The sequence below is a fragment of the Streptomyces sp. P9(2023) genome (assembly GCF_032436795.1).
GTDB lineage: Bacteria > Actinomycetota > Actinomycetes > Streptomycetales > Streptomycetaceae > Streptomyces.
Window position 1 is genome coordinate 1 of sequence record NZ_JAUPWM010000021.1, and the last position, 55,475, is coordinate 55,475.

General features: G+C 72.8%; 54 protein-coding genes and 2 pseudogenes (1 of these 56 running past the window's edge). 17 read left to right on the forward strand and 39 right to left on the reverse strand.

Annotated elements, in window-relative coordinates:
- Positions 1-18: 18 nt before the first annotated feature.
- Positions 19-972, reverse strand: a complete 954-nt coding sequence (locus tag Q5762_RS24010; RefSeq protein WP_315894290.1) for an NADP-dependent oxidoreductase — start codon at positions 970-972, stop codon at positions 19-21.
- Positions 973-1,088: 116 nt separating this feature from the next.
- On the opposite strand from Q5762_RS24010, the gene Q5762_RS24015 reads away from it, so the two are divergent.
- Positions 1,089-2,141 carry a helix-turn-helix domain-containing protein gene (locus tag Q5762_RS24015; protein ID WP_315894291.1) on the forward strand — a complete coding sequence of 351 codons (1,053 nt, stop codon included), beginning with the start codon at positions 1,089-1,091 and terminating at the stop codon, positions 2,139-2,141.
- Positions 2,138-2,611, forward strand: a complete 474-nt coding sequence (locus Q5762_RS24020) for an RICIN domain-containing protein (RefSeq protein ID WP_315894292.1) — start codon at positions 2,138-2,140, stop codon at positions 2,609-2,611. Before Q5762_RS24015 ends, Q5762_RS24020 begins: the two co-directional genes overlap by 4 nt.
- A 15-nt stretch (positions 2,612-2,626) precedes the next feature.
- Here Q5762_RS24020 and Q5762_RS24025 read toward each other — a convergent pair whose 3' ends face one another.
- The gene (locus tag Q5762_RS24025; protein WP_315894293.1) at positions 2,627-3,535 is read right to left on the reverse strand and encodes a class I SAM-dependent methyltransferase; all 909 of its coding nucleotides are present in this window, start codon (positions 3,533-3,535) and stop codon (positions 2,627-2,629) included.
- Positions 3,536-3,596: 61 nt separating this feature from the next.
- Positions 3,597-4,529, reverse strand: coding sequence for an AraC family transcriptional regulator (locus Q5762_RS24030; RefSeq protein WP_315894294.1), 933 nt, complete (start codon positions 4,527-4,529; stop codon positions 3,597-3,599).
- 104 nt (positions 4,530-4,633) lie between these two features.
- Between Q5762_RS24030 and Q5762_RS24035 the strand changes: the two genes are divergently transcribed.
- Entirely contained in the window at positions 4,634-5,479 is an 846-nt protein-coding gene (locus Q5762_RS24035) for an NAD(P)H-binding protein (RefSeq protein ID WP_315894295.1), read from the forward strand.
- On the opposite strand, the gene Q5762_RS24040 is transcribed toward Q5762_RS24035, so the two are convergent.
- Positions 5,436-6,302, reverse strand: a complete 867-nt coding sequence (locus Q5762_RS24040) for a class I SAM-dependent methyltransferase (RefSeq protein ID WP_315894296.1) — start codon at positions 6,300-6,302, stop codon at positions 5,436-5,438. The two genes, Q5762_RS24035 and Q5762_RS24040, sit on opposite strands and share 44 nt — an antisense overlap.
- Before the next feature lie 24 nt (positions 6,303-6,326).
- Positions 6,327-6,632, reverse strand: coding sequence for a 4a-hydroxytetrahydrobiopterin dehydratase (locus Q5762_RS24045; RefSeq protein WP_315894297.1), 306 nt, complete (start codon positions 6,630-6,632; stop codon positions 6,327-6,329).
- A 91-nt stretch (positions 6,633-6,723) separates the two neighbouring features.
- Between Q5762_RS24045 and Q5762_RS24050 the strand changes: the two genes are divergently transcribed.
- Positions 6,724-7,569 (forward strand): helix-turn-helix transcriptional regulator, encoded by an 846-nt coding sequence (locus tag Q5762_RS24050; protein WP_315894298.1) that lies wholly within the window; start codon positions 6,724-6,726, stop codon positions 7,567-7,569.
- Here Q5762_RS24050 and Q5762_RS24055 read toward each other — a convergent pair.
- Positions 7,559-7,978, reverse strand: a complete 420-nt coding sequence (locus tag Q5762_RS24055; RefSeq protein WP_315894299.1) for a hypothetical protein — start codon at positions 7,976-7,978, stop codon at positions 7,559-7,561. The genes Q5762_RS24050 and Q5762_RS24055 overlap by 11 nt on opposite strands.
- A gap of 250 nt (positions 7,979-8,228) precedes the next feature.
- Here Q5762_RS24055 and Q5762_RS24060 point away from each other — a divergent pair, with 250 nt between their 5' ends.
- Positions 8,229-9,434 carry a low temperature requirement protein A gene (locus Q5762_RS24060; RefSeq protein WP_315894300.1) on the forward strand — a complete coding sequence of 402 codons (1,206 nt, stop codon included), beginning with the start codon at positions 8,229-8,231 and terminating at the stop codon, positions 9,432-9,434.
- A 477-nt stretch (positions 9,435-9,911) separates the two neighbouring features.
- On the opposite strand, the gene Q5762_RS24065 is transcribed toward Q5762_RS24060, so the two are convergent.
- The 14 genes and pseudogenes from Q5762_RS24065 to Q5762_RS24125 all read right to left on the reverse strand — a co-directional run bounded on the left by Q5762_RS24065 (position 9,912) and on the right by Q5762_RS24125 (position 20,867).
- Positions 9,912-11,708, reverse strand: a complete 1,797-nt coding sequence (locus Q5762_RS24065) for an alpha/beta hydrolase (RefSeq protein ID WP_315894301.1) — start codon at positions 11,706-11,708, stop codon at positions 9,912-9,914.
- A 59-nt stretch (positions 11,709-11,767) separates the two neighbouring features.
- A complete protein-coding gene (locus tag Q5762_RS24070) occupies positions 11,768-11,920 on the reverse strand; it encodes a hypothetical protein (protein WP_315894302.1) in 153 nt (50 codons plus the stop codon).
- A gap of 51 nt (positions 11,921-11,971) precedes the next feature.
- Positions 11,972-12,337, reverse strand: a complete 366-nt coding sequence (locus Q5762_RS24075; protein WP_315894303.1) for a hypothetical protein — start codon at positions 12,335-12,337, stop codon at positions 11,972-11,974.
- A 66-nt stretch (positions 12,338-12,403) separates the two neighbouring features.
- A pseudogene (locus Q5762_RS24080) lies at positions 12,404-13,402 on the reverse strand (amino acid permease); the annotation flags it as partial.
- 121 nt (positions 13,403-13,523) lie between these two features.
- A complete protein-coding gene (locus tag Q5762_RS24085; protein ID WP_315894304.1) occupies positions 13,524-14,573 on the reverse strand; it encodes a methyltransferase domain-containing protein in 1,050 nt (349 codons plus the stop codon).
- 126 nt (positions 14,574-14,699) lie between these two features.
- Positions 14,700-14,843: a hypothetical protein gene (locus Q5762_RS24090; protein WP_315894305.1), complete on the reverse strand. Its 144-nt coding sequence runs from the start codon at positions 14,841-14,843 to the stop codon at positions 14,700-14,702.
- 751 nt (positions 14,844-15,594) lie between these two features.
- The gene (locus tag Q5762_RS24095; RefSeq protein ID WP_315894306.1) at positions 15,595-16,443 is read right to left on the reverse strand and encodes a helix-turn-helix transcriptional regulator; all 849 of its coding nucleotides are present in this window, start codon (positions 16,441-16,443) and stop codon (positions 15,595-15,597) included.
- Positions 16,444-16,456: 13 nt separating this feature from the next.
- Positions 16,457-16,981: a DUF6879 family protein gene (locus tag Q5762_RS24100; protein ID WP_315894307.1), complete on the reverse strand. Its 525-nt coding sequence runs from the start codon at positions 16,979-16,981 to the stop codon at positions 16,457-16,459.
- Positions 16,953-17,195, reverse strand: a complete 243-nt coding sequence (locus tag Q5762_RS24105; protein WP_315894386.1) for a hypothetical protein — start codon at positions 17,193-17,195, stop codon at positions 16,953-16,955. Before Q5762_RS24105 ends, Q5762_RS24100 begins: the two co-directional genes overlap by 29 nt.
- 121 nt (positions 17,196-17,316) lie before the next feature.
- Positions 17,317-17,514 carry a hypothetical protein gene (locus tag Q5762_RS24110; RefSeq protein ID WP_315894308.1) on the reverse strand — a complete coding sequence of 66 codons (198 nt, stop codon included), beginning with the start codon at positions 17,512-17,514 and terminating at the stop codon, positions 17,317-17,319.
- On the reverse strand, positions 17,484-17,813 hold the full coding sequence (locus tag Q5762_RS40030; RefSeq protein ID WP_399495254.1) for a recombinase family protein: 330 nt from the start codon (positions 17,811-17,813) through the stop codon (positions 17,484-17,486). The genes Q5762_RS24110 and Q5762_RS40030 overlap by 31 nt, the downstream gene beginning before the upstream one ends.
- Before the next feature lie 65 nt (positions 17,814-17,878).
- Positions 17,879-18,181: pseudogene (locus tag Q5762_RS24115) on the reverse strand (amino acid permease); the annotation flags it as partial.
- 68 nt (positions 18,182-18,249) lie between these two features.
- The gene (locus Q5762_RS24120; protein ID WP_315894309.1) at positions 18,250-20,373 is read right to left on the reverse strand and encodes a phage holin family protein; all 2,124 of its coding nucleotides are present in this window, start codon (positions 20,371-20,373) and stop codon (positions 18,250-18,252) included.
- 89 nt (positions 20,374-20,462) lie between these two features.
- Entirely contained in the window at positions 20,463-20,867 is a 405-nt protein-coding gene (locus Q5762_RS24125; RefSeq protein WP_315894310.1) for a recombinase family protein, read from the reverse strand.
- Positions 20,868-21,206: 339 nt separating this feature from the next.
- Between Q5762_RS24125 and Q5762_RS24130 the strand changes: the two genes are divergently transcribed.
- Both Q5762_RS24130 and Q5762_RS24135 read left to right on the forward strand, forming a co-directional pair.
- On the forward strand, positions 21,207-21,980 hold the full coding sequence (locus tag Q5762_RS24130) for an MBL fold metallo-hydrolase (RefSeq protein ID WP_315894387.1): 774 nt from the start codon (positions 21,207-21,209) through the stop codon (positions 21,978-21,980).
- Complete coding sequence (locus tag Q5762_RS24135; RefSeq protein WP_315894311.1) at positions 21,977-22,645, forward strand: VTT domain-containing protein; 669 nt, start codon at positions 21,977-21,979, stop codon at positions 22,643-22,645. Before Q5762_RS24130 ends, Q5762_RS24135 begins: the two co-directional genes overlap by 4 nt.
- On the opposite strand, the gene Q5762_RS24140 is transcribed toward Q5762_RS24135, so the two are convergent.
- The 3 genes from Q5762_RS24140 to Q5762_RS24150 form a co-directional block, all read right to left on the reverse strand.
- Positions 22,625-23,665 carry an MBL fold metallo-hydrolase gene (locus tag Q5762_RS24140; protein WP_315894312.1) on the reverse strand — a complete coding sequence of 347 codons (1,041 nt, stop codon included), beginning with the start codon at positions 23,663-23,665 and terminating at the stop codon, positions 22,625-22,627. The genes Q5762_RS24135 and Q5762_RS24140 overlap by 21 nt on opposite strands.
- 133 nt (positions 23,666-23,798) lie before the next feature.
- Complete coding sequence (locus Q5762_RS24145; protein WP_315894313.1) at positions 23,799-25,034, reverse strand: aminotransferase class I/II-fold pyridoxal phosphate-dependent enzyme; 1,236 nt, start codon at positions 25,032-25,034, stop codon at positions 23,799-23,801.
- Between the two features lie 202 nt (positions 25,035-25,236).
- Positions 25,237-27,087 (reverse strand): transketolase, encoded by a 1,851-nt coding sequence (locus Q5762_RS24150; protein ID WP_315894314.1) that lies wholly within the window; start codon positions 27,085-27,087, stop codon positions 25,237-25,239.
- A 422-nt stretch (positions 27,088-27,509) separates the two neighbouring features.
- Here Q5762_RS24150 and Q5762_RS24155 point away from each other — a divergent pair, with 422 nt between their 5' ends.
- Together Q5762_RS24155 and Q5762_RS24160 are read left to right on the forward strand one after the other, a co-directional pair.
- Positions 27,510-28,346: a methyltransferase domain-containing protein gene (locus tag Q5762_RS24155; protein WP_315894315.1), complete on the forward strand. Its 837-nt coding sequence runs from the start codon at positions 27,510-27,512 to the stop codon at positions 28,344-28,346.
- 21 nt (positions 28,347-28,367) lie between these two features.
- Positions 28,368-28,715: a VOC family protein gene (locus Q5762_RS24160; RefSeq protein WP_315894316.1), complete on the forward strand. Its 348-nt coding sequence runs from the start codon at positions 28,368-28,370 to the stop codon at positions 28,713-28,715.
- 46 nt (positions 28,716-28,761) lie between these two features.
- On the opposite strand, the gene Q5762_RS24165 is transcribed toward Q5762_RS24160, so the two are convergent.
- From Q5762_RS24165 to Q5762_RS24180, 4 genes are all read right to left on the reverse strand, one after another.
- Positions 28,762-29,328, reverse strand: coding sequence for a Clp protease N-terminal domain-containing protein (locus Q5762_RS24165; protein ID WP_315894317.1), 567 nt, complete (start codon positions 29,326-29,328; stop codon positions 28,762-28,764).
- Positions 29,328-29,537: a helix-turn-helix domain-containing protein gene (locus Q5762_RS24170; RefSeq protein WP_315894318.1), complete on the reverse strand. Its 210-nt coding sequence runs from the start codon at positions 29,535-29,537 to the stop codon at positions 29,328-29,330. The genes Q5762_RS24165 and Q5762_RS24170 overlap by 1 nt, the downstream gene beginning before the upstream one ends.
- Positions 29,538-29,602: 65 nt before the next feature.
- Positions 29,603-31,570: a DUF5107 domain-containing protein gene (locus Q5762_RS24175; RefSeq protein ID WP_315894319.1), complete on the reverse strand. Its 1,968-nt coding sequence runs from the start codon at positions 31,568-31,570 to the stop codon at positions 29,603-29,605.
- 51 nt (positions 31,571-31,621) lie between these two features.
- Positions 31,622-32,527, reverse strand: a complete 906-nt coding sequence (locus Q5762_RS24180) for an arginase family protein (protein WP_315894320.1) — start codon at positions 32,525-32,527, stop codon at positions 31,622-31,624.
- A gap of 68 nt (positions 32,528-32,595) precedes the next feature.
- Here Q5762_RS24180 and Q5762_RS24185 point away from each other — a divergent pair, with 68 nt between their 5' ends.
- Positions 32,596-32,931 carry a DUF6204 family protein gene (locus tag Q5762_RS24185; RefSeq protein WP_315894321.1) on the forward strand — a complete coding sequence of 112 codons (336 nt, stop codon included), beginning with the start codon at positions 32,596-32,598 and terminating at the stop codon, positions 32,929-32,931.
- A gap of 81 nt (positions 32,932-33,012) precedes the next feature.
- On the opposite strand, the gene Q5762_RS24190 is transcribed toward Q5762_RS24185, so the two are convergent.
- From Q5762_RS24190 to Q5762_RS24200, 3 genes are all read right to left on the reverse strand, one after another.
- A complete protein-coding gene (locus tag Q5762_RS24190) occupies positions 33,013-33,369 on the reverse strand; it encodes a hypothetical protein (RefSeq protein ID WP_315894322.1) in 357 nt (118 codons plus the stop codon).
- Positions 33,366-33,515: a hypothetical protein gene (locus Q5762_RS24195; RefSeq protein WP_315894323.1), complete on the reverse strand. Its 150-nt coding sequence runs from the start codon at positions 33,513-33,515 to the stop codon at positions 33,366-33,368. The genes Q5762_RS24190 and Q5762_RS24195 overlap by 4 nt, the downstream gene beginning before the upstream one ends.
- Before the next feature lie 170 nt (positions 33,516-33,685).
- Positions 33,686-35,113: an MFS transporter gene (locus Q5762_RS24200; protein WP_315894324.1), complete on the reverse strand. Its 1,428-nt coding sequence runs from the start codon at positions 35,111-35,113 to the stop codon at positions 33,686-33,688.
- A 157-nt stretch (positions 35,114-35,270) separates the two neighbouring features.
- Between Q5762_RS24200 and Q5762_RS24205 the strand changes: the two genes are divergently transcribed.
- Complete coding sequence (locus Q5762_RS24205; RefSeq protein WP_315894325.1) at positions 35,271-36,020, forward strand: GntR family transcriptional regulator; 750 nt, start codon at positions 35,271-35,273, stop codon at positions 36,018-36,020.
- 67 nt (positions 36,021-36,087) lie between these two features.
- On the forward strand, positions 36,088-37,197 hold the full coding sequence (locus Q5762_RS24210; RefSeq protein ID WP_315894326.1) for an adenosine deaminase: 1,110 nt from the start codon (positions 36,088-36,090) through the stop codon (positions 37,195-37,197).
- Between the two features lie 91 nt (positions 37,198-37,288).
- Here Q5762_RS24210 and Q5762_RS24215 read toward each other — a convergent pair whose 3' ends face one another.
- From Q5762_RS24215 to Q5762_RS24240, 6 genes are all read right to left on the reverse strand, one after another.
- On the reverse strand, positions 37,289-38,140 hold the full coding sequence (locus tag Q5762_RS24215) for a GNAT family protein (protein ID WP_315894327.1): 852 nt from the start codon (positions 38,138-38,140) through the stop codon (positions 37,289-37,291).
- Positions 38,141-38,293: 153 nt separating this feature from the next.
- Positions 38,294-40,087: a CocE/NonD family hydrolase gene (locus Q5762_RS24220; protein ID WP_315894328.1), complete on the reverse strand. Its 1,794-nt coding sequence runs from the start codon at positions 40,085-40,087 to the stop codon at positions 38,294-38,296.
- A gap of 162 nt (positions 40,088-40,249) precedes the next feature.
- Complete coding sequence (locus tag Q5762_RS24225; protein WP_315894329.1) at positions 40,250-41,185, reverse strand: LD-carboxypeptidase; 936 nt, start codon at positions 41,183-41,185, stop codon at positions 40,250-40,252.
- A 2-nt stretch (positions 41,186-41,187) separates the two neighbouring features.
- Positions 41,188-43,206, reverse strand: a complete 2,019-nt coding sequence (locus Q5762_RS24230; protein ID WP_315894330.1) for a prolyl oligopeptidase family serine peptidase — start codon at positions 43,204-43,206, stop codon at positions 41,188-41,190.
- A gap of 41 nt (positions 43,207-43,247) precedes the next feature.
- A complete protein-coding gene (locus tag Q5762_RS24235; RefSeq protein WP_315894331.1) occupies positions 43,248-44,582 on the reverse strand; it encodes a M20/M25/M40 family metallo-hydrolase in 1,335 nt (444 codons plus the stop codon).
- Positions 44,575-45,408: a M55 family metallopeptidase gene (locus Q5762_RS24240; protein ID WP_315894332.1), complete on the reverse strand. Its 834-nt coding sequence runs from the start codon at positions 45,406-45,408 to the stop codon at positions 44,575-44,577. Before Q5762_RS24240 ends, Q5762_RS24235 begins: the two co-directional genes overlap by 8 nt.
- 235 nt (positions 45,409-45,643) lie before the next feature.
- On the opposite strand from Q5762_RS24240, the gene Q5762_RS24245 reads away from it, so the two are divergent.
- Complete coding sequence (locus tag Q5762_RS24245) at positions 45,644-46,654, forward strand: hypothetical protein (protein WP_315894388.1); 1,011 nt, start codon at positions 45,644-45,646, stop codon at positions 46,652-46,654.
- A 7-nt stretch (positions 46,655-46,661) separates the two neighbouring features.
- Here the strand turns inward: Q5762_RS24245 and Q5762_RS24250 are convergent, their stop codons facing one another.
- On the reverse strand, positions 46,662-49,070 hold the full coding sequence (locus Q5762_RS24250) for an MFS transporter (RefSeq protein ID WP_315894333.1): 2,409 nt from the start codon (positions 49,068-49,070) through the stop codon (positions 46,662-46,664).
- Positions 49,071-49,307: 237 nt separating this feature from the next.
- Complete coding sequence (locus tag Q5762_RS24255; RefSeq protein ID WP_315894334.1) at positions 49,308-49,751, reverse strand: SRPBCC family protein; 444 nt, start codon at positions 49,749-49,751, stop codon at positions 49,308-49,310.
- A gap of 194 nt (positions 49,752-49,945) precedes the next feature.
- On the opposite strand from Q5762_RS24255, the gene Q5762_RS24260 reads away from it, so the two are divergent.
- The 3 genes from Q5762_RS24260 to Q5762_RS24270 all read left to right on the forward strand — a co-directional run bounded on the left by Q5762_RS24260 (position 49,946) and on the right by Q5762_RS24270 (position 53,204).
- Positions 49,946-50,974 (forward strand): Rv2578c family radical SAM protein, encoded by a 1,029-nt coding sequence (locus Q5762_RS24260; RefSeq protein ID WP_315894335.1) that lies wholly within the window; start codon positions 49,946-49,948, stop codon positions 50,972-50,974.
- Between the two features lie 79 nt (positions 50,975-51,053).
- Positions 51,054-52,673, forward strand: a complete 1,620-nt coding sequence (locus Q5762_RS24265) for an alpha/beta hydrolase (RefSeq protein ID WP_315894336.1) — start codon at positions 51,054-51,056, stop codon at positions 52,671-52,673.
- Between the two features lie 51 nt (positions 52,674-52,724).
- The gene (locus Q5762_RS24270; protein ID WP_315894337.1) at positions 52,725-53,204 is read left to right on the forward strand and encodes a RidA family protein; all 480 of its coding nucleotides are present in this window, start codon (positions 52,725-52,727) and stop codon (positions 53,202-53,204) included.
- On the opposite strand, the gene Q5762_RS24275 is transcribed toward Q5762_RS24270, so the two are convergent.
- Positions 53,201-53,797 carry a HEAT repeat domain-containing protein gene (locus tag Q5762_RS24275; protein WP_315894338.1) on the reverse strand — a complete coding sequence of 199 codons (597 nt, stop codon included), beginning with the start codon at positions 53,795-53,797 and terminating at the stop codon, positions 53,201-53,203. The genes Q5762_RS24270 and Q5762_RS24275 overlap by 4 nt on opposite strands.
- 342 nt (positions 53,798-54,139) lie before the next feature.
- Between Q5762_RS24275 and Q5762_RS24280 the strand changes: the two genes are divergently transcribed.
- Positions 54,140-55,475 carry the 5' portion of a 3-hydroxybutyryl-CoA dehydrogenase gene (locus tag Q5762_RS24280; RefSeq protein ID WP_315894339.1) on the forward strand. Its footprint extends 446 nt past the window's final position, so 1,336 of the gene's 1,782 nt are visible here — the first part of the coding sequence; its start codon is at positions 54,140-54,142; its stop codon lies beyond the right edge, outside the window.

Sequence of the window (55,475 nt, forward strand, 5' to 3'; positions counted from 1 at the left end):
ACTCGTACGCCCGCCCGGTCAGACGGTCAGCACGAGCTTGCCGCGCGTCCGGCCCGATTCGCCGAGTTCGTGCGCCTTGGCCGCCTCGGCCAGCGGCAGGACGGTGTCGACCTCGGGGCGCAGCTGTCCCGTCTCGACCAGCTCGGCGAGGCCGAGCAGCCCCGCGTAGTCCGGCTCGACCAGCGTGAAGCCGGTACGGATGCCACGCTCGGGCGCGGGCGCGAAGTCGGGCGAGGGCAGCGTCACCAGCGAGCCGCCGTCGCGCAGCACGGGCAGCGAGCGCGTGCCGTAGTCGCCCCCGAAGCAGTCGAGGACGATGTCCACGTCCCGTACGACCTGGGCGAAGTCGCTCGTCGTGTAGTCGATCGGCTCGTCCACGCCGAGGGAGCGCAGGAAGTCGTGCTTGGCCGCGCTCGCCGTGCCGATGACGTACGCGCCGCGCGCCTTGGCGATCTGCACGGCGAGGTGGCCGACGCCGCCGGCCGCCGCGTGGACCAGGACACGCTGCCCCGGCCGCAGGGCGGCGGTCTCCACGAGCGCCTGCCAGGCGGTGAGCCCGGCGAGGGGCAGGGCGGCGGCCTCGACATGGGTGAGACCGGCGGGCTTACGGGCGAAGTGGCGGGCGGGCGCGGCGACGTACTCGGCGTAGCCGCCGGCCTGCTGCGGGAACTGCGGCATGCCGAAGACCTCGTCGCCGGGCGCGTAGAGGGTGACGCCGAGCCCGACGGCCTCGACGACGCCGGAGACGTCGTAACCGAGGATCGGGGTCTCGCCCCACATGCCGAAGCCGCCGGAGGCGCGGGACTTCCAGTCGACGGGGTTGATGCCGGCCGCGTGGACCCGGACGAGGATCTCGGTCGGACCCGGCTCGGGGCGGGCGACCCGGGTCTCGGTGAGGACCTCCGGGCCGCCCCACGCGGTGGCGGTGACGGCGCGCATGGTGGCGGGGGCTGCGGTGGCGGTGTCGTTCATGAAGGGGGCTCCTGATGCCGGTGTTTCGTGCCGGTGTTTCCTGATGACCACCAGCCTCCGCCGGACCGGCACCACCCGGTACTGGCCGGATAGCCATGATGTGACAGAATCTGGCCATGAGCTCATGTGTGTCACCCCCACAGGGCGGACGGCCGGCTGATGTGCCGGCGCTCCACCGGGTCGCCGTGCTGGCCCTGGACGGGGTCATCCCGTTCGAGCTGGGCATTCCCTCCCGGATCCTCGGCGGCGCGCACACGGAGGACGGCCGGCCGCTCTACGACGTGCGCGTCTGCACCCTCGACGGCGCCCCGGTCCGCACCTCCGACGGCTTCTCGCTCGTCCCCGAGCACGGGCCCGAGGAGCTGGCGGCGGCCGACACCGTCGTCGTACCGCCCACGCACGAGCTGCGGACCCTGGCCGAGGACGGCCGCCTGGCGGGCACGGTGGGGGACGCGCTGGCCCGCATCAGGCCCGGTACGCGGGTGGTGTCGATCTGTACGGGCGCGTACGCGCTGGCGGCGGCCGGGCTGCTCGACGGGCGGCCGGCCACCACCCACTGGTGGGAGGCGGCCCACTTCCGCTCGCTGTTCCCCTCGGTCCGGCTGGACGAGGACGTGCTGTTCGTGGACGACGGGGACGTCCTGACGTCGGCCGGGGCGGCGGCCGGGGTGGATCTCTGCCTGCATCTGGTACGGCGGGACCACGGCAGCGCCACCGCCAACGCGGTCGCCCGGCACTGTGTCGTGCCACCGTGGCGGGACGGCGGGCAGGCGCAGTACATCGAGCGCCCGGTCCCCGAGCCGACCACCGCCACCACGGCGCCGACCCGCGCGTGGGCACTGGAGCGGCTCGACCGGCCGCTGACGCTGACCGAGCTGGCGGGGCACGCGCGGATGAGCGTACGGACGTTCACGCGCCGCTTCCGGGACGAGGCGGGGACGACACCCGGGCAGTGGCTGACCTCCCAACGGGTGGAACTGGCCAAACAGTTGCTGGAGACCAGCGATCTGACGGTTGATCACATCGCGGACCGGGCGGGGTTCGGCAGCGGGAACTCGCTGCGGCAGCACATGCGCGCCCTGGTCGGGATCTCCCCGGCCGCGTACCGGCGCGCCTTCCATCTGACGTCCAAGGAACTTACGGTCAAGGAACAGGAGTTCGCGCAGTGAGCGGTTCGAACGGTTCACCCACGCCCGTCGAGGAGGGTCTCTACCGGGTACGGAACGTGGCCAGCGGGCTGCTCCTGGAGGTGTACGGAGGGTCGGGCCGCAGCGGCGCCAACGTGCAGCAGGGCAAAGAGAACGGCACGGCGGGCCAGCACTGGCGCATCGCCCCCGTACCGAACGGCGGCGGCCTGCACCACGTGGTGAACGCGGCCAGCGACAAGCGGCTCGACGTGGCGAACGCCTCGACGGAGAACGGCGCCAACATCCAGCAGTGGAAGGCGAACAACTTCGGCGCGCAGGAGTGGATCATCGAGCAGGACCTCCAGTCGCCGGGCACGGTCGCGCTGGTGAGTTTCATCAGCGGGCTGCTGCTGGAGGTCGAGGACGGTTCGATGGACGACGGCGGGAACGTACGGCAGTGGGAGGACACCGACTCCCCCTCCCAGTGGTGGCGGTTGGAGCCGGTGACCTGACCCGCGACGTGCCGCTCAGCCCTTGCGGGCGGTGTGGACCGTTGAGGCGGAGAGCATGAAGAGGTCCGTGCGCCGGTGCACGGAGAGCGGGTCCGCCGGGTCGAGGAGCCGGTCGAAGCTCGCCCGGTCCTCCGCGTCGAGCCGCTCGTCGAGCGGCTCGCGCAGGCGGGTGAAGTGGGCGACGATCCGGTCGCGGACGGCGGCGGGCACGGGCGCCGGGATGTCGGTGAGGAACGAGCGGGTGCCGCTCGGCGTGAGGCCCGCGGCGGCGAGCAGCGCCCGCCAGTCGTCCACCTCGTCCTTGGCGTCCGGGAGTTCGGCCCGCATCTGGGCGAACCAGTCGGCGTGCACGGCCTCGATCCTGGTCTCCAGGCCGGGTCGGCCGAAGCCGATGTTCGCGGGCAGGTGGCGGGCGTAGAGCCCGCCCTCCACGAGGGCGATCAGACCGCCGGGCCGCAGCAGGCCGGCGAAGGAGGCGAGCGCGGACCGCTGGTCGCCGATGTGGTGGGTGGAGTTGCCCGCCCAGATCAGGTCGGCCTCGCCCAAGGCGTCGAAGTCCGCGGGGAGTTCGGCGCGCAGGGTGGTGACGCGGTCGGCTAGCCCCTTGACCTCGGCGCGTTCGCGGGCCCGTTCCAGGAGCTCCGGGGTCGCGTCCACGGCGACCGCCTCGGCGAGCGGGAACGCCTCGGCGAGCAGGGCGGTGATCACCCCGGGGCCGCTGCCGACGTCGAGGATCCGGCGGACGGCGACGGCCGGCACGAGCTCGCCGAGCCAGTCGGCGGCCCGGGTGTAGAGGGGGCTGTGGAGTTCGGCCTGGCGCTCCAGGAGGGGCGCCATCGCGGCCCAGTCGAGGTGCGTGGCGTGGTGGTGGTGATGGCCGTGACCAGCGCTGTGGTCGTGATCGTGATCGTGGTCCTGAGTCATGGTGCCAGCCTGCGGGCGACCCACCAGGAGCGCGAATTTTCTTGCCGTTCCGGCAACAGGTTCATCCGCGCCGGCGGAACTCCTGCGGGCTGACCCCCCGGCCCCGCTTGAAGGCGGCGCTCAGCGCGAACGCGCTGCTGTAGCCGACCTGCCGGGCCACCGACTCGACCGTCGCGTCCGTCTGCCGCAGCAGGTCGGCGGCGCGGGCGAGCCGCCAGCCGGTGAGGTACGCCATCGGCGGCTCGCCGACCAGCTCGGTGAACCGGCGGGCGAGCCCGGCGCGCGAGGCGCCCGCCTTCGCGGCGAGCGAGGCGACCGTCCAGGGGTGGGCGGGGTCGTCCTGCAGGAGGCGCAGGGCGCGCCCGACGAGCGGGTCGGCCATGGCCCGGTACCAGGCGGGGGCCCGCGCGTCCGGCCGGGAGAACCAGGCCCGGACGGCGGCGATCAGGAGCAGGTCCAGGACCCGGTCGAGGACGACGCTCTGGCCTGGTTCGTCGCGGGCGATCTCCTCGTCGAGGAACGGCATCAGGGGGCAGTTCCACACCTCGGCGGGCAGGTGGAGCAGGGTCGGCAGCGCGTCGAGGAGGCGGCGGCTGACCTCGCCGTCCATCTGGTAGGTGCCGACGAGCACGGTGGTGGCGCCGTCGAGGGCGTTGCCCCAGGTCCGTACGCCCAGGTGCATCGACTCGGCGAGCGGCTCCCCGCTCAGGGTGGTGCAGACGCCGCCGGGGCCGATCATCGCGCGGGGCGGGGCGTCGGGGGCGTCGGCGACGGTGTACGGCTCCGGGCCGCGCGCGATGGCGATGTCGCCGGGGCGCAGCAGGACGGGGTCGCCCTGCTCGGGGACGATCCAGGCCTCGCCGTCGGTGACGCACATCAGGCAGAGCGGCGCGCGGTCCTCGATCCGTACGGACCACGGCGGCTCCATGATCATCCGGAGCAGGAAGGCCCCTTTGGCCCGTGGTCCGTCGAGGAGTCCGGCGAGAGCGTCCATGTTCCGCAAGGGTAGACGGGCGGCTCGGCGCGTGTGGACGCACGCGTATGGGAGTGAGTCCATGGAGCATGGGAAGCCGGGCCGGAGCGGGCGAGTCTTGAGCCATGAAGACGAACACGAACGAGACGCAGACGGTTCTGGTGACGAGCGCGACCGGCAAGACGGGCCGGCGGGTGGCCGAGCGGCTGGCGGCCCGGGGCGCGACGGTGCGGGCGGGCTCCCGGTCCGGCACGACCCGCTTCGACTGGGAGGACGTGGGTACCTGGGGGCAGGCCCTGCGGGGCGCGGACGCCGCGTACGTGAACTACTACCCGGACCTCGCCGCGCCGGGCGCGGCCGAGGCGATGCGGACCTTCGGCGAACTGGCGGCGAGGAACGGCGTACGACGCCTCACGCTGCTGTCCGGGCGCGGCGAGCCGGAAGCGGTCAGGGCGGAGGAGGCGCTGCGGGAGTCGCTCCGCGCGTCGGGCGCCGAACTCACCGTCGTACGGGCCTCGTTCTTCGCGCAGAACTTCACCGAAGGGGCTCTGGCGGAGGGTGTCGCGGCGGGCACGCTCGCGTTCCCGGCGGGCGGGACGGCCGAGCCGTTCATCCACGCCGACGACCTGGCGGACGTGATCGTGGAGACGCTCGCCCAGGACGGCCACGCGGGTCTGGTGCACGAGGTGACGGGCCCGCGGCTGCTGACCTTCACGGAGGTGGCGGCGGAGCTGTCGGCCGCCTCGGGTGTCGCGGTGACGTACGTCCCGATGAGCGAGGGTGAATACGCCTCCCTGCTCCAGGAGTTCGGCCTTCCGGCGCCGGACGCGCAGTGGCTCTCGGCGCTCTTCGCGATGCTGCTCGACGGCCACAACGCGTCGGTGACGGACGGCGTGAAGCGCGTCCTGGGCCGCGCGCCGCGCGACTTCACGGAGTTCGCGGCGGAGGCGTGGCGGACGGCGGAAGCGTGACGGCGGAGGCGTGACGCCGAAGCCGGCGCCGGGCGGCGGGAAACGGGCGACGAACCCGGGTATGGGTTCGGTCGCCCGTGACCGCCCGGCGGTAGGACACCAGCCGGTGGTCGGGGTCCGCGCGGGGGTGGTCCTGGTCCGGCAGGGCGGCGAGTTCGGCCGTGAGCGCGGCCGTCGTCTCCGGGTGGCCGTCGAACCACGAGGCGTAGTAGCCGCGGCGCAGGTTGCCCGCCGTACGGCGCGGGGTGGTGCCCTGGCCGTGGCCGGTGAAGCGGGTGGCGGCGGCCGGGGTGAGGCCGTGGGCGGCGGCGGTCGCGGTGATCCGGTCTCCCCGGTCGGCGGCCCGTTCGTGGGAGCGGTGCGGGGCGAGGACCCGGTCGATGTCGCTGCCGACGTCGTGGGCCGCGTCCTTGTCGACCGTGGCGACGAAAACGCCGCCGGGGCGCAGCACCCGGGCCGCCTCGGCGACGATCGCGGCCGAGAACGGGACCAGGTGCAGCAGCCATATCGCGCTGACGGCGTCGACGGAGGCGTCCGGAAGGGGCAGCCGGCGGGCGTCGGCGAGGACGACCCCGCCCGGGACCCGCCGACCGGCCCTGCGGGCCATGCCGGGCGCGGCGTCGGCGCCGTACACCCGCAGGCCCGGGCGGGTCAGGCGCTCCGTGACCAGGCCCGTCCCGCAGGCGAGGTCGAGGAGGGTGCGGGCGCCGGGCGGGACGAGGCGCAGGACGGCCCCGGCCGCCGCCTCGGCGCGCGGTACGCCACCGCGCGTCTCGTCGTAGCGGTCCGCCTCGGCGTTGTAGTCCAGCACGGTGTCCCTCATGGGGGAGAGCCTAGTCGGGCGAGGTCAACTCGCCCCGTGGCCTGGGGCGATGCCCTCGACCCGGGCGGCCAGCTCGAAGTCCTTCTCGGTGACCGCGGGTCCCGCGGAGTGGGTGTTCACGGAGACGGCGACGGTGTTGTAACCGAGCGTCAGATCGGAGTGGTGGTTCAGTTCCTGCTGGATCTGCGCCACGTGGACCACCATCGCGGTGGCCGCGAAGTGGTCTCCGAGGCGGTAGGTGCGGGTGATCCGGTCGTCCGCCAGGGACCAGCCGGGGAGCTCGCGCAACCGGTCCTCGATCTCCTTCTGCGACAGCGGCTCAGTGGGCATGTCCGTACTCCCTCCGGTCGGGGTTGCTGACCGTGACGATACGGTCCCGGGGACCCGATACCCGGGCCGACACCTGGGATAGCGTCGGACCATGACATCTGTCGCGACGGACACAGGGGCGGAAACCGGGGCGGGCAGTCGAGTGGGCACCGGAGTGGGGCCGCTGCTGCGCGGCTGGCGCGAGCAGCGGCGGCTGAGCCAGTTGGAGCTGGCGCTGCGGGCCGATTCCTCGGCCCGCCACATCTCCTTCATCGAGACGGGCCGCTCCCGGCCGAGCGAGCGGATGATCCTGCACCTCGCCGAGCACCTGGACGTGCCCGTACGGGACCGGAACGCGCTGCTGCTTGCGGCCGGTTACGCGCCCCGCTACCGCGAGTCCACGCTCGACGACCCGCGTCTGGAGACCCTGCGGGAGGGCATCGATCAGCTCCTGCGCGGCTACGACCCGTATCCGGCCCTCGTCGTGGACGGCTCGTACACGGTCGTCGGGGCCAACGAGAGCATCGGGGTGCTGCTCACCGGGCTGCCGGAACACCTGCTCACCCCGCCCCTGAACGCCATGCGGATCACGCTGCACCCGGAGGGGCTCGCGCCCCGGATCCGGAACCTGCGGGAGTGGCGGGGCCATCTGCTGGCCCAGATGGAGCGTCAGATCGCGCTGTCCCGCTCTGCCGTGCTGCGGGAGCTGTACGAGGAGGTGGCGGCCTACCCGCTGCCCGAAGGCACCTCGGACGCCGACGACCGCGAGGACCCGGAGCCGTACCCGTACTTCGCGCTGCCCCTGCGGATCGAGCACGACGGACGGGTGCTGTCGTTCGTCTCCTCGATCTCGACGTTCAACACCCCGATGGACGTGACGGTCGCCGAGCTGGCCATCGAGACGCTGCTCCCGGCCGACCCGGATACGGTCGCGTATCTGCGCTCGCTCAGCGGGTAGCGGCTGCCCGCAGGGCCGACCACTGGAGTCCGGCGAACCCGGCGACCGTGGCGGCCTGTACGAGCGTCCACACCACCCCCGCGGTGGTGGGCTCCAGCCAGGCGAGGAGCGCGACGACGCTCAGCAGGGTCCAGGCGACGTTGATGTCGACGACGATCTTGACCCCGAGCACCGGGGGCTCGGTGCGGCTCGCCGCCCAGGCGACTCCGGCGGCGTACAGCGCGAGGACGACGCCGAGTTCGAGGAGCAGCGCGGAGTCGACGCCGAACAGTTCGCCGAGCGGCCCGGAGGCGGCGAGATAGGCGAGCCCGTTGGCCCCGGTCACGAGGGCGTCGAGGGCGAGGAACCGGCGCACCATGGACTGCGGCCGGGTGGTGCGGGAGAGACCGGCGAGCAGGGCCTGGGACATGATGGATCAGCCTCCATGGGGACGTTTCTGCTGGTGGTGGGGGCGGAGCTCGGCCGGAGTGCGCCGGCCGAGTCCCGGTGGACACCACGATGCCGCCACGTTCGGCGCGGGTCGATTACGTCCGGGGTAAGGGGGATGCCCCGGGACGGGGGCGAGGGGGATGCCCCGGGCCGCCCCGGGACGGGGGCGCGCGTGGGTATTGTTCGCGCCGTGGCGGCGGGGGCCGCTTCCGGAACGGTGGGAGACGCACATGGCGTGGCGCAGGAATCCGGCGCGGATGGTGGCGGCCGGGGACGAACACCGGGTGACACCCGCGGAACTCTTCTTCGACCTGGTGTTCGTGTACGCGATCACCCAGGTCACCGCCCTGATGGCGGCCGATCCGTCGGCGGGGCGGGTGGCCGGCGCGATGGTCGTGCTCGCGCTGCTGTGGTGGTGCTGGTGCTGCTTCGCGTGGCTGGGCAATGTCGTACGGGCCGATTCCGGCGCGCTGTTCGCGGTGCTCGTCGTCGTGATGACGGTCGTCTTCATCGTGTCGCTCGTGGTGCCCGAGGTGTTCGAGGACGCGCCCGGCGGGCTCTCGGCCCCGCTGCTCTTCGTGCTCTGTTACGGCGCCGTGCGCATCCTCCATCTCGTCTCGTACTGGCTCTCCAGCCCCGACGACGCGGCCCTGCGGGCCACCCTGCGGCGCACGGCGATGCTGTCGGTGGCGCCGCCGCTGGTGCTGCTGCTGATCGGCTCCGCGTACACGGGGCGGGTCCAACTCCTGCTGTGGCTGGGCGCGGTGGTCATCGACTACGGCGGGATCTACGTCACGGGCGCGTCGGGCTGGCGCGTCCAGTCCCCCGGGCACTTCTCCGAGCGGCACGGGCTGATCGTCATCATCGCGCTCGGCGAGTCGATCGTGGCGATGGGCGTCGGGGTCTCCGGATTCCCGGTCACGTTCGCCGTCCTGGGCGCGGCGGCGGCCGGGCTGCTGCTGTCGGCCGCGCTGTGGGCGCTGTACTTCCGGCGCCTCGCCGAAGGCGCGGAGCACCACCTCGCCTCGCTTGAGGGTGACGAGCGGACCCGGTGCGCCCGGGACGTCTACACCTTCCTGCACCTTCCGCTGGTCGCGGGCGTGGTGCTGTTGGCGCTCGGCATGAAGAAGGTCCTTCAGCAGGTCGCCGACACCGGCCGCTACGGTCTCACCGAGCCGCTGCACGGGGTCGTGGCCTGGTCGCTGACCGGCGGGGTCGGGGTCTTCCTGCTCGGCGGCGCCGCGATCGTGCTGCGCACCTCGGGCCGCCGGCCGACCGTGCTCGCCGTGGGCGGCGTGTGCGCGCTGGCGTCCGGGGCGCTCGTCGGTCTGGTCCCGGCCCTGGTGGCGCTGGTGGTCCTCGCCGTCGGTCTGACGACGCTCGTCACCCTGCACGGCAGGGGCTCCGCCGAGCACAGCACCCCCACGGGCGGCTGAAGGCCCTTCCGGGCGGGGCGACTTGGCGGATCGCGTGACTCCGCTTCGCCGGTCCGGGCCGATCCGCCCCCCGCCACCACGTACCACCCGCTGCGGCCCCTGGTCCACCACGGCTATCTGCACCACGAGCTCGGCGCGTTCCGGCTCGGCCCCGCCGCCCACCGGCTCGGCGGTGCGGGCCAGGGGCACGGCGCGCGGCTGCCCGAGCGGTTACGCGTGCTCCACGAGGAGCTCGACGCGCCCGTGTACTACGGCGTGTTCGTGGCGGGCGAGGTCCAGCTCGTCCCATACGCGGACACCCGGGAGCGGCCGGCCGTCGAGGAGTGGACGCGGTTCCGGACCAGCGCCCACGCGCACGCGGTCGGACCGCGCGAGCGGCTGCGGGCCACCGCCCGGGAGCTTCAGCTCCGTCTCGAACAGGCGCTGCTCACCCAGGCGTTCACGGCCGTGCTCTGCCCCCGCCGCCCTTCCGGCCGGTCAGTACGCGGCGTCGCGGTGCTGGATGTAGGCACGCAGCCTGGTCGTGTCGGCGGCCGTCCAGCCGTCCGGCGGGGCCACCGCCGCCCAGCCGTCGACGGCACCGGCCCCGTAGCGGTGCCCGTGCGGCGCCTGCACTCCGTACGAGACGGCCATGTCGATCGAGGTCTGCCAGAAGGCGACGAAGGGGAACCAGTCGATCTCGGGGGTGATGTCCGGGCCCAGTGGGTCCGCGAGCCACTCCGGGCGCTCCACGAGGAGGTCCGGCGACCACCACACCACCGGGTCGGAGGCGTTCTGCAGATAGACCGCGCGCGGGAACCGCCAGCGGGCCGGGGGCCGGGCCAGGTCCGCCGCCGGGAACTGGGCGAAGCGGACCCGCTCCCCGCCCTCGTACTGCGGCCGCCACACCGGGCTGCCGGGGTCCCGGTCACGGCGGATCTCCTGGGAGGCCGGGGAGAAGTTCGGGGTGCCGAGCAGCAGGGCCCCGTCGGTGCGGGCGAGCAGGTCGTCGGGGCCGTCGAAGGAGGCCTCGACGGCGTACGCCCCGAGGCTCTCGCCGGTGACCAGGAACGTGGGGCGCCGCTCGGCGGGGAGCGCGTCGAGCCGGGCGCGTACGGCCTGCACGAGCGCGCGGGTGGCCTGCCCGGCCTTCTCCTTGTCGACGAGGAAGGAGACCCAGCTCGGCAGGTACGAGTACTGGACGGCGACGATCGCGGTGTCGCCGCCGTACATGAACTCCAGCGGCTCGGCCACGTTGGGGTTGACCCAGCCCGTGCCGGTGGTTCCGGCGACGACGAGCACCTGGCGGTCGAAGGCTCCGGTGCGCTCCAGTTCGCGGACGGCGAGCCGGGCCTGGGCGGCGAAGGGGCGCTCGTCCGTGAAGGCGGCGGGCAGCGCCGAGGGTATGTAGACGCGGACCGGGTCCATGGCGGGGCGGCCGCTCACGGCGGTGACGCGGGCGCGGGTGGGGACGGATCCGGTGAAGTTGCGGCCCTGGTAGCCGAGGTCCTGCCAGGGGATGAGGGAGCCGGGGCCACCGGAGACGTACCGGGAGACGGGTGCGTGGATGCCGTCCTTCGTGCCGCCGTTGGTCGCCTCGGCGATCCGGTCGGCGATGTCCACGATCCCCCGGTCGAAGACCACGTCCCGGACGCCGACGAGGACGGCGAGGGTGGAGAGCAGCGCCCCGACGGCGAAGGCGACGGGCCTGGGCAGGAGCCGGCCGAGCAGCCGGATCAGCCGGGCGGAGCCGAGCCGGACGGCGCGGGCGACGAGGAGGAGCGCGAGCAGCAGCGCGATCGCCATCAGCGCGATCATCGGCGTGTGCCAGGTGAGGGCGGGTTCCAGCCCTTGCAGGACCCGGAGCTGACGCTGCATCCGGGCGCTCTCGGATATCAGCCAGACCGACAGGGCCGGGGCGACCACCCAGTACGCCTGCCAGCACCGGGCCCGCACCGGCTCGCCCGGCCGGCCGCGCACGACCGCCCGGAACAGCCAGGCGGCGCAGGCGCCGAGCGCGTACCCGATGGCGGCGGTGATGCCGCCGACGACGCCCTGGAGGTACCAGGGGCGCGGGACGAGCGAGGGGGTGAGGGAGGCCCAGAAGAAGAGGGTGGCGGCGGTGAGAGCCGTCAGATCGGGCCAGCGGCGGATCAGGTACGCGGGGTGGGGGCGGTCCCAGTAGGGGTGGCGGGCGAGCGCCAGGAGCCGTTCGCCGGGCGGCCTCAGGCGGTCGACGAGGCCGGTGGGGCCGGCGGACCGATCGGGGGATGTGTGCCGGTCGGTCGAGGTCATCGGGTCAGCCTCGTGCACCGTGCGTCGTTCCCGCAACCGGCCCGCCGGGCGCCGGTGGCTCAGCAGGTGGGGTGTTCCTCCCGTGCCGGTGCGGGGGTGGGCTCCGCGGCGCGGGCCGGTGGGCGTTCCGGCTCGGTGGGCGCGCCGCGTTCGGTGCGGGCGGCCTCGGCGCGCAGCAGGGCGCGGAGGATGGCGAAGAGGTCGACGGGCATGGCGAAGCTCCTTGCGGTGGGTGGTGGTGTGCTGCGAGAGGTACGGGCCTCTCAGCAGCGCATCACCACACACCGCCGGAGATCGCCGGGCGGAAGGGGCGCGGGTACGGGGATCGGGGCGACGGGCCGGGCCGTCCCGGCCGCGGGCCGGTGCGGGTCGCGGGGGCGGCTGCCCCGGGGCCGGGAGCGGAGCCGCCGGGTGGCCGTGGCCTCGGCCTCGGCGACCTCGTGCGCCTCGCAGCCCGGGTCCGGCGGCTGGCTCGTGGCCGGGGGCCTGGCCTCCGCGCGGGCCGGTCCGTGAGCGCCCGCGGCCACGCCGAGCAGGGCGGCGAGCGCCAGCGCCACGACGAGCACGGCACGCCGCACCACGCCCGCCGGGGCGGCGGGTGCGGGGCGGGGCGCGGTGCCGGGGCTCATGGAGATGCGTACTGCCCCGGGGCGGGCCCGGTGTGCGGGGGCGGGCGGCGGATCCGCCCGGGCGGCCTACGCCGACACGCCCGAATTCACGCGCTCGGCCGCGCCGTCGGTGGTTGCGGTGCGCTCGGCCGCCGGCCCCTCCCGCCGCGCCTTGCGGGCCGACATCCACGCGTAGACGAGCACGCCCGCGAAGAGGAAGAGGACGCCCTGGTAGACGGCCGCGTAACCGGAGCCCGCCACCAGCCACATGGAGAAGCCGAACGCGGCGGCGGCCAGGACGCCGTCACGGATCAGCCGGGCGCGGTCGACGCGCTCGGAGCGGCCCGAGAGCAGGAAGTAGATCTGCGCGGCGGTGGACAGCAGGTACGGGACGGTGGCGGTGAAGGTGGTGACGAGGACCAGGATCTCGAAGACGCCCTCGGTGCCGACCGTGTAGTTGTAGACCGTCAGGAGCGAGGCCAGGACGACGGTCACGAGGACGCCGGCCGTCGGGACACCGCGCCGCTTGCGGGCGAAGACCTGCGGGAAGAGCCCGCCGCGGGCGGCGGCGTACGGGGTCTGGGCGCTGAGCAGCGTCCAGCCGTTGAGCGCGCCGAGCATGGAGACCAGGGCCATGCAGGCGATGGCGGTGCCGCCCCACGAGCCGCCGAACATGACGTTCACGGCGTCCGAGAAGGGCGCGGTGGAGTCGACGAGCCGGTCGTGGGCGACCGTACCGAAGACGGCGACCGTGCCGAGCAGGTAGATCGTGGCGGCGCCCAGCGTGCCGAGGACCGTGGCGCGGCCGACGTTACGGCGGGGGTCGCGGACCTCGCCCGCGCTGACGGCCGCCGACTCGACGCCCAGGTAGCTGAAGAGCAGGATCGCGGCGGAGGCCGAGACCGCGCCGAGCGCCCCGTCGCCGCCCGCCTGGAAGGGCCCGAGGTTGGCACTGTCGAAGAAGAAGAGCCCGCCGACGGCGACCAGGAGCAGCGGGACGAACTTGAGGACGGTCGCGATCAGCTGCACGGCCCCGACGTAGCGGGTGCCGGCGAGGTTGGCGAGGGCCGGCAGCCAGGCGGTGATCCAGTACGACCAGGCAAGTCGTATGGACTCTCATGCATAAGTTCGAGCTTCGACCTGCGGAAACGAAGAAGCCCCGGTCATCCTCCACGGGGGAAGAGGACGACCGGGGCAGTTCTGGGGGCTACCCGACGCGGGGCACCGAATGACTGGGAGAGTCCAGCCAGGCGTGCGCCAGGCCGCCGGCCGCAACCGTGATACCGAACCGCTCGAAGCCTGGGCGGCCCTGGAGGTGCCACCAGCTGTACGCCGACTGCACTTCGCCCCACAGAGTGCGGGGGCCGGACTGGTAGACCTCGAATTCCTCCGCGCCCGGTACGTAGTCGATGCTGGCCCACGACGTGACGGCCTTGTCCCTCAGCCACAGGGTGTAGGACCCGTCGTCGTACACCTCCGCCCACGGGAAGACACCCGCGGTCTGGAGGCCGATGGCGAACATGGGGAGCCAGTCGCCCAGTTCTTCCGGGGACGTGGACGTCATGGACTTCGCGCCATCGGCCGGCCACGGCTTGCCGCCCAGATACTCACGGACATGCGTGCGCTGAGTACGTTGCTGGCGAAGCCGCATGAATGCGGATGAGCCGACGAAGGGCCCTGACGCGCTCCCGTCCTCCCGGACCGTGAGGCGAACGACGCCCTCCCCACCGTACTCCGTGGCGTACGGGGCGACGATGATCCCGCCGGGCCGAACCTGTTCAACGATCGCGCGCGGAACCTGCCGCAGAGACGCGGTGATCAGAACGCGGTCGAACGGTGCGGACGGCTTCCATCCTTCGGCGCCGTCACCCACCACGGCCATAGGCGAGTAGCCTGCCGCGCCGAGCCGTGCGCGGGCCGTGGCAGCGTTGTCCGCGTCCACTTCGACGGTGACCACGTTGGGCGAGCCGAACCGTTCGGACAGGAGAGCGGCATTCCAGCCTGTTCCCGTGCCTACCTCCAGGACTCGGGAGCCAGGCTCCACGTCGAGTGCGGCAAGCATGGAGAACACCATGGAGGGCTGGGAGTTGGAGCACGTGGGGGTGCGGCCCTTGCCAGTGCCCGAGTGCTCACCGTCGTCCCACTGGGTCGTCAGGGACACGTCCGAGTAGACCGCCTGGCGCCACCGCGCCGGGTCGATACGACGGTCGATCGCGTCCGTCTGACCAGTGCCGCTTGCCTGACCGGGCCAGATCACGTCAGGGACGAATTCCTCCCGGGGCACGGGCCTGGAACGCCGGCAGCCAGTCGGAGGTGAGGCTCCCGTCCTCCAGGAGCCGGGCGGCCAGCCCTTCCGGACCAGCCGCCCTCACGTCGTGCTCCGTCACTTGTTGCCGCTTCCCTTGGTGTCGCTGTGGCCGGAGTCCTGGCCCTCCGAGCAGCCACCCCCGTGCTTGTTGCCGGAGTTGGAGTCATCCTCCCCACCCTTGACGATCCACGGCTGAGCACTGCGCTGATGCTGAGTCACGATGCGTTCCCCTTACTCGGTGGTCCCTTAGGGAGGCGGTCCCTAAGCCGTGTTGCAGGGCTTGCACGGGCGGGGAGTGGAACCGACCTCACCGGACCACGTCCCCGCCCGCTCTCCGCGCGCCGGCTGTTTGACGAGGTAGCCAACGCGCGGGCTGTGCCCGCTCCCCCGGTTCGGGACGTCCCCGCCGATGGGGGCCTACCGGGAGAGCGGAGTCTTGGGTTAGACGTCACGCACGACGACGGCTATGTCTTCGAACTTCCGGGCGAAGATGCCGTGCCCCGTCTCGCCCGTGTGGGCCATACAGTCGACCTCGACGGCTGCATGGTCGGACCGTGGGAATGCTTCCCAGTCGCACTCGCCGTGGAGGCAGCGAGCTGACGCCGTGACTTCCGCGTCCGGATGCCGCGTGATCCGGTGCGTCACGAATCTAAGGACCGTATGGGGGCTCACGGTTCCACCGCCGGCACGGGGGTGATGAGGACGCGGACCTGAGCCAACTCGGTTTCCGTCGGCGCCCGAAGTTCTTCCGGCGGGACGGCCCATTCCCGACCGCCACCCGGCGGACGAAGGTAGACGCTCCCCGGGTATCGGCCAGTTACCCGACCCAGCTTTCCTCTTGCGTCCACCGCGTACTTCCGGGTGGCTGGTCTCCATACTTCCTCGGCCATCTCTCACCGTCCCCTCGTGAGAGACGGTAGGGGTCCAAGAGAGACAGATTCCACGACGTTCTACAAGGTTCTACGCAACTTTAGGACGGCGCAGGGATGGCGCTCGCGATGATCCGATAGGCGTCCTGCCCGAAGACCGCAGCGCCAGTCATCTCGGACTGAGCAGTCACGTACTGAGCGACCTCCGTCGGGGCCGTAATCGTCAGCGATGCCGTCAGCAACTCCACGGAAACCTTTTCGTCGTCGTACACGGTGAAGGTCTCGACGGGCCACATGGCACCTGAGCCAGCCGGGACAATGCCGAGAGACACAGCGGGATAGCGGGCCGCGTCCAGGAGGTGGAGGAGCTGCTCCGTCATCACATCCGGGCCACCGACGGACCGTCGCAGGGCCGCCTCCTCGACGACGAAGGCGAACGTGCGGCCGGACTGATGGATGATCTTCGAGCGCTCAACGCGGGCAGATGCTGCGTCGGCAACGTCGTCGGGTGTGCCGTGGAAACGCGCAATGCTCTCCAGGAGTGCAACGGCGTACTCACGGGTCTGGAGGAACCCCGGGACCACGGTAGAGCTGTAGACGCGGAACTGGCGTGTTTGCTCGTACAGCGGAACGCGGGACTCCTGGAGCCGGCGAAGGCCTGTGCGTTGCAAACGGCGCCACTCCATGTACATGGAGTCGGCTGTTCGGTTGGCCGCAAGGAGGTCCGGAATCCTGTCCTCTGCGCCGCACGCGACGCACCACGCACGGATGTCGTCATCTGCCGGAGGTGTCGTGGCGCCCTGAAGACGAGAGACTTTTGACGGCTGCCAGCCGGTTCTAGCGGCGACCTCCCTACCCGTCAGACCAGCATCCCGCCGAATGTCGCGAAGTTGGTCCGCAATGGCACGGCGGGCGGCGTCGAGGGCTGTTGACGGGTAGGGACTCTGCATCAGAGTTGGTCGCTCAGATCCGGTATTCCTGGTGTGGGATGGCTCGCTCCCAGATGGCTTCGAACGCCTCTGTGTGCCGCTTCACGGTGTCCGCGGCGTCCTCCATGTGGTCAGCGACGAAACTTCCGTCGCCTCCGAAGAGACTGAAGCGGATGAGTCGGTCGTCGAAGATCCACAGGTCGTTGCCCGGGAGGAGCAAGTCCGATGCCAGGCGCCGGGGCAACCACCGCACGTCTTCGCCGGCTGCGAGGTTCTGTGGCGTGCAGGAGTGTTCGTACTGGATGTACTCACTGAGTGGTTCCGAGACGACACGAGCGCGTCGCATGACAACGCCACGGCCAACAGCTTCCGCGACCGACTGATGGAAACCGTTCCACCACGACGAGCGGTCGCCGTGGTTGTACCTCCAACCGTTACGCCACGCCGCGAAGTCAGCGTCTTCCGCCGCGACCCCGTAGGCGTCACGTGTCTCCAGGTGGACCGCAGAGCGCCGACAACCGGCGAGCAGCTCAGCGAACGGCGGTACCTTCAGCGGCATCGCACGCCTCCCTGATCTGCTGAACCATACGGGCGGGCAGCCGGACGACTGCCTCCGTCTCGGGGATCGACCCCGTTGCCAGACATTGTGCCTGGAGTGCCTCGTCCGCCTTCCACCCCTGGAACACGAACTCCCCCTTCTCCTCGTCGAGCCACACCGTGGGGCAGTGGTCGCCGTTGGTGTTGGGGTCCTTACCGAATGAGCGTAGGGCCATGATGTCCTCCGTCGTCACGCGGATTGCGCAATGTTCTACGACGATCGCGCGGCTGAGTCTTCGGGTCAAGGGCCCGTAGAAACAAGAAGAGCCCCCGCCGGATGACCGACGAGGGCTCTGCTCACGCTCCGACGAGCTGACGGCGGGCCTGCACTGCCTTGCACTCTTTCAGGTCGACCCGCCGCGTGTGCGGGGTCGGTCCGTCGTACTTCTTCACCTTGCCGTCGTTCGCCCACCCGCGGACCGTTTCCGGGGCGACGCCCAGCGCATCGGCCGCGTCTCCGTAGGTCACGAGAGCGGGCGCGTACGGCGCTTCCACGGGTGCAACGGGGGCCGCTTCCTGCGTTGCTTTGCCCAGCGTCCCAGATCAGCCATGTCCGCCATGGAGCGGACGGCCCTGTCAAGGCGCGCCCAGATGATTCCGTCGAAGTCGTCTGTCCGGTTGAGCATCCAGTTGCCCAGATCCGGACGGTCAGCCGGGCGAACCTTGACAGCACTGACGTCCAGGTCCGTTGCCCACCCTGCCTCTACTCCCCCAATCGCAGTGCGTGCCGCTGTGCTGGTCTCGCGCTGTCTCTCTGGCGACGTCGTTGCGTCAGTGTTGACGCTGAGTCGCACAGCCCCCAGGAAACGCGGGGGCCCCGTATAGGGGTACGTGCATGACGGTTGCGACGCTAGGGGCAGGCAGCCAGGAATCCGGCGAAGTCGCCGAAGGCGGCGCGGGCGTAGACGTACGGGCCGCCGGTCTGCGGGTGGCGGTGGGCGAGCCGGCCGAAGACGAGGGCGAGGGCGATCGCGCCGAGGGTCAGGATGCCGAAGGCGACCAGGCTGATCGTGCCGAAGGGGGCGACGGAGGCGGGCAGCAGGAAGATCCCGCCGCCGATGATGTTGCCCATGACCAGGGCGGTCGCGACCGGGAGTCCGAATCGCCGGGCGTGCCTGGTCTCTTCCGCGGGTGCGGGCTGTGCGGGTATGGCCGTGCCCATGGGGGGGGTGGTGCGCCTCTCGTCGTGCAAACCCGAACATGGTCCGGGAGCTGAGACGCCCCACCAAATCAGCCGTTTTTCTCCGGTACGACCGGGCCATCAACCGGAAGAAAAACTTCCGCATCGCTCGTGGACGGGGATATCTCCAGCGGCACCTGCGGGCCCGCGCACTCCCACAACCAGCGGCGCAGCACCTGGTGGAGCTGTTCCGCGCCCGCCAGATCGGTCCCCGCCGGGACCGGCTCCGAGAACGCCACGGGCGACAGCAGGAACGGATGCGCCTGCTCGCCGCCGAGGCCGCCGTGCGAGCCGATCTGCTCCTCGAAGGCGTGCACGGTGCCGCTCGCCGGGTCGTACATCGAGTTGACCATGATGTCCGCGACGTGCCGGAAGCCGTCCGTGCGCCGGACCGTGTCCGCCGCGCCCCGGCCGAAGACGGCGAGCGGACCGTCGTCGGCGAGCTCGGCGACGGGCACCTCGGCCCCGTCCCGCGCCAGCACGACCGAACCGTGCTCGGCGCTCGCCACCAGCAGGAACCCGATGCCCGGGTGGTTGGCGAGGGTCCGCAGGAGCGCGGGATGGCGGCGGTCGATCTCCTCGCGGGTCATCCGGTGCGGCACCCCGGGGAAGGAGATGAGCCCCAGGTTCCCGGAGGCCAGCACGATGGGGTCGGACGTGTCGCGCACGTGATCGCCCACCTGCTCGCCGTCCTCGTCCACCGGTCGGTGCAGCGCGCTGCGCAGGGCGTCGCGGGCCGCGTCCCGGGCCTCCGAGCCGCTGCGGGTACGCCGGACCCGGCGCGGTACGGGCAGCCCGCAGCCGGCCCGTACGAGATCCCGCAGGGTCAGCCCGTAGGCGCCCTCGAAGGTCTCGCCGGGGCTCTGGCCGTGGTCGGAGAGGAGCACGATCCGGTACGGGCGGGGCGCGTGCTCGGCGACCTTGGCGATCAGCGCGATCGACCGGTCGAGCCGGGCGAGGACCCGGTCGGTGTCGTGGCCGTGCGGTCCGGAGTGGTGCGCCACCTCGTCGTACGCGACGAGGTCGGCGTAGACGGCGGTCCGCCCGGCCAGCAGGTCGCCGATCACCGCCGCCACGACCACGTCCCGCTCCACGACCGTGGCGAAGGCCCGGACGAAGGGGTAGGTGCCGCCGCGCGAGACCCTCGGGGTCTCCTTGCGCAGCCGGGCCCGGATCGACTGGGCCACCTCGCGGACCGCCTCGGCGACGAACGAGCCCGCCGTGCGGACGGCGTTGGCGGGGTCGGAGAAGTACGCGAAGTACCCGGCGCGGGAGCGGTTGCGCCGCCCCCGGCGGGCGGCCATCGACAGGACCAGCGCGAGCTGGTCGGCGCCGCCGCTGAACAGGTTGCCCCGCGAGGCCCCGTCGACGCTGAGCAGCCCGCCGTCGCCGGTGCGGGCGATGGCGCGGCGCTGGAGCTCGACGGCGCTCGCGGGCCGGTTGGAGACCATCAGCCGGCCGGTGTCCTTCTCGTACCAGCGGAAGGCGGGCACGTCCTCGTTGGAACCGTGCAGGATGCCGAGCTGGCTGGCGCCGGTCTGGCTGGACCAGTCGGTGCGCCAGGGGGTGAGCCGGTGGCTGGTGTCGAGCCAGCCGGCGACGGTCGGCATCAGCCCGTCGGCGACCGCGTCGCGGAGCACCTGGTGGCCGACGCCGTCGAGTTGCAGGAAGAGCGTGCCGGGTGCGGGCTCGGGACCCCCGGTCACGGCCCGGGCCCGCTTGCGGTCGGCGAGCCGGTAGAGGCGGCGGCGGTAGGCGTCGTCGTCGCGTACCGCGAGGGCGGTGGAGGTGGCCGAGGCGACGGCCGACATGACGGCGGCGACCACGACCGCGGTCTCGGGATCGGCGGCGCCGCGCCCGTCGGGCACCAGCCAGAGCGCGATCAGCAGCAGCGAGCCGTTCAGGAAGAACACCAACAGGCCGAGGACCAGGGCCGGTACGAGCAGCAGCGCGCGGACGACGACGGGCCAGACCAGCGCGGTGAGAAGGCCGAAGGCGCCCGCGCCCCACACGGCCGTCACGGCGGTACGGGTGATGCTGTCGCCGTCGGCGGACTGGAGTTGGAAGTCCGGCAGCAGCCCGGCCAGCGCGAGCATGGTCAGCGTGGACACCGCCCAGACCACGACCACCCGCACCAAGGCGCTCCCAGCGGTACGCCATCGCCCGTCACCCACGCCTGGTTCACCTTTCACCCGTTACCTGCCTCAAGCGTGGCACATCACCCACGCGAAGCGAGGCGGGGCGGGTCAGCACCCGCCCCCGGTCAGCAACCGTCGTAGCCGGCGGTGGGCATGGAGAGCCTGCGGTGCACATCGGCCTTGCGGGCGGCGTCGTAGGACGGTTCGTCGAGCCCCGCCGTCTCCAGCCGTACGCCCCGCCGCTCGCACTCCGCGTGGAAGCCGGCCACGTCGGTCAACGCCCGGGCCAGGACACGTTCGTTGGGGGCGACGAAGAGGTCGACCTGCCCGGTGTCCACGTCCGCCCAGAGCGCTTGGTGGTCGGGCCGGATCCCGTAGAAGAGCAGCTGTCTCGTCACGACGTAGCCCTTGTCCAGGGCCCAGCGGGCGCACATGGCGTGCTGGCTGCGCGTGTCGACCAGGAAGGGGTCGCTGTCGAGTTCCTCGAGCGGGGTGAGACTGGCGATCGCCGCCACCCGAACGTCGTCCATGGGCCGACCCTACTCCGAACCGGGGCACCCGAGCAGGCCGCGTCCACCGGGCCCGCGCGGGGCTCACGGCGGCGAGGAGTAGCCACAGGTGTGGCAGATTTTCCAGCCGTCCTGCGTGACGGCCAGGACGCCCCCGCAGCGCGGACACTGCGCCGAATTGCAGGTCGTCCCCATCGTGCTCACCGCGACTCCCATCCCCTTGCTGACGGATGGCTACCCCCGCTTCCCACCGTAGACGCGCCGCGTCGCCCGCTTCGGACATTTACCCTCGTGACAGGCGGCCGAGCCTGGTGAAGGGTGGCGGCCGGGCGGAGGACCGAGCGGAAGGGCGGCGGGCCGGTGGAGGTCACCTGGTGGGGTCATGCCACCTGCACGGTCGAGGACTCCGGGGTCCGGTTCCTCACCGATCCGCTGTTCGCCCGTCGGCTGGCGCATCTGCGGCGGCGGCGCGGGGCACCGCCCCCGCCCGAGGCCGCGCGCGCCGAGGCGGTACTCGTCTCCCATCTGCACGCCGACCACCTCCACCTGCCCTCGCTGGCCCGCCTCGCCCCCGGGACCCTGCTGGTCGTGCCGCGCGGCGCGCCCGGAGCCGTACCGGGGCTGCGCAGGCTCGACGGGCGGGGGCTGCGGCTTGCGGAGGTCGGCCCGGGCGACACGGTGACGGTGGAGGGCGTGACGGTACGGGCCGTGCCGGCGCTGCACGACGGGCGGCGGCTGCCGGTGGGGCCGCACCGCTCCCCCGCGCTCGGGTATGTCGTCGAGGGCGAGGCGCGGACGTACTTCGCCGGGGACACCGGGCTCTTCGACGGGATGGCGGAGGCGGTCGGCCCGGTGGACGTGGCGCTCCTCCCGGTCGGTGGCTGGGGGCCGTACCTGGGGCACGGGCATCTGGACGCGGGCCGGGCGGCGCAGGCGCTCGTGGCGCTCTCGCCCGCCGCGGCGATCCCGGTGCACTACGGCACGTACTGGCCGATCGGGATGGACGCGGTGCGGCCGCACGAGTTCCACGCGCCGGGCGAGGAGTTCGTCCGGCAGGCGGCGCGGCTCGCGCCGAAGGTGGCGGTGCATCTGCTCGGTCACGGCGCGCGGGTGCGGCCCGAGGTCGCCCGGTGATCGATCGTCTGCTGGGCGCGGCCGGCGATCTGCCGCCGGAGTCGACACAGCAGGCCGTCGGCTACCCCTCGCTCTTCCTGCTGGTGGCCCTGGGCTCCCTGGTGCCGGTGGTGCCGACCGGGGCGATCGTCAGCTCGGCGGCGGTGGTCGCCTTCCACCAGTCGACCCCCCTGCCCCTGCTCATCGTCTTCCTGGTGGCGGCCTTCGCCGCGCTCCTGGGGGACATCGCGCTGTACTGGCTGGGGCAGCGCGGGGTGCGGTCGAGGAACGGCTCGCGGTGGCTGGCCGTGCTGCGCGGCCGGGCCGCCCCCGACCGGCTCGCGCGGGCGCAGGAGAAGCTCGCCACGCACCAGGTGTCGGTGCTCGTGCTGTCGCGCCTGGTGCCGGCGGGGCGGATCCCGGTGATGCTGGCGTGTCTGCTCGCGAAGGTGCCGCTGCGGCGCTTCGTACGCGGGGACGTACCGGCGTGTCTGGCCTGGGCGGCGACGTACCAGCTCATCGGGATCCTGGGCGGCTCGCTCTTCCCGGAGCCGTGGCAGGGGGTGCTGGCGGCGGCGGGCCTGACCGTGCTGATCAGCGGGGCTCCGGCGCTGTGGCGGCGGGTGCGGGGCAGCGGGCGTGGCGAGCCGGGCGCGGGCAGCAGGTCAGGGAGCGAGCACGCGTGAGGCGCCGACCGGGAGGTCCCAGAGGTTCTCGCGGGGCAGCCCGGCCCGCTGCCAGGCGGCCCTGACCCGGGTGAGCGGTTCGAGGACCGGCTCGGAGGAGAGCACGAACGTCGCCCAGTGCATGGGCGCCATCCGGCGCGCGCCGAGGTCCTGGAAGGCGCGGACCGCCTCCTCCGGGTCGGTGTGCACATCGCTCAGCCACCAGCGCGGGTCGTAGGCGCCGATCGGGAGCAGCGCCAGGTCGATGCCGGGGTACCGGGCGCCGATCTCGGCGAACCAGTGGCCGTAGCCGGTGTCGCCCGCGAAGTACACGCTATGACCGGCTCGGTCGCTGAGGACCCAGCCGCCCCAGAGCGAGCGGCAGGTGTCGAGGAGGGTGCGCTTGGACCAGTGGTGGGAGGGGACGAACGCGAAGCGCACGCCGCCCAGTTCGGCCGCCTCCCACCAGTCGAGTTCGGTGACGCGGCTGAACCGGCGGCGGCTGAACCAGCGCGCGAGCCCGGCGGGGACGAAGACCGGGGTGTCCTTGGGCAGCCGCTTGAGGGTGGGCGCGTCGAGGTGGTCGAAGTGGTTGTGGCTGATGACGACGGCGTCCACCGGCGGCAGGTCTTCCCAGCGGACCCCGACGGGCGTGATCCGGGCGGGGGTGCCGAAGATCCGGCGGGACCAGACGGGGTCGGTGAGGACGGTGAGACCGCCGATACGGAGGATCCAGCTGGCGTGCCCCGCCCAGGTGACGGCGAGGGTGTCGGGCCCCGCCTCGGGCAGCGGGCCGGGCGAGAAGGGCAGCAGCGGGATGTCGCGCAGACCCGCGGCGCCGGGGCGCACGGCGCCCTCGCGGGCGAGCCGGGCCATGGCGCGGACGCCGGGGAGCGGGGCGGTGAGGCGGTCGGCGAACGAGCGGGGCCAGTCGGTCCTGGTCCGGCCGAGGGGCTGGAGGACGGGCGACGGGGCGGGGGCGGTCCTGCCGTCGCGTACGGACTGCGGGGCCTGCGTCGGCCGTGCCGTCTGTTCCGTCATCTGCGGGCTCCGTTTCTACGCGGTTCGTCGGAACGGTCTCGTATACGGACTCGCAACGGACTCGCATACGAAAGCGAAGGCGGAAGCGGGTGGACGGGTACGGGCGGATCCACGGTGCGAAGTGCCCCGGCGGTCACCGGAGTTCCTCCAGGGCGGCTCCGAACTCACTCAACGCACGGGCCACGTGCGGCAATTCCACCGGGTCCGCGGCCGTGAGCGATTCCATCCGTTCCTCGTCGGTGGTTCCCAGGAAGGCACCCATGTCGAACCGCACCCGCAGGGCCCCGAGTTCGTCGCCGAAGCGGTGACCACCGGGGACGGGCGTGGCGAGCCGCCGGCCGAGGTGGTTCTCCAGCTCCATGGAGTCGGTGACGCCCCGCGCGGCGAGTCCGGCCCGCAGCGGTCCGAGGTCGGCGTAGAGGTGGCGGCCGGCCTGCGGCGGCCGGGCGAGCGCCCCGGCGGCGAGGACGGCGTGGTGGGCGGCGGCGGCCACGCGCGCGTGGAGGGCGGCGGCGAGGGCGGCCCGTACGGTGACGTCCTCCGGTTCGTCGAGGGCGTGCGCGGCGGCCGGGGCGACCGGCCCGGCGACGAAGGCGCCGAGCGCGGTGAGGACGTCGAGGGTGCGGGCGCGCGGGTCGGCGTAGCGGTCCGCGCGGTCCGGTGCCGCGGGCGGGAAGCGGGCGATGGCGCAGGGCCAGGCGGGCGGGGTGAGGGCGGCGCCCAGGTCGTACAGGACGGTGACGTCGTCGGGGCACATCTCGGCGGGGCTCAGCAGCACGGTGTCGTCGCCGCGTCGGTGCAGGGTGTCGCGCCAGGTCTCGTCGCTGATGATGTGCAGGCCCTCGGCGACGGCGGCCTCGCACGCCTCGCGGACCAGTTCCGGCGGGGCGACGGTGGCGGTGACGTCGTCGGCGACGGAGAGCAGAAGCAGCCGGGGGTGACCGCCCTCGGCGCGGACCCGCCGGACGGTTTCGAGCAGGGCGTACGGGTCGGGCACGCCGCCGCACTCGGCGGGGGTGGGCACGTGGTACGCGGGGCGGCCGAGGAGCCGGGCCTGCGGGGTCCACCAGGCGGGGCAGGGCCGGGGCAGCAGGACGTCGCCGCCGTGGGCGGCGATCAGGGCGAGCAGCAGGGACCGTGAGCCGGGCGCGGCGACGACGTCCTCGGCGTGGGTGCGCAGGCCGCGCCGCCACCAGTAGCCGCCGGCGGCCTCGCGGAGCACGGGCCCGCCGCCGGGCGGTTCGGCGGCGGAGCGGCCCGCGGCGGCGGCGAGTATCGCGGCGAGGCCCGGCAGCACGGGCAGACCGGGCTCCGGGGCGGGTGGTCCGTAGCTCACCGGGCCGCGCCCTTCCGGGGCCGTACGCCGCATCCTCCGCACCTCCGACCGCACCGCACTCCACCGCCGCCCCGCACGGCGCCTCCGTGCCCTTTATACGAAGGTTGGGAGGCCTTCGCCGCTCCAGCGGGCGCGGGCCGCACCGCCGGTACGGGGGTTCGGGGGCGGGCCTTCGGCGACACCGCTCGCCGCCGGGTCCTCGACGGCCCAGGGCCGTACGGGTGAGGGAACCCGCTCAGCGGACCAGGACGCGTTCCAGCATCAGTTCGACCGCCGAGACGATCGCGTCCGCGTCGATGCCCGCCTCGTGGAGCTGTTCCTCGGGGGTAGCGGAGGTCGGCATGGAGCGGACGGCGAGCCGGGCGAGGCGCGGCACGCCGGCGTGGCCGTTGGCGTACGCGTCGGCGACGGCGTCGCCGAGGCCGCCCTCGGGACGGTGGTCCTCCACGGTCAGGACGCAGCCGGTCGTCCCGGCGGCCCGGTCGAGGGTGGCGGTGTCGACCGGCTTGACCGAGTACAGGTCGATCACCCGGACCGGCATGCCCTCGCTCTCCAGGCGGTCGGCGGCCCGCAGGGCCTCGGGGACGGTCACTCCGGCGGCGACGATCGTCGCCCGGTCGTCCTCGCCGTGGTCGCGGAGCACCTTGCTCCCGCCGACCGGGAACTCCTCCTCGGGCCCGTACAGGACCGGTGTGGGGCCGCGCGTGGTGCGCAGATAGCGGACCCCGTCCAGGTCGGCCATGGTGGCGACGAGCCGCGCGGTCTGGTGGGCGTCGCACGGGTAGAGGACGGTGGAGCCGTGCACGGCCCGCATCATGGCCAGGTCCTCCAGGCCCATCTGGCTCGGCCCGTCCTGGCCGATCGAGACGCCGGCGTGCGAGCCGACCAGGTTGATCCCGGCCCGGCTCACGGCGGCCATCCGGACGAAGTCGTAGGCGCGGGTGAGGAAGGCGGCGAAGGTCGAGGCGTACGGCACGTAGCCGCGTGTCTGGAGACCGACGGCGGCGCCGACGAGCTGCTGTTCCGCGATCCAGCACTCGAAGTAACGCTCGGGGTGCGCCTTCGCGAAGTGTTCGGTGCGGGTCGAGTCGCTCACCTCGCCGTCGAGCGCGACGATGTCGGCGCGGGTCTCGCCGAGGGCGGCGAGGGCGGCGCCGTACGCGTCCCGGGTGGCGACCTTCTCCCCTCGGCCGTAGCGGGGCAGCGCGGGCGCGCGGCTCCGGTCCGGGCGGGGCACGAGGGCGGCGGGCGGGTCGGTGACCTGGACCCGCAGGTCGCTGTAGCCGCCGAGCTCGGCGATGGCGGCCTCGGCGTCCTTGAGGGGTTTGCCGTGCATGCCCTCGCGGTTCTCGACGGCGGCGACGCCGCGGCCCTTGCGGGTGGCGGCGAGGACGGCCGTGGGCCGGCGGAGGGTCGCGCGGGCCTCGCGCAGGGCGTGGTCGACGGCCTCGACGTCGTGGCCGTCGATCCGTACGGTGTGCCAGCCGAAGGCCTCCAGGCGCTCGGCGTAGGCGCCGAGGTCGTGCTGGTGGCGGGTGGGTCCGCGCTGGCCGAGCCGGTTGACGTCGACGATCAGGGTGAGGTTGTCGAGGCGGCAGTACGCGGCGTGCTCGACGGCCTCCCAGACGGAGCCCTCGGCCATCTCGCTGTCCCCGCCGAGCACCCACACCTGGTACGGGACGCGGTCGAGGAACTTCCCGGCGAGCGCCATGCCGACCCCGATGGGCAGCCCCTGGCCGAGCGAGCCGGTGGCGACGTCGACCCAGGGCAGCCGGGGTGTGGGGTGGCCTTCGAGGAGGCTGCCCGCGCGGCGGAAGGTCAGCAGCTCCCGGTCGCCGACGACGCCGGCGGCCCGGTACATGGCGTACAGCAGGGGCGAGGCGTGCCCCTTGGAGAGCACGAGCCGGTCGTTGCCGGGGTGGTCGGGCCGGTCGAAGTCGTACCGGAGGTGCCGCGCGAGGAGCACCGCACCGATCTCGGCCGCCGACATGGCGGAGGTGGGGTGCCCGGAGCCGGCGGCGTCCGTTGCCCGCACGGCGTCGACCCGGAGCTGCTGCGCGAGCGAGGACATCGTTTCGTACCGCATCGGGACTGCCCTTCCTCCACGTGCCCGTACGAGGCCGGCGCCGACGGGCCGCCCGACGCCCCTCGCACGTCGGTCCACGCCGACTCCACACCGCCCGGGTACCCAGGCCGTGGGCCCGTATGCCCGCCGGAATCCGGCCGTCGAAATCGCGGTGGCGCATCCCGGGGACGGGGACCGGATCGGCGGACGTCGAGGAGCACGCGGTCCTGGGTTCGGGGTGGGGCCGGGGGCGCTTCCACGAGGCGGCCTGCCGGCGGACGGCACCGTCGCCCCAGGCACCACGGCGGGCCGGGCGCTCGACGAACTCCGGTACCGGCGGCATCTGTTCGGCTGACCGGTCGTCCACATTGCGAGATTCACGTCTCACCATGCGGGTGATGCGCGTACCGTTGCCGTACCACCCATAGCGAGGGAGTCCCGTCATGACGCATGCTTCCGAACAGTCCAGGCCCCAAGAGACCGCCGTCTATACCCATGGGCACCACGAGTCGGTGCTGCGTTCGCACAGTTGGCGTACCGCGGCGAACTCGGCGGCCTATCTGATCCCCGAGCTGAAGCCGGGCCTGGACGTCCTGGACGTGGGCTGCGGTCCCGGCACGATCACCGCCGACCTGGCCGGGCTGGTCGCGCCGGGGCGCGTGACGGCGGTCGACGCCGCCGAGGACGTACTGACCAAGGCGCGGGCGGTGGCGGCCGAACGGGGGCTGGAGAACGTGGAGTTCGCCGTCGCCGATGTCCACGCCCTGGACTTCCCCGACGACTCCTTCGATGTCGTCCACGCCCACCAGGTGCTGCAGCACGTCGGCGACCCGGTGCGGGCCCTGAGCGAGATGCGGCGGGTCTGCCGCCGCGGCGGGGTGGTCGCCGCCCGGGACAGCGACTACGGCGCCTTCACCTGGTTCCCGGCCTCCCCCGCCCTGGACCGCTGGCAGAAGCTGTACCACCAGGTAGCCCGCGCCAACGGCGGCGAACCGGACGCGGGGCGGCGGCTGCTCTCCTGGGCGCGGCAGGCCGGGTTCACCGACATCACCACGACCGCCGGCACCTGGTGCTTCGCGACGCCGGACGAGCGGGCCTGGTGGAGCGGCCTGTGGGCGGACCGGACGACGGAATCCGTCTACGCGCAGCTCGTGGTGGACGGCGGCCACGCGACGGCGGCGACCCTGGCCGAGATCGCGAGCGCGTGGCGCGAGTGGGGCCGGCAGGAGGACGGCTGGTTCATGGTCCCGCACGGCGAGATCCTCTGCCGCGTCGGATGAGCCTCAACTAGGCTTGTCCGTATGGTGATTCTGGGGACCACTCTGCGAATCTGCGTCGACGACCTCGAACCCGCCGTGGAGTTCTACGAGCGGCTCACCGGCACCCCGGCCCAGCGTTTCGAGCGCGGCGGGGTGTCGGTGGCGGCCGTCGGCTGCTTCCTCCTCATGAGTGGGCCGGAATCGGAGCTTGAGGTCCTGCGCAAGGTCGCCGCGACCATCTCCGTCCAGGATGTGGACGCGGCGTTCACCGCGCTGACCGAGGCCGGCGCCAAGATCCTGGCCGGTCCGGTCCCCACCCCGGTCGGCCGCAACCTGATCGCGGTCCATCCGGACGGTTCGGTGTACGAGTACGTCGACCGGCGGCCCTGACCCCCATCCGGAGACATCAGGCCATCAGGCCATCAGGCCATCAGGGTCAGGGCGCGGGCACGCCCTGGCCGAGGGTCCGTTCCACCCCGTCGTACGTGACGCCGTGGTCCGCCAGGACCTCGGCCACGACACCCGGGCGGGCGGTCAGCGCGAGCAGCAGGTGTTCGTCGCCGATCGTCTTCTCCCGGCGGCCGAGACAGATCCGCAGGGAACGCTCCAGAACGCTCTTGGCCTCGCGGCTGAACGACGGCCGCCCGGCGCGCCGGTCGTTCTCCGCACGGTCCTCACGGTCGTCGGCGAGCGCACCCGGCCCGTGGACCTCCTCGACCCGGGCGACGATCTCCGGCACGTCGATCCCCAGCCCCGCCAGCGCCTCGGTGTCGGCCTTCGACAGGCCGCCCCGGCGGCGGGCGTCGGCGAGCGCCGCCTCCAGCGAGGCCCGCCGGTCCGCCGCGCCGAGGGCCCGCAGCACGAAGGACGCCTTGGTGCCCCGCGCGTCGAGCAGCGCGAGCAGCAGATGCTCCTCGGTGACCACGGGGGCGCAGTGGCGGCGGGCCTGCTCCACCGCCCCGGTCACCACCGCCCGGGCCCCGCGCGTGAATCGCTCGAACATCAATGCCTCCCGTACTTCTTGTGCACGGCCTGCCGGCTCACGCCCAGCTCCGCCGCGATCTCCTGCCACGACCAGCCCTGGGCGCGGGCGCTGCGCACCTGGACGGCCTCCAACTGTTCGAGTAGCCGCCGCAGGGCGGAGACGGCCCGGAGGCCGACCCGGGGATCACGGTCCCCCGCCCGTGCGGCGAGATCGGTTGCATCGGTCATGGTGTCAACCTACATTGACACCCTCCTCGCGTCAACCACGGTTGACACGAGGAGGGTCCCCTGGGCTACGGCCGCATCCGGAACTCGTAGACGTCCGGCAGCGGTTCGTCCGTCAGGGCCGACCAGACCTCGCCGATGACCTCCGCACCCTCGCGCAGGTCCGCCACCTCGAACCCCTCATCGAAGACGGCGCGCGCCTCGGCCGTCCGCCCCTCGGCCAGGAGGAGCCGGGCCGCCAGGAAGCGGAAGGCGCCACGGGCGCGCACCGGGTCGGGCAGCCGGTCCAGGAGCGCGCGGGCCTGCGGGACGCACCCGGCCGCCAGCAGCGCGGTGACGGCCTCGCGGCCGAGCGCGGCGGTCACCACGGGGTCGGCGCCGGCACCCAGGGCGTCGAAGGCCTCGGCGTACCGTTCGGCGGCCCGCGCCGGGTGCCCGCCCTCCTGGTCGGCGACGGCCAGGCAGTGGAGGAGGGGCCAGCGGACGCCGCCCTCCTGCTGGAGGCCGCGTTCCCAGCTCCGTACCGCCTGCGCCAGGTCGCCCGCGTGCCACTGCGCGATGCCGAGGTGGTACTCGGTCAGGGGCTCGGCGGGCGCGGTCTCCAGCATGTCCCGCCAGTGGCCCGCGACCAGGGACGGGCCGGGTGCCGTGCCGTCCGGCAGCGGCGGCAGGACGCCCGTACGGAACAGCTCCAGCCAGGGCTTCTGCTCCTCCCCCAGGGCCGACACGGGGAACGGGGTGCCGGGCAGCTCGTGGCCCTGGGCGAGGACTTCGAGGGCGCCCCAGCCGGAACCCGTGGAGAGGACGGTGACCGGTTCGGCGTCGGCCGGGCCCGCCCGCCAGGCCTCGTACGCGGCGTCCACGTCGGCCCGCGGCAGAGCGGCCTCCAGCGCTCCTTCGAGCTCCGCGCGGGCCGCCGCCCAGTCCTCGCCGTGCACGGTCGCGGGCGCGCCGGCCAGCGGTCCGTACGTCTCCAGCCAGCTGAACTCGGCCCCGCCCTCCAGGCCCACGTGTTCCAGCTGGGTCCGCGCGAGGCCCGCCTGGATCTCGGCGTAGCCGGGGGCGCCGGGGGCGGTGAGCCACTCCTGCCAGCGCCGGCCGCCGCGCGCGGTGCCCCAGACGAACAGCTTCCGTCCGCGCAGCAGGTCCGTCGAGGTCTGCACGAGGCCCGCGCCGGTCTCGTCGAGGGCGGCGATCCAGCGGCGCCCCGCGGCCGGGACGTCGTAGAAGTAGTCGGCGGGCAGGGTGCTGCGCAGCGGGTACGTACGGTCCTCGGCCGCCCCCGTGCCGTCCGCGGCGACGGGTACGGGGACGCGGCGCAGCCCCCGCTCGTAGTCGTGGTGAAAGGCCGTGTCGGCGGGGGCGAGGATCCGGCGGTCCTCGGGGACGGCGGTGTTGGACCACCAGTAGACGGGGACGGTCCGCTCGTGCGGATTGCGGATCCGTACGCCGACGTGGAGGAAGTCGCTGCCCTCGGGCAGCCACAGGTCGACCTGGAAGGGCAGGTCGCGCAGCCGTTCCCACTCCCACAGCCGCAGCATCTCGCCGCCGCCGGGCGCGGGGACGATCGCGGCGTGCAATGGGGAGCAGGAGAGGGTGGTGTGGCCGGTGGCGCCGATGTTCCACTCGATGCCGCCGGCGAACCAGGCGCCGTTGAGCGCGAAGGCGGCGGGCTGGAACACCGGGTTGCGGTGGACGAGTTCGCGGCCGGTGGGCTTGTGGTGCAGGGAGTGGACGCGGCCGCCGAGGCCGGGCAGCACGGTCGCCCGGACCCGGTCGTTCTCGACGACGAGCGCGTCGAGGTCGGTGTCGACGCGCTCGCGTCCGTAGCCGTCGCGGACCGGCACGGGCAGCACGGTGCGCAGCGGTGCGTGGCCGAGCTGCCGGGCCATGTCGCGCGGCAGGTCCTCGGTGGCACGTGGGTCGACCGTCGGGGTCCCGTCGAGGATCCGCAGGGCCGGCAGCGGGTTGTCCGGGCCCAACGGGGCCGCGGGCAGGGTCAGTACGGCACGTCGTACGGTCGTCATGGCGCCCATCGAACACGGCGGGCGCACGGCTGACCAGGGGGTCTCTCCGTCAGGCTTCGGTCAGTCTTCGGTAAGGGCGGCGACGACGAGGTCGGTGAGAAGCGCTCCGGCCGTGCCGTCCGGGTCGAGATCGGGGTCGTAGATCGTGACGTTGAGCCCGACGCAGCGCTCGGAGCGGACCAAGGTCCGCAGCAGGGGCGTGAGTTCGTCGGGGAGGAGGCCGTCGGGGTCGGGGCTGTCGACGGCCGGCATCACGGAGGGGTCGAGGACGTCGGCGTCCAGGTGCACCCAGAAGCCGTCCAGGGCCGGCGTGCCGAAGGCGGTGACCGTGGCGGCGGCGAGATCGGCCGGTCCCCAGGCGCGGAGGTCGGAGACGGTGACGACGGGGACCTTCAGGGCGCGCAGTTCGACGAGCTCGGGATCGTCCCGGTAGGCGTCGCGGATGCCGAAGAGCCGGACGTCCTCCTCGCGGAGGTAGGGGCCGAGCCCCTCCAGGTCGCTGAGGTCCCGCTGACCGCGGCCGGTGGCGAGGGCCAGTTCCTCGCCGCCCGCGGCGCCGACCCCGTCCGAGTTCCCGGGGTGGCGGAAGTCCGGGGAGGCGTCGACGGCGGCGAGTCCGTAGCGGCCGATGCGGCGCAGGGCGAGCGAGGCGCCGAGCTGGATCGAGCAGTCGCCGCCGAGGACGAGCGGGAAGTCCCCGGCCCGTACGTGGTGCTCGATCCGGTCGGCGAGGGTGCGGGTGTACGTCGCGAGGGCGGCCGCGTTGAAGACGCCGTCGCCCTCCTGCCAGTCACCCCGGTCGTAGCGGGGCGGGACGACGACTCCGCCCTCGAGCGCGCCGAGCCGGGCCACGATCCGGTTCTCGCGGAGGGCTCCGGCGAGCTTGTGGCAGCCGGGCACGGTGCCGGGGGCCGGCGGGCGCAGGCCGAGGTTGGACGGGGCGTCGAGGGCCACGATATTCCGCATGCGCTTCATCCTCGCCGCCGTAGTCTGGATCTTCAACGCTTTCGGTGGACGACGTGAGGACCAGGGAATTGAGCACCACCCAGCACACCTACCGAGTGATCGTGCGCGGCGCGTTCGAGGGGCTGTCGGAGGAGAGCCGGGCCCGGCTGCTCGCCGAGGTCGACGCGCACGGGATGGCGGCGATGCGCTTCACCGAGGAGGGCTCGCTCGCCTACGACAGGACCCTGAAGCACTTCTCGTACCGCCTGGTCGTGGTCTCGGACGCGGCGGACGGCGAGGAGATGGCCGGGGCGATCGCCGAGGACCGGGTGGACACGGCGCTCGCGGAGCTGGGCCACGCCCACGGTGAGCTGAAGTCGACCGTGACCGACATGGACACGATGAAGATCAACTACAAGCGCTGAGCGCCGACTTTCGCGGACGCGGGCACGGAGGCGGGCGCGGGCACGGAGGCGGGCACGGTGACCGCCCTGTGCTCGCGGCGGTCAGCGGCGGGCCGAGCGGACCCGGGGTGGGCAGGTCTCGCCGCGCTTCACCACGCCGACCACCACCGTCGTCCGGCCGTCGAGCACGGCTCCCTCGGCCGGGTACTGCGTGCACACCCGCCAGTTCGGCGGCCAGAGCACCCGCCGGTCACGGCCGCCGACGTCGTGGACGTCGAGGCGGGTGCGCGGGGCGAGGGTGGTGAGGACCCGCCAGAGCCCCTTGTCGAGGAAGCCGGGCATGGGCCGGGCGGGCCGCGGCGCGCCGTCCTCGTCCGCGGTCGCCTCCCCCGCCGAGGAGACCGCCATCGCCGCGAGCGCGACGACGGCGCCCGCGCCCAGGACCGCCGCCCGCTTCATGAGCGCCGCCGGTTCGCCGCGGAGAAGCCGCACGCGCCGCCGAGCACGGCCGGGGCGAGGAGCGTTAGATGGAGCGGCATGGAGACGGGCGTGGAAGGTCCGGTGGAGCGGGGTTCGCCGCCGCTCGCTGTCTCCTTGGGACTCATGCCCGGACCTCTCCTCCGTCGTACGCGGCCGCCGTACGCGGCCGCCCCCGTGGGACCAGGATGGAGGGATCCGGTCCGCACGGGGGCGGTGGGAAGGGCCGTACGGGTGAGGGTGCGGCCTCACCCGCCGTACCCGGTCGGATGCCGGTCCGGGCCCGGCGACCACCGGCTCAGTGGTGGGCGAGCACCAGCTGCGGCTCGTCGGCGTCCGCCTCGGCCGGGTCGGGGCGCTGGATGAGCAGGGCGGTCACGACGCCGATGCCGAGCAGCGCGAGCGCCGCGTACATCGCGTGCTGGTACCCCGCCTCGGTCGGCCCGCCCGCGTCGCTGCCCGCCGTGATCATCGCGGAGGCCAGGGCGATGCCGAGGGAGGCTCCGATGCCGAAGCAGGCGCCGTTGAGTCCGGAGAGCGAACCGGGCTTGTCCTTGGGGGCGGTGGTGACGGCGAGGCCGTTGAGGCCGGTGAGCATGAAGCCGCCGTACGTGACACCGAGCGCCGCCAGCGAGGCGACCAGGATCCACTCGTCGTGCAGGAAGAACGTGGCGAGGAGGAAGATCGCGAAGTTGGCGATCGCGCCGGTCACCACGATCCTCCGCCAGCCGATCCTCGGGCCGAGCCGCCCGGTCAGCGGCGCGGAGACGACGCCGATCAGCTGGATCGGGGTGAGGAAGAGGACGGCGGCGGTCACGGCCGAGAGCCCGAGGCCGACCCGGGCGTCCTGCGAGAAGAGCGGGATGGTCAGCGCGATGGCACCGAAGGCGCCGCCCAGGGTGCAGACGGTGGTGAGCAGCAGCGGCCAGGCGCGGCGGGAGGCAAGCACGTCGATGTCGATGACCGGGTTGGCCGCGCTCTTCTGCGAGACGACGAAGAAGACCAGCGAGGCGAGGCCGCCGAGCAGGAAGCCGAGGGTGAGGACGGAGGTCCAGCCCCAGGCCGCGCCCTGGGCGAGGCCGACGAGGATGCCGGTGAGGCCGAGCGCGAGGGCGGCGATGCCCCGGGAGTCGAAGCGGCCGTCGGTCGCGGTGGGCGGGACGTCGGGGACGTACTTCCGCACGCCGAGCAGGCCCGCGACGGCGATCAGGGTGGAGCAGACGAAGATGCCGCGGAAGCCGATGGTGTCGGCGATCTGGCCGCCCGCGATGGCGTCGATTCCGGCGAGGCCGCCGTTGACGGCGGTGATGATGCCCGCGGCCTTGCCGAAGCCGGCCGGGGTGAGGAGCTGGTTCAGGGTGAGGAAGGCGAGGGTGAACATCGCCGCCGAGATGCCCTGGAGGATGCGGCCCGCGATGAATATCTCGATGTTCGGCGCGAAGACGCAGAGCAGGTTGCCGGCGATCAGGACGAAGGCGCAGACGATCATCATCGGCTTGCGGCCGCGCTGGTCGCTGAGGCGCGCGAGGGTGACCTGGCCGATCGCCGCCATCAGGAAGAAGAGGGTCTGGGAGAGACCGGCGGCGGCCGTGGTGGTGCCGAGGCGCTCGATGACATCCGGCAGAGCGGGGCTCAGCATCGTGGCGTTGATCTGGTACCCGAGGACGGCGAGCACCATCGCCATCAGCATGGGCCCACGGCCCTTGAGGTCGGATGTGGCTGACATGTGGGCCCCTTTGCCGTGGATGTCATATCGATGGACGGAACTTGTCTGACAAGCAACGCCCAGACAGAGTGAGTTCTACGCGCGTCACACGTCAAGACCCTTTGACCTGTGATTCGGAATACCGTTCACTTGCCGACAAGCAGGCGGAGGAGGGGCAGTGGCAGTCGGCGGACAGCAGCGGCGACCGGTCGTGGTGCTCTACGAGCGGATCGCGGACGCCATCCACGACGGCACCTATCCCCCGGGCTCGACCCTCCCCTCCGAGCCGAAGCTCGCCGGGGAGCTGGGCGTCAGCAGGCCCGCCCTGCGCGAGGCCCTGCTGCTGCTCCAGGAGGACGGCCTGCTCTCGGTACGGCGCGGGGTCGGCCGGACCGTCAACGACCACCCGCCGCGCCGGGGCTTCGAGCACATCCAGCCGCTGGAGGAGCTGATCGGCGCGGGGGCGCCGCTGCGCGTACGGGCGCTGCTCCGGGCGGTCGAGGAGCCGACCGACTTCACCACCCAGCACCTCCTCGCACCCGCCCGGGCGGAGCTGCGGTTCTGGGAGTCGCTGCTGGCCGGGGAGGGTGCGGCGGCGGCGCTCAGCCAGGAGTGGGCGGCGGCCGACGACGTACTGGAGCGGGCGCATCCGGCCTTCGCCGAGGCGCTGCGGACCGAGCCGGCGGCGGAGCGGACCTCGATGCTGGCGGTGCTCGCCGGGGCCTCGCGCGGTGTGCCGCTGGGGGCGCACAGCAGCGTGACCGCGACCCTGCTCGGGCAGCGGCGCGGCGAGCAGCTCGGCCGGCCCGCCGACACCCCTGCGGTCCTTGTCACCCAGGTGGTACGGGTCGGGGACACCCCGGTCCTGGCCGCCAAGCACATGCTCCCCACCGGCGCGCCGGCCCTGCCGGTCCTTCAGTCGAACTGAGGGTCCGGGGCGCGTGGCGACCGCCGTCACAGCGTCCCGGCCCCGGCGTGGCGTACACTTCCGCGCCATGCACTTGTCTGACAACCCTGCCGCCCCGCTCAGCTCCCCGGTCTCGACGCCCGTCGCCGAGTGGATCCGCCGCGCGCCGAAGGCCGTTCTCCACGACCACCTGGACGGCGGTCTGCGCCCCGCCACGATCGTCGAGCTGGCCCGGGAGTGCGGCTACACCGCGCTGCCGACCGAGGACCCGGCCGCGCTCGCCGTCTGGTTCCGGGACGCCGCCGACTCCGGTTCGCTGGAGCGGTACCTGGAGACCTTCGCCCACACCTGCGCGGTGATGCAGACCCGCGAGGCGCTGCACCGGATCGCGGCCGAGTGCGCCGAGGACCTGGCGGGCGACGGGGTCGTCTACGCCGAGATCCGCTACGCCCCCGAGCAGCACCTGGCGGCCGGGCTGACCCTGGACGAGGTCGTCGAGGCGGTCAACGACGGCTTCCGCGAGGGCGAGCGCCGCGCCGGGGGCCGGATCACCGTCCGCGCCCTCCTCACCGGTATGCGGCACACCGACCGTTCGCTGGAGATCGCCCAGCTCACGGTCGCGCACCGGGACCAGGGCGTGGCCGGTTTCGACATCGCCGGCGGCGAGATCGGCAACCCGCCGACCCGCCACCTGCCCGCCTTCCAGCACCTGAAGCGGCACAACTGCCACTTCACGATCCACGCGGGCGAGGCCGTCGGCGCGGAGTCGATCCAGGAGGCCGTGCAGGTCTGCGGCACCGAGCGGATCGGCCACGGCGTGCGGATCACGGACGACATCGCCGAGGACGGCACGCTCGGTCACCTCGCCGCGTACGTCCGCGACAACCGGATCGCCCTGGAGGTCTGCCCGACCTCCAACCTCCAGACGGGCGCGGCCAAGGACTACGCCTCGCACCCGATCGACGAGCTGCGCCGCCTCGGCTTCCGCATCACGCTCAACACGGACAACCGGCTGGTCTCCGGCACGACCATGAGCGAGGAGTTCCAGCACATGGCGGACGCCTTCGGCTACGGCCCGGAGGTCTTCGAGGAGTTCACGATCGCCGCCCTCGACGCGGCCTTCCTCCCGCTCCCGGAGCGGCAGCGGCTGATCGCCGAGGTCGTCCGCCCGGGCTACGCGGCGCTCGCGGCGCGCTGACAGCGCCGGTGACCACGCGAAGAGCCCCCGTCCTGCTGGACGGGGGCTCTTCGCGCTGTCGCGCCGCGGCTGGGGGCGGCGACCGGGCAGGCTAGGCCGGGACCAGGGGCCCTCGGGGCGCCGCGTCGAGGCCGGGCACGGTGTCGAGCCCGGACACGGCGGCCATGCCGGACACCGCGCCTAGGCCAGGCACCGTAGCCAGGCCGGGCACCGTGCCCAGGCCGGGCACCGTGTCGAACCGGGCGGGATGGTCGAGACGGGCGGGGTGGTCGAGACGGGCGGGATGGTCGAGGCGGGCCACCCGGTCGAGGCGTCCCTCGATGTGGGCCCGTACCGCCGGCCACTCCTCGTCCAGGACCGAGTAGAAGGCCGTGCTCCGCACAGCGCCGTCCAGGCCACGTGAGTGGGCCCGGCGCACGCCCTCGCAGGTGGCGCCGAGGCGTTCGATCGCGGCCCGGGAGCGCAGGTTCCTGGCGTCGGCGCGCATCGAGATCCGCCGTACGCCCCACACTTCGAAGGCGTGCCGGAGCATCAGCAGCTTGGCCTCGGTGTTGACGCCGGTGCCCTGGGCCCGGGGCGAGAGCCAGGTGTTGCCGATCTCGGCCGCGTCGGGCACCGAGGTGAGCGGATCGCCGTGCGGGACGCCGGGCACCGAGGGCCAGACCATGGGCCCCTGCCAGTAGTCCAGCTCCAGGAACCGCGTCGAGCCCACGATCCGCCCGTCGGCGGTACTGACGACGGCGAAGGGCAACGCCCGGCCCACGGCCTGTTCGGCCAGGGCACGTTCGATATAGATCTCTGCCGCGTCCGGACTGTGGGGGACGGGCGTGAACGCGTACGTCGTACGGTCCTCGGTGCCGGCCGCGGCGATCGCGGCGGCGTGCTGTGGTGCGAGGGGTTCCAGCCGTACGGTGCGGCCGGACAGCACAACGGGAAGTGGCACGGGGCCTTCGGTCCTTCTACGAGGAGGGAGCTGCGCCCCGCACCGACGTCACGGCACGAAGGCGGAGGCACAGTCTCCGTCCCGCTGCCCGCAGAGCGGGAAAAGAACAGGTAAAGAACGACCGAAGGTCGCGTGAATCCACCCTTCCGGCCGCTACCCCAGCCGGCCCTTGACAACCGGCAGCTCCAGGGTCCCCGCCTGCTCGGGCGCGGCGGTGACGATCACCGGCTTCACGCCCCGGTTCCCCACGTACGCCGTGTCGCTCGCCGCGATCACGAACTCCAGCCGGTGGCCCGTCTCGTACCGGTGCGCGATGCCCGGCAGCTCCACCGTGAAGGGCCGGGTCACGTCCGGCACCCGTACCGGCGCCACGAGCCGGTTGACCAGGGTCTTCTTTCCGTCCGGGGCGATGTCGTAGACCTTGGCGAAGAGCACCAGCTTGTCGGCGGCGTCGCCCGAGTTCTGGACCCGCTCGGTCTTCGGGGAGACGACCTGGAGGGTGGCCTTCGGGGCGCCGACGAGGTCGACGGGGGCGGTGAGCGGGGCGCTGGTCCAGCCGAGGTAGGTGCCCTCGATGTCGTACGGCTGCGGGTCGGGCAGGCCGATCGTGCCGGCGAGCGAGGACTCGGAGTGGCTCGTGGGGACCAGCCAGTTGCTGTACGTGCGGGAGCCGCGGGCGACCTTGGCGCGGTTGTCGACGAGCTTGCCGTCCCCGGAGAGGTAGAGGGTCTGGCTGAGAGCGGGGACGCGGGGCGCGGTGCCGTAACCGCTCTGCCAGGAGCGGTAGTAGGCGAACTCGGCGCCGGTTTCGGCGGACCGGTCGCGCCGCAGGTACCGGTCGAACCAGGCGAGGACGCGCTGCCCGACGTAGCTCGTCTCCAGATTGCCCTGGCCGAGGTCGAGTTCACCGGGGGCCCGTCCCCCGCTGTGACCCCAGGACTGCCAGATCATCTTGGTCTCCACGCCCCGCGCCTGGAGCCGTTCGTAGCTGTCCTGGGCCTCGTTGAGGTTGAAGAGGCTGTCGGACTGGCCCTGGACGATCAGGGTGGGCGCCTTGACCTTGTCGAGGTACGAGACCGGGGAGACGCTCCGCGCGAAGTCGAGCATCTTCTTCGTCTCGGCGGCCGGGTAGCGGCCGGAGTTGAGCAGCCGGAGGGTGTCGCAGGCGTCGGTGACGAAGTGCAGACAGCGGAGGCTGTTGATCCGGGACGGGTCGAGGGAGGGGACGAGCAGCGGCTGCCCCTCCCCCATCAGGTAGAAGCCGTTGGCCCACTGCCATTTGAAGACGCCGGGGGTGGCGCGGTCGGCGGCGTTGGGGGCGAGGGAGTAGGCGAGGTCGTTCCAGGTGATGAGCGGGACGAGCGCGTCCAGCCGGGGATCGACGGAGGCGGTGGCGAGCTGGATCGCGCCGCCGTAGGAGCCGCCGATCATGCCGACGCGCGGGTCGCCGGCGCCGTCCCGGGTGACGAAGTCGGCGCGGGTGCCGTCGTCGGCGGCGCGGGTGCCGCCGAGGAAGTCGAGGAGCCGGGCGGCGGCCTGGCCGTCGATGCGGGGGTCGTCGAGGGAGATGAGGCAGCCGGACTTGCCGAAGCCGAGCCCGGAGTAGACGAGTCCGACGTAGCCCCGCTCGGCGAAGGCCTTCCCGATGGCGTCCGTGGAACCGTCCGCCTTGCTGCCGCCGAATCCGTTGGTGGCGAGCACGGCGGGCGCCGGGTGCGCCGCGTCCACCCCGGCCGGCCGGTAGAGATCGGCGTCGACCACACAACTGCGCCCGCCCGCCTGGACGGTGAACGTCAGCGGGGTGACGGTGTACGGACCGGGTTCGGCGCCGCCGGCCGGTCCGGCCAGCGCGAGGGGCGCGGCGAGGGCCGTACTCGCGGCCAGGGCGAGGAGCTTCCGGGAGAGCGGCAGCACGCGGGACACGGACACTGACACGGGGACCTCCACGCTGAGGATTACCGACTGGTAAGTACCGAGCCGGGCCCATGGTGTGACACGTGTCATACGTGCGTCAACGCGCGTGACAGCGGTTGTTGACAGAGATTCAGTGAAGGTGAGAGGGCGACCGGGCGAGCACCGGTGCGCGCATCGGTGCGGCGCAGGTCCGCCTCAGACCAGCGCCGGTACGTCCAGGGTGAGCGTCGCCGACTCCGCGTCCAGGACCCCCGGTACGCCGAGCGGGAAGGTGAGCGCCGTCTCGCCGTGGCCGAAGCCCAGCTCCTCCACCACCGGGACGCCGAGGCCGCCGAGCCGGTCGGCGAGGACCGCGCGGACCTCCCCGTAGGGGCCGCACTCCGCCCAGGAGCCGAGGCCGATGCCGGAGACGCCGTCGAGCCAACCGGAGCGCAGGAGTTGGGTGAGGATGCGGTCGAGCCGGTACCCCTCCTCCCCCACGTCCTCCAGGAGCAGCAGGCCGCCCCGGGCCGAGGGGCGGGCGTGCGGGGTACCGAGCTCGGCGGCGAGCAGGCTCACGCAGCCGCCGAGGGTGACCCCGTGGGCCCGGCCGGGGGCCAGCGGGCGGGCGGTGCCGAGACCGAGGGTGCGGGCCGACTCGGGCGCGAGGAGCGTGGCGCGCAGGGACTCCTGGGTGCGCGGGTCCTTGAGGAACGTGGCCGCCGCGACCATCGGCCCGTGGAGCGTCGCGAGCCCCGTACGGACGGCGAAGGCCTCGTGCAGGGCGGTGACGTCGCTGTACCCGACGAACACCTTGGGGCCCGCGGCCCGTATCGCCGCCCAGTCGATCAGGTCCACCATCCGCTGGGCCCCGTAGCCACCCCGGGCGCAGATCACCGCGGAGACGGCGGGATCGCACCACGCCTCCTGGAGGTCCCGGGCGCGGTCCGCGTCGGAGCCCGCGAGATAGCCCAACTCCCCGTGGACGTCGAGCACATGGGGCGCGACCACCGGGTCCAGGTCCCAGCCGCGCAGGATGTCGAGACCCGCCGCGAGCCGGTCCTCCGGGATGGGCCCGCTGGGTGCGACGACGGCGACGCGGGCGCCGGGGCGGAGGCGCGCGGGGCGGGTGAGCGGCGACAGCGCAGGCACGGTCACTTCTTCAGCTCCAGGAGCGGGACGTCGGGGCGAACGATGCCGAAGGTCTGTGCGTACAGGGAGAGTTCGGCCTCCAGCGCGCGCATCATCGTCTCGGCCCGCCGGAAGCCGTGTCCCTCGCCCTCGAAGGCGATGTACGCGTGCGGGATCTCCCGCCCCGCCGTCCGCGCGAGGAACCGTTCGGCCTGCGCGGGCGGGCAGATCACGTCGTCGAGACCTTGGAGCAGCAGGAAGGGCGCGGAGATCCGTTCGACATGATCGAGCGGCGAGCGTTCCTGGTAGCGGGTCGGAACGGTGTCGAGGGGGCCGATGAGCGAGTCCAGGTACCGCGACTCGAAGTCGTGGGTCTCGTCGGTGGCCCAGCCGAGGAGGTCGAGGACGGGGTAGATGATCGTGCCGCAGGCGTAGACGTCGGAGGCGACGAGGGAGGCGGCGGCGGTCCAGCCGCCCGCACTGCCGCCCCTGACGGCGAGCCGGGCCGGGTCGGCGGTGCCCTCGGCGGCGAGCGCCTCGGCGACGGCGGCGCAGTCCTCCACGTCGACCACGCCCCACTGCTCGCGCAGCCGCTCGCGGTACTCCCGGCCGTAGCCGGTGGAGCCGCCGTAGTTGACCTCGGCGACGCCGATGCCCCGCGAGGTGAAGTAGGCGATCTCCAGGTCCAGGACGAGCGCGGCGTGCCCGGTCGGGCCGCCGTGTGCCCACACCACGTAGGGCGGCAGTTCCTGGCCGGGCGGGATCCGGTCGGGGCTGTGCGGCGGGTAGACGTGGGCGTGGATCTCGCGGTTGTCGGGGCCGGTGAAGGTACGGATCTGGGGCTCGGGGTAGTACGAGGGGTCGACCGGGTCCTGGTGCGCGGAGCCGATGACCCGGGCCCGGCCCGTGCAGGTGTCCAGCTCCACGACCTCGTAGGCGCTGCGCGGGCTGGCGGCGACGCCGACGACCCGGCTGCCGTGCGCGGCGAGCCCGGCGGACCACTCGGTCCAGGGCCCGGCGGCGTCGACGAGTTCACCGCTCTCGGGGTCGAGTATGCCGAGCGCGGTGGCGCCCTTGCCGTGGATGACGGCGACGAGACCGCTGGCCAGGGGCTGGAACCAGGTGCGGCCGATCGCCCACAGCGGGCCGCCGAACTCCTCCGGGCGGGGACAGAGCGCGACCGGCTCGCCGCCAACCCCGTCCGCCTCCACGTCCGCCTCCGCGTCCCCGTCCGCCCGGTAGAGGTTCCACCAGCCGCTGCGGTCGCTGACGTACAGAAGCTGTCCGCCGGCGGACCAGCCGACCTGCGGAATCGACTCCTCGGGGCCACCCGCGACGGTCCGCGCCGGGCCGAACGTGCCCTCGGGGGTGACGTTCGCGAGGAGTACCTCGGTGCCGTCCCAGGGCATCCGGGGGTGGTCCCAGCCGATCCAGGCCACCTGCCGGCCGTCCGAGGAGAGCCGGGGTCCGGTGACGAACCGGTGGCGTCCGTCGGAGAGTTCACGGATCGCGCCCCGGTCGTCGGCGGCCGACCCGTCGAGTGGCACGGCGGCCAGGACGCGGCGCACGTCGGTGGGTCCGGGGCCGGTGAACTCCTCCAGGACGCACCAGACTTCGCCGTGCTCGGGGCGTATCACGGGGTCGACCCAGCGCAGTCCGCCGCCGACGGCGGAGAGGGGGGTGAGCGGGCGGGGCGCACCGCCCGCGCTGCTGTCCGGCTCGAACGCGTACAGCCGCTGGTCCGCGAAGTCGCTGAAGACGACGAGCGGGCCGTCGTCCGCGCGCGCCACGCCCGCCCAGGGCTGTCCGCCGTACTCGATCACCCGGCTGCGGACGTTCCAGGGCGCCGGGAGCACCGACTCCTCCGTGCCGTCGGCCCGTCGGCGCACGAGCGCGCGCCGGCCGCCCTCGGTGGGACGGGGCGCGGTCCACCACACCTCGTCGCCCACGACGCCGACGTACTCGGGGCGCCCGTCGTGACGGGCGGCCAGCGCGGCGTCGATGGGGGAAGGCCAGGTGCCGTAGGCGCCCGTGGGGACCATCGCGACTTCCTTTACGGGGACTTGCACGAACCGAACGAGACTTACGCGGACTTCATGTAGTGGTCGAGGACCCGGACCCCGAAGTGCAGGCCGTCGACCGGCACACGCTCGTCGACGCCGTGGAACAGCGCACCATAGTTCAGCTCCGGGGGCAGTCTCAACGGGGAGAAACCGTAGCCCGTGATGCCGAGCCGGGAGAACTGCTTGGCGTCCGTGCCGCCGGACATCGCGAACGGGACGACGTGCCCGGCCGGGTCGAAGTGCTCGACGGCGGCCCGCAGTCGGGCGAAAGTGGGCGAGTCGACCGGGGCCTCCAGCGGGACCTCCCGGTGGTGGAACTCCCATGCCACGTCGGGCCCGGTGAGCCGGTCCATCGTCTCGGCGAACTCCTCCTCGCCGCCGGGCAGCATCCGGCCGTCGACATACGCGACGGCCTTCCCGGGGATGACGTTGACCTTGTAACCGGCCTTCAGCATCGTCGGGTTGGCGCTGTTGCGCACGGTCGGTTCGACGAGGGCGGCGGCCGGTCCGAGCTTGTCGAGGAGCACGTCGACGTCGAACCCCTCGGCGGTCACATCGGTCTCGATGCCGTACAGGGAGGCGAGTCCGGTGAGCGAGGCGCGCACGGTCGGGGTGAGGCGGACCGGCCAGGTGTGGGCGCCGATGCGGGCGACGGCCTCGGCGAGACGCGTCACCGCGTTGGCGGTGTTGACCTTGGAGCCGTGGCCCGCGCGGCCGTACGCGGTGAGCTTGATCCACGCGGTGCCGCGCTCACCGGCGGCGATCGGGTAGATCGTCATGCCGGGGGTCGGATGGAAGCTGAACGCGCCGGACTCGCTGATGCCCTCGGTGCAGCCGTCGAAGAGTCCGGGGTGCCGGTCGGCGAGGAAGCCCGAGCCGTCGTCGGCGCTGTCCTCCTCGTCGGCGGTGTAGGCGAGGACGATGTCCCGGCGCGGCCGGATTCCCTGGCGCGCCCAGGAGCGGACGACGGCGAGGACCATCGCGTCCATGTTCTTCATGTCGACGGCGCCGCGTCCCCACACCACGCCGTCGAGGACCTCACCCGAGAAAGGGTGGACGGTCCAGTCGGCGGGCTCGGCCGGGACGACGTCCAGATGGCCGTGGACGAGGAGGGCGTCGGCGGACGGGTCGGTGCCCTCGATCCGCGCCACCACGTTCGTCCGCCCCGGGGTCCGCTCGAGGAGGGTCGGCTCCAGGCCGGCGGCGGCGATGCGCTCGGCGACGTACTCGGCGGCCGGCCGCTCGCGGCAGTCGCCGCCGCCCCGGTTGGTCGTGTCGACCCGGATCAGCTCGGAGGTGAAGGTCACCACCTCGTCGAGCGCCGTCGCGTCAGGGCCCTGGCCAGGCTCAGCCATACTGCTCCTCCACCGCTGCGGAGACGATCGTGGTGACCGCCTTGAACGTACGAATCCCCTCGTACATCGTCTCGCTGGTGTACGCGACCCGTCGCTCGCCGCTCCGTGCCACCCCCGGAACGACGGTGGCGGCGGCCGCCAGATGCTCGGCGTCGAACTCCAGCTCCACCGTGTACGGACCGCCGGGCGCCGGCTCGTACCGCACGGCGAGGGCGGCCGCGGCCTTCGCGGCGGCCCGGATGTCGCTCGCCGTGCGCTTCGGGGTGCGGCACACCGCCGCGTACCGCGAGACGTGGTCCTTGACGGCGACCTTGTGCGCCTCGGGGGCGTATCCGAGGGCGTCCTCGCAGGTCAGGTCGTCGCCCGTGACGAGGACGACCGGCACGCCGTACTCCGCGACCACGTGCGCGTTGAGCATGCCCTCGCTCGCCGGCACGCCGTTGAGCCAGACGCCCGTGATGGAGTTGGCGAGGTACGTGTGGGCGAGGACGCCCTCCGTCCCTGCCCCGGTGTGGTACCCGACGAAGGCGATGCCGTCGACGTCTCCGTGCTGCACGCCCTCCACCATGGAGAGGGACTTGTGCTTACCGGTGAGCATCTCGGCCCGTTCGTCGAGCTGTTCGAGCAGCAGGTTGCGCATGCTCCAGTGCGCTTCGTTGATCAGCACCTCGTCGGCGCCGCCGTCGAAGAAGCCGAGCACCGCCGCGTTCACGTCGGAGGTGAACATGTGCCGGCACCGCTCCCACTGCGGCGTCCCGGGCAGCACGTCCGCGGGCCAGGTCACGCCGGTGGCGCCTTCCATGTCGGCGCTGATCAGGATCTTCATGCCTGGAAACCGTACGCGCCGACCGGCGGCCGGACCAGCCCTGTGGACAACTGTCGGTGGCGTGGACCTCTGGCAATGACGAATTCGGCCTAAACCTGGCCATCGCGTACGTATAGGCTTGCGGGCGCAGTTCCCCCTCGCACGAACCACCCCCGACCATTCCCGACCGTCAGGAGACCTCTCGGTGACCACCGCGATCGCCCCGTCCGAAACCGCCGCCACGGAAACCCCCGAGGTGACCGACTTCGTCGTCCAGGACGTGCCCGACGTGGTCGTGCGGGACGCCCGGGAGTTCGGGGTCTACGCCCGGACCGGCGGCTGGGCGTTCGCGCTGAAGGTGGCCCGGAGCGTGCGGCCCGGCGGGCAGCCGGCCGGTGAGTCCGGGAAGGTGTCGGCGAAGGCCTTCGCCGAGCTGGCCGAGTGCTCCCCGGAGCGGGTCATGCGGTACTACAAGGCCTGGGACATGGCGGCCGACGACGGGCTCGTGCCGCAGTTCGAGGCGCTGGTCCCGGGCGAGGACATCGAGCTGCCCGAAGCCGACGTCTGGCTCTCGTACTACTCCTCCCGCTCGAGCGCCACCTCCGTGCGCGGCCACGCGATCACCGCCGCAGCCGAGGCGGAGGGCATCCGGCCGACGAAGGCCCTGGAGGTCGCCGAGAACCCCACCGCCCTGCGGGCCGCGATCCTCGCCGACCCCGGGACGGCGGAGGCCGCGCGCGGCGCGCTGCTCGACCGGATGAAGGAGGACCCGGCGCTCCAGACGGAGATGGCCCGGGCCATCGCGCGCACCGGGGATCTGAAGAAGGCCGTCGCGAACGAGGCCAAGGCCGCCGACCGGATCGGTTACGTGCGGCAGATCGTGGAGAACGGGCAGATCAGGACGCCCGCCGGGCAGACCGTCGAGGCGCCGGCCGAGCTGCGCGCCGAGGCCGAGCGGCACCTCTCCCTCATCAACGAGCTCGACGACGCCGAGGAGGCCGGCGAGTGGGCCGGTGAGGCGTACGACGCGGTGAAGACCATGGTCGCCGAGGCGGTCGAGGCGGATCCCGCACTGCGCGTCCAGGAACGGCGTACGAAGTTCTACAACAGTCTGCAGAAGGCGACGAAGGTCTTCGAGGAGCTGACGCTCGACGAGGTCCTGGAGGAGGACGTCGTGGAGGACGACATGCTCCAGCGCCTCGAAGCCCTTCAGGCGGCGATCACCAGCTGCATCAGCACGCTGCGCAAGGCGACCGCCGCCTCCTGAGGCCGGTTCAGTCCGCGTGGCCCAGCTGCAGGTCGCGTTCCGTGCGTCCGCCGCCCGCGACCTGGAGCACGGTGGCGACCGGCGGATAGCCGGCCGCGATGACCGTGTACTCGCCCGAGGACAGGTCCACGAACCGGAACGTCCCGTCCGGCCCGGTCGTCAGGGTGTCGACCACGTTCCCGGCCGCGTCGAGGAGCGTCACCCGCGCGTCCTCGACGGGCCGGCCGCCGCCCGCGCGCACCGTCCCGCGCAGCACCGCGCCGCCCGCCAGCTCGATGTCCTGGCGGGTCTCGCGGGAGGCCTGCACGCTCACCGGCAGCGCGGCGGGCCGGAAGGCGGGCGCGCTGGCGGCGAGCGTGTACTCCCCCGCCACCAGCTCGGTGATGACGTAGCCGCCCTCGCGCCCGCTGCGCGTGGAGGCGACGACCTCGCCGCGTACGTCGGTCAGGGTGACCGCCGCGTCCCGTACGGGAGTTCCGTCGGCGGTCACGACACAGCCGGCCAGCCGGCCCGCGCCGCCGAGGACCACGTCGAGCTCGACGGGCCGTTCGCCGACCGTGACGGAGACGGCCTGCGGCTGGTGACCGCCGGCCGCCGCGATCAGGACGTACGAGCCGGGTCCGGGGACGCTGAGCGCGTACCGCCCGTCCTCGCCGCTGCCGCCGCGGCCGATCTGCTGGCCCTGGACGTCGATGAGGGTCAGGGCGGCGCGCGGGACGCGGCTGCCGTCGTGGTGCTGGACCGTGCCACAGACCGGGAGTCCCGCGGTGTATCCGCCGGTGGTGGGGGCGGCGGAGGCGCGGGCGCGGGGCACGGCGGTGGGGGCCTCGGTGGTGGGGGTGTGGTGGGACACCAGCGGTTTCTCCTTGAGGAAGAAGGCGAGGACGAGGCCGAGCACGAGGACCGGCACGAGGTACAGGAAGATCCGCGGCATCGCGTCCGCGTACGCCTGGATGTAGGCGTCCCGCAGCGCGGGCGGCAGGGCGTGCACCGTCTGCGGAGTGATCGATTCGGCGGGGGGCAGCGCGGCGTTCGCCGTCCGCGGCAGCGAGTCGGCGAGGGCGTCGTCGAGCCGGGAGGCGAAGAGGGTGCCGAAGATCGCGGCGCCGACGCTGCCGCCGATCTGCCGGAAGTAGTTGTGTGCGCTGGTCGCCGTGCCCAGGTCGGCGGGGCGTACGGAGTTCTGGACGGCGAGGATCAGGACCGGCATGACCAGTCCGATGCCGATGCCGAGGACGGCCTGCCAGAGACTGTGGTGGAGGCGCGGGGTGTCCGTCTCCATCCGGGAGAGCAGCCACATGCCGACGACGGAGACGGCGCCGCCGACCACCGGGTAGACCTTGTAGTGGCCGGTGCGGGTGATGAGCTGCCCGGAGACGATGGAGGCGACGACGATCCCGCCCATCAGGGGCAGCATGAGGAGGCCGGACTCGGTGGCGGTGGCGCCCTCGACCATCTGCAGGAAGGTCGGCAGATAGCTGGCGGCGCCGAAGAGGGCGATGCCGACGACGGCTCCGACGAGGCTGGTGACGGTGAAGACCGAGTCGCGGAACAGCCGTAGCGGGATGAGGGGTTCGGGGGCGAAGTGCTCGACGACCAGGAAGAGCAGGGTCGTTCCGGCCGCGCCGGCGCCGAGACCGATGATGACCTTGGAGTCCCAGTCGTACTCGGTCCCGCCCCAACTGGTCAGCAGGACCAGGCAGGTGGATGCGGCGGCGAGCAGGATCGAGCCGAGGACGTCGAGCCGGGCCCGGGTCGCCGGCTTGGGCAGCTTGAGCACGACGGCGACGACGGCGAGGGTGACGAGCCCGAACGGCACGTTGAAGTAGAAGCACCAGCGCCACGAGACGTGATCGGTGAAGAAGCCGCCGAGCAGGGGTCCGGCGACCGAGGCGAGGCCGAAGGCGGCGCCGATGAGACCCATGTAGCGGCCGCGTTCCCGGGCCGGGACGATGTCCGCGATGATCGCCTGGACGCCGATCATCAGGCCGCCCGCGCCGATGCCCTGGACGGCCCGGAAGGCGATGAGCTCGTCCATGGACCGTGACCAGCCGGCCAGGGCCGAGCCGATGATGAAGACCACGATGGCGAAGAGGAAGACGCCCTTGCGGCCGAAGAGGTCGCCGAGTTTGCCGTAGACGGGCAGGCCGATGGTGGCGGTCAGCAGATAGGCGGTGATCGCCCAGGACATCCGGTCCAGGCCCTGGAGTTCGCCGACGATCTTCGGCAGGGCGGTGGCGACGATCATCTGCTCAAGGGCGGCGAGCAGCAGCGCGAGCATCAGGCCGAAGAAGACGAGCCGGACGCGGCGGGGGTCGAGGGCGCCTTCCTCGGACGGGGGTGGCGGCGTCCGGCCGGCGGGCGGACCGTCCGCGACGCGCGGTACGTCGTCCTTCACCAGCGTGATCGCACCCACGTGCTGCTCCCCTCGTCACGACATCAGCGCCGCGCCATTCTTCGCATTGGGCACGAAGCGGGAGCAAGTCGGACGGTACGGAAGCTCAGCCCCGCGCATGATCGCGAACGGGCTTGCGTGGAGGCGCACTTGGGGCGCTCATCAGCGCGTTTACGGGGAGGTGTGCGACCCCCGGGCGCGCGGGGCGCTCTTGCGGGGGTCGCGGTAAAACCACTCGAACCGGTGAGCGCTCGGGCGTTACTTCTCGACCTCGGTGGCGAGGTTGGCGAGCACGAGGTCGTAGATGCGGCCAAGCCCCTTGGGCGCGAAGGCCTTCTCGAAGAAGCCGCCGATGCCGCCGGCGCCGTTCCAGACGGTGCTGACGACGGCCTTCGACTTCCCCTCGCCGGCGGGGGTGACGGTCCAGGTGGTGATCATGGAGGAGTTGCGGTCCTTCTCCACCAGCTGCCCGTCGGTGGGCTCGGTGACCTCGAGCAGGCAGTCGCGGACGCGCTTACTGGTGGCCTGGAGCTTCCAGTGGACGAGGGTGCCCTCGCCGTCGCCGCCCTCACGCACCTCGTACTCGCTGTAGTGCTCGGGCAGCAGCTTCGCGCGCGTGCCGGCGTAGTCGGCGAGGGCGTCGAACACCTTCTCCGGGTCCGCCGCGATGATCCGCTCCGTGGTGGCCTCGACCTGCGCCATGGCACTTCCTCCAGCACTTGGTTCTTCAAGGGTGTGGCGCCAAGCCAACCACCTGGGCGCGGGCCTCCCAAATCCGGGTTCCCCTCCCGGAAATCCGGGTTCCCCATGAGTTCCCCCTCGGGTTGCGACGATCAAGGGAACATGTGTTCTATTCTGAGGGAACGGCTGAGGGTACTGCTACCGAGGAGGCGTCCATGCGCTGGGACAATCTGGGCGACAACGGCGTCGCCGCCGAAACCGCGCTGTTCGGCACGGACGCGGTCACCACCCGCACCTTCGACACCCCCGAGTTCCGCGGGATCACCTTCCACGAGGTGCGGGCCCGCTCGATCGTGAACCGGGTGCCGGGCGCCTCCCGGATGCCGTTCGAGTGGACGGTCAACCCGTATCGCGGCTGCACGCACGCGTGCGTCTACTGCTTCGCCCGCAAGACCCACAGCTATCTCGACCTCGACACCGGCCTCGGCTTCGACTCCCAGATCGTGGTGAAGATCAACGCCCCGGAGCTCGTACGCCGTCAGCTCTCCTCCCGGCGCTGGCACGGCGCGCACATCGCGATGGGGACGAACGTCGACTGCTACCAGCGGGCCGAGGGCCGCTACCGGCTGATGCCGGGGATCATCGAGGCCCTGCGGGACCACGCCAACCCGTTCTCCATCCTCACCAAGGGCACCCTGATCCTGCGCGACCTGGATCTGCTCGTCCAGGCGGCCGAGGTGACCGAGGTCGGCATCTCCGTCTCCGTCGGTTTCACCGACGAAGCGCTGTGGCGCACGGTCGAGCCCGGCACGCCCTCCCCGCAGCGCCGCCTGGACGTCGTCCGCACGCTCGGCGAGCACGGCATCGGCTGCGGGGTGCTGATGGCCCCGGTGATCCCGTTCCTCGGCGACCGGCCCGAGCAGCTGCGGGAGACCGTGCGCGCCATCGCCGAGGCGGGCGCGACCTCCGTGACCCCGCTCGTGCTGCATCTGCGGCCGGGAGCCCGCGAGTGGTTCTTCACCTGGCTGCGGCAGCACCACCCCCGGCTGGTGGGGCGGTACGAGCGGATGTACGCGGACGGGGCGTACGCGCCGACCTGGTACCAGCGCCGGATCACCCGTCAGGTCCACGAACTGGCCGCCGAGTTCGGGATCGGACCCGCCCACCGGGGCGCGCCGCGCCGGATACCCGTACCGGAGGAGCCGGCGTCGGCGGGAGCGCCCGAGCAACTGAGCCTCATCTGATGACCTGACGGATCGTCTGTTCGGGTCAACTCTGGGCGGAACATGTCCTTTCGCCTTCCCTTCGGGGCACGGACGCCCTATGACCACACGCGCAGGAATGCTGATCGCCGCTGGGGCGCTGGTCGCCGGGACGGCCACCGTCCTGCCCGCGTCCGCGACGCCCCGGCCCGAGCCGACCCCCCGGCCCATCGCGCCGCTCGTCTGGAGCGGCTGTGCCACCCAGGCGTATCCGAAGCTCCAGTGCGCCACGCTCAAGGTGCCGCTGAACCACGACGACCCGGCCGGCCGGAGCATCACGCTCGCGCTCACCCGGGTCCCGCACACGGCGAAGGAGTCCCAGGGTCCCCTGGTCGTCAACCCGGGCGGACCGGGCGGCAGCGGCCGGACCATGGCCGGGTTCGTGGCCGCCTCGCTGCCCGCGAAGGTGGCGGCGCAGTACGACGTCATCGGCTTCGACCCGCGCGGGGTGGGCAGGAGCGAGCCCGCGCTGAACTGCCGGCCGGGCCACTTCGACCCGGTGCGCCACGACTCGGTGCCGAGCGGGGCCGAGGGCGAGCAGCGGGGCGTCGAGCGGGCGCAGGCCTTCGCGAAGGCCTGCGGGGAGAAGCACGGCGATGTCCTGCCGTACATCGACACGGTCAGCACCGCCCGGGACGTGGACGCGATCCGCGCCGCGCTCGGCGCTCCGCAGCTCACCTATCTGGGCTACTCCTACGGCACGTATCTCGGCGCCGTGTACGCGCGGCTGTACCCGGAGCGGGTGCGCCGCATGGCGCTGGACTCGGTCGTCAACCCGCAGGGCGTCTGGTACGAGGACAACATCGCGCAGGACTACGCCTTCGACACCCGCCACAAGGACTTCATGGCCTGGGTGGCCCGCCAGGACGCCACGTACGGCCTCGGCACGGACCCGGCGGCGGTCGAAGCCGCCTGGTACGGGATGCGGGACGCGCTGCGGAAGACCCCGGCGGGCGGCAAGGTGGGCCCCGGCGAGCTGGAGGACACGTACCTGCCGGGCGGGTACTACAACGGCTACTGGCCGAAACTCGCCGAGGCCTTCTCCGCGTACGTCAACGACAAGGACGCGGCCCCGCTGACCCGGGCGTACGAGAACTACGGGGCGGCGGACACGGCGGCCGACAACAGCTACTCGGTCTACGCGAGCGTGCAGTGCCGGGACGCGCAGTGGCCGCGCGACTGGAGCACATGGCGTACGGACAACTGGGACGTGCACGCCAAGGCGCCCTTCTCCACCTGGAACAACGCCTGGTACAACGCTCCGTGCGCGTTCTGGCCGGTGGACTCGCTGACGCCGCCGGACGTCTCGAACGACGAGGTGCCGCCGGTGCTCATCCTCCAGGCGACGGACGACGCGGCCACTCCGTACGAGGGCGGTGTGGCGCTGCACCGGATGGTGCGGGGCTCCAGCCTGGTGGTCGAGGAGGGCGGCGGGAACCACGGGGTGACGCTGGGCGGCAACGACTGCATGGACGAGCACCTGGCGGCCTACCTCGAGTCCGGGCGGGTGCCGCGCGGCGACGGGCAGGACGGGCAGTCGGAAGTGGACGCGGTCTGCGCGGCGCTCCCGGAGCCGGAGCCGAAGCCGAAGAAGAAGGCCGGGGAGAAGCGCGTCGCGGCCGCGCCGGCGGCGGCGACGGGCGGGGAGGTCCTGCACGCGCTCCTCGGTCACGAGCGCTGACGGCCCCGGGGGCGGCCTCGACTGTCAGTGGCGTGCGCGAGGATGTCGGGCATGAGTTCGCACCTGACCCATGTGTCCGCCCCTGACGGTGTCGCCGCCAGTCCCCAGTACAGCCACGTCGTCTGGGGCACGGGCCGGTTCGTCGCGATATCCGGCCAGTGCTCCCTCGACGCCGCGGGCGCGGTCGTCGGGGCGGACGACCCGGCGGCGCAGGCCCGTCAGGTCTTCGCGAACCTGCGCCGCTGCCTGGCCGCGGCGGGCGCCGGCTTCGCGGACGTGGTGAAGCTGACGTACTTCGTCACGGACGTCGCCCACCTGCCCGCCGTCCGGTCGGCGCGGGACGAGGCGTTCGGCGCGGCGCCGCTCCCGGCGAGCTCGGCGGTCCAGGTCGCCGCGCTGGTCCGCCCGGAGCTGCTGATCGAGATCGAGGCCTTCGCGCTGGTCCCGGAGGAGGAGGACGCGGAGGAGGGGGACGAGGGTACGGAGGAGCCGGCTCCGGTGAGGCTGTTCGCGGTGGACGGCGCCCGCTAGTCGGGGAGCCGGGCGAGCGCCGCCTCGGCCGCCGGGCCGAGGCGCGGGTGGGGCAGGGCGGCTCGGAGGGTCGGCCGGGCGCGCGGGTCGCCCAGTGTGCCGAGACCCTCGACGCAGGCGAGCCCCACGCGCCAGTGCGGATCGTCGCTCGCCAGGCGCCGTTCGAGGACGGCGACCAGAGCCGGTACGGACTCGGGGGCGCGCAGGTCGGTGAGAAGCCGGACCGGGAAGAGGGCGTAGGCGACGCGGAGTTCGTTGGTCGCGAGGGTGGCGGCGGCCCGCGCCGTGCGGGGATCGCCGAGCCGGGCCAGGGCGTACGCGGCGGAGACGCAGCGTTCGGGGTCGCGGTGGTTGAGGAGGAGCACCAGCGCCTCGAAGGCGCGCGGGTCGCCGGCGAGGCCGAGCCGGAAGGCGGCGATCTCGCGGGCCCAGAGGGGTTGGCCGGGCGCGGTGAGGACGCGCGCGAACTCCTCGGGATCGTCGGTGGCGACGAGTTCTTCGAATGGTTTTCGATCGGCTTCCGCACCGTCGTGGATCTCGTCCCGCAATCGATCGATCATCGAGCAGAATTCGGGGTCCTGGGCGATTTCCATGGCCGCCAGGGTATCCGCGATCCAGATCACATTTTCCGAACTCCCCGGGACTGGCGCGCTCGTTACCCGCCGGTTAATCTCAGGTGAGCGGGTCACCCCCGCACCCTCACAACGGCCTGGTGACGCAGCCGTCGTGAGATCGAGTGTGTCGGTTCGGCAGTTTCAGACGTGACTTCGGGACAGAGTCCGTCACTCCTTTTCCCGCGCGTTTCTCTCGCGCCCGCATGCGTTTCGACCGCACGCGTTTCGATTCCTACGCGTTTCGATTCGCCCACGCGATGCGCTTTTCGCGCCCGCGATCGCCGCCTTCAGTCGTCACTCTTCCCTCCCTGGAGTCCCCTGATGGACACCCCTCTCTCCACCATCGCCGTCGTCGGTCTCGGCACCATGGGCAAGGGCATCGCCGATGTCCTCGCCCGGGCCGGCCGCGAGGTCATCGGCATCGACATCAGCGAAGCCGCCGCCGGCCAGGCTGTCGCCGCCCTGGAGGCGTCCACCGCCCGCGCGGTGGCCCGTGAGCGGATCACCGAGGAGGAGCGGCGGGACGTCCTCGCCCGCTTCCGTACCTACTCCGACCTGCACGCGGCGGCCCACGCCGACCTCGTGATCGAGGTCGTGCCCGAGTCGTACGAGGCCAAGCAGGAGGTCTTCCGGGCCCTGGACGCCATCATCCGGCCCGACGCGATCATCGCCACCGGCACCAACGCCCTCTCCGTGACCCGGCTCGCCGCCGACTCGGCCCACCCGGAGCGCGTGCTCGGCCTGCACTTCTTCACGCCGGTCCAGGCGATGAAGCTGGTCGAGGTCGTCTCCTCGGTCCTCACCGCGCCGCAGGCCGTCGAGGCCGTCACCACCCTCGCGCACGACCTGGGCAAGGAGCCCGTCGCGGTCGGCGACCGCCCCGGTTTCGTCGCGGACGGGCTGCTCTTCGGCTACCTCAACCAGGCCGCGGCCATGTACGAGGCGAAGTACGCCTCCCGCGAGGACATCGACGCCGCGATGAAGCTCGGCTGCGGTCTGCCGATGGGCCCGCTGGAGCTGCTCGACCTGATCGGCGTCGACACCGCCCGTACCGTCCTGGAGGCGATGTACAGCGAGTCGCACGACCGGCTGCACGCCCCCGCCCCGATCCTCAAGCAGCTCAGCGAGGCGGGTCTCACGGGCCGCAAGTCCGGTCGCGGCTTCTACACCTACGACGCGGCGAGCTCGGCCACCGTGGTCCGCGACGCGCTGACCCCGCTGGAGAGCGCCGCCACCGCGGCGGGCCGCGAGGTCCGCTCGGTCGGCGTCGCCGGCTCCGGGACCATGGCCTCCGGCATCGCCGAGGTCTTCGCCAAGGCCGGTTACGAGGTCGTGCTCGCCGCCCGCTCGCAGGAGAAGGCCGACACCGCCAAGGCCCGGATCGCGAAGTCCCTCGCCCGTTCGGTCGACAAGGGCCGGATGACCGGCGAGGCCCGCGACGAGACGCTGGCCCGGATCACCGCGGCCGGCTCGCTCGACGCCTTCGCCGAGGTCGACCTCGCCGTGGAGGCGGTCGCCGAGGACCTGGCGATCAAGCAGGAGCTCTTCGCCCGGCTCGACAAGATCTGCAAGCCCGGCGCGGTGCTCGCCACCACGACGTCCTCGCTGCCGGTCGTCGCCTGCGCCCGCGCGACCTCGCGCCCGCAGGACGTGATCG

Coding starts and splice junctions, on each gene's coding strand:
- Q5762_RS24010 (WP_315894290.1), bottom strand. CDS start 972: ATGAACGACACCGCCACCGCAGCCCCCGCCACCATGCGCGCCGTCACC.
- Q5762_RS24125 (WP_315894310.1), bottom strand. CDS start 20,867: ATGGACGACGTTCGGGTGGCGGCGATCGCCAGTCTCACCCCGCTCGAG.
- Q5762_RS24190 (WP_315894322.1), bottom strand. CDS start 33,369: ATGAAGCGGGCGGCGGTCCTGGGCGCGGGCGCCGTCGTCGCGCTCGCG.
- Q5762_RS24210 (WP_315894326.1), top strand. CDS start 36,088: ATGCACTTGTCTGACAACCCTGCCGCCCCGCTCAGCTCCCCGGTCTCG.
- Q5762_RS24030 (WP_315894294.1), bottom strand. CDS start 4,529: ATGGACGCTCTCGCCGGACTCCTCGACGGACCACGGGCCAAAGGGGCC.
- Q5762_RS24230 (WP_315894330.1), bottom strand. CDS start 43,206: ATGGTCCCCACGGGCGCCTACGGCACCTGGCCTTCCCCCATCGACGCC.
- Q5762_RS24025 (WP_315894293.1), bottom strand. CDS start 3,535: ATGACTCAGGACCACGATCACGATCACGACCACAGCGCTGGTCACGGC.
- Q5762_RS24255 (WP_315894334.1), bottom strand. CDS start 49,751: ATGGCGCAGGTCGAGGCCACCACGGAGCGGATCATCGCGGCGGACCCG.
- Q5762_RS24140 (WP_315894312.1), bottom strand. CDS start 23,665: ATGACGGAACAGACGGCACGGCCGACGCAGGCCCCGCAGTCCGTACGC.
- Q5762_RS24260 (WP_315894335.1), top strand. CDS start 49,946: ATGCGCTGGGACAATCTGGGCGACAACGGCGTCGCCGCCGAAACCGCG.
- Q5762_RS24240 (WP_315894332.1), bottom strand. CDS start 45,408: ATGAAGATCCTGATCAGCGCCGACATGGAAGGCGCCACCGGCGTGACC.
- Q5762_RS24050 (WP_315894298.1), top strand. CDS start 6,724: ATGACATCTGTCGCGACGGACACAGGGGCGGAAACCGGGGCGGGCAGT.
- Q5762_RS24015 (WP_315894291.1), top strand. CDS start 1,089: ATGAGCTCATGTGTGTCACCCCCACAGGGCGGACGGCCGGCTGATGTG.
- Q5762_RS24180 (WP_315894320.1), bottom strand. CDS start 32,527: ATGCGGAATATCGTGGCCCTCGACGCCCCGTCCAACCTCGGCCTGCGC.
- Q5762_RS24055 (WP_315894299.1), bottom strand. CDS start 7,978: ATGTCCCAGGCCCTGCTCGCCGGTCTCTCCCGCACCACCCGGCCGCAG.
- Q5762_RS24040 (WP_315894296.1), bottom strand. CDS start 6,302: ATGAGGGACACCGTGCTGGACTACAACGCCGAGGCGGACCGCTACGAC.
- Q5762_RS24175 (WP_315894319.1), bottom strand. CDS start 31,570: ATGGGCGCCATGACGACCGTACGACGTGCCGTACTGACCCTGCCCGCG.
- Q5762_RS24275 (WP_315894338.1), bottom strand. CDS start 53,797: ATGGAAATCGCCCAGGACCCCGAATTCTGCTCGATGATCGATCGATTG.
- Q5762_RS24095 (WP_315894306.1), bottom strand. CDS start 16,443: ATGCAGAGTCCCTACCCGTCAACAGCCCTCGACGCCGCCCGCCGTGCC.
- Q5762_RS24165 (WP_315894317.1), bottom strand. CDS start 29,328: ATGTTCGAGCGATTCACGCGCGGGGCCCGGGCGGTGGTGACCGGGGCG.
- Q5762_RS24105 (WP_315894386.1), bottom strand. CDS start 17,195: ATGGCCCTACGCTCATTCGGTAAGGACCCCAACACCAACGGCGACCAC.
- Q5762_RS24160 (WP_315894316.1), top strand. CDS start 28,368: ATGGTGATTCTGGGGACCACTCTGCGAATCTGCGTCGACGACCTCGAA.
- Q5762_RS24150 (WP_315894314.1), bottom strand. CDS start 27,087: ATGCGGTACGAAACGATGTCCTCGCTCGCGCAGCAGCTCCGGGTCGAC.
- Q5762_RS24155 (WP_315894315.1), top strand. CDS start 27,510: ATGACGCATGCTTCCGAACAGTCCAGGCCCCAAGAGACCGCCGTCTAT.
- Q5762_RS24100 (WP_315894307.1), bottom strand. CDS start 16,981: ATGCCGCTGAAGGTACCGCCGTTCGCTGAGCTGCTCGCCGGTTGTCGG.
- Q5762_RS24265 (WP_315894336.1), top strand. CDS start 51,054: ATGACCACACGCGCAGGAATGCTGATCGCCGCTGGGGCGCTGGTCGCC.
- Q5762_RS24075 (WP_315894303.1), bottom strand. CDS start 12,337: ATGAGCCCCGGCACCGCGCCCCGCCCCGCACCCGCCGCCCCGGCGGGC.
- Q5762_RS24270 (WP_315894337.1), top strand. CDS start 52,725: ATGAGTTCGCACCTGACCCATGTGTCCGCCCCTGACGGTGTCGCCGCC.
- Q5762_RS24045 (WP_315894297.1), bottom strand. CDS start 6,632: ATGCCCACTGAGCCGCTGTCGCAGAAGGAGATCGAGGACCGGTTGCGC.
- Q5762_RS24060 (WP_315894300.1), top strand. CDS start 8,229: ATGGCGTGGCGCAGGAATCCGGCGCGGATGGTGGCGGCCGGGGACGAA.
- Q5762_RS24170 (WP_315894318.1), bottom strand. CDS start 29,537: ATGACCGATGCAACCGATCTCGCCGCACGGGCGGGGGACCGTGATCCC.
- Q5762_RS24200 (WP_315894324.1), bottom strand. CDS start 35,113: ATGTCAGCCACATCCGACCTCAAGGGCCGTGGGCCCATGCTGATGGCG.
- Q5762_RS24195 (WP_315894323.1), bottom strand. CDS start 33,515: ATGAGTCCCAAGGAGACAGCGAGCGGCGGCGAACCCCGCTCCACCGGA.
- Q5762_RS24070 (WP_315894302.1), bottom strand. CDS start 11,920: ATGCCCGTCGACCTCTTCGCCATCCTCCGCGCCCTGCTGCGCGCCGAG.
- Q5762_RS24235 (WP_315894331.1), bottom strand. CDS start 44,582: ATGGCTGAGCCTGGCCAGGGCCCTGACGCGACGGCGCTCGACGAGGTG.
- Q5762_RS24035 (WP_315894295.1), top strand. CDS start 4,634: ATGAAGACGAACACGAACGAGACGCAGACGGTTCTGGTGACGAGCGCG.
- Q5762_RS24065 (WP_315894301.1), bottom strand. CDS start 11,708: ATGACCTCGACCGACCGGCACACATCCCCCGATCGGTCCGCCGGCCCC.
- Q5762_RS24145 (WP_315894313.1), bottom strand. CDS start 25,034: ATGCGGCGTACGGCCCCGGAAGGGCGCGGCCCGGTGAGCTACGGACCA.